We start from the raw sequence: 49,213 nt of genomic DNA, 5'->3' as shown, positions 1-49,213 counted from the left end.
AACAGCAGATGCAAAAACTCAAGGACATTGAGGCGCAGCTTCACGCCAGCCCAGATCAGCAAATCTCTCTTACCGATCCTGATGCACGCTCAATGGCCACGAGTGGCCGAGGTACTGGCACGGTTGGCTACAACGTACAAACAGCAGTCGATGACAAACACCATCTGATCATTGCTCATGAAGTCACTAATGTTGGTAATGACCGAACGCAGCTGAGCAATATGGCGAACCAGGCACGCGAAGAGATCGGTGCTGAGTCGCTGACAGTGGTCGCCGACCGAGGCTATTACAAAGGTCCGGAGATCCTTGCTTGCGAGCAGGCCGGGATCACCACTTTTGTCCCGAAGCCGCTGACATCAAGCAGCAAAGCGGAAGGCCGATTCGGCAAGCAGGATTTCATCTACATCGCTGCATCGGATGAATACCGATGCCCTGCGGATCAACTACTGACCCGCAGGCATTCTTCGGTGGAAGACGGCATGTTGCTGCACTCCTACTGGTTCTCTGGCTGCCAAAGTTGCTCCATGCAGAAGCAGTGTACGACGGGTAAGGAACGCCGGTTGAAGCGCTGGGAGCATGAAACGGTAGTCGAAGCCGTGCAGATCCGATTGGAGCATGATCCAGGAAAGATGAAAGTTCGCCGGCAAACGGTGGAGCATCCCTTCGGAACGCTTAAATACTGGATGGGAAGCACTCACTTCCTGACCAAAACTCTACCGAGGGTAAGCACCGAAATGAGCCTTCACGTGCTTGCTTACAATCTCAAACGAATGATGAGCATCTTCGGCATCGCTGGGCTGATTGAAGCGATCAGGACATGAGTCCAAGCGTTCTATGCGTACGTATACGGCTATCTGGGCCGCTGCCGCGGCCCGGATAGCACAGGTCGCGCCTGGTGCCCGACTGAGGTAGATCTGCACTTAGATCTGCTGAATTTACAGGGGGTCCCAGCTTCTTTCGCTACTCGACGTACTTACTGGCGTTTTCACACAGCCTGGACCCATTGCGGACGTTCACCGTGACATCGTCTGCGCCTATGAGATCGAGCGCCGCCCGCGCGGCGCATCGCGAGCTGTGCTCGCTCCTACGTCTATTTTGGGCCAATTATTCCTGTGAGGTTAGTGCGCGAAGGCTTTGGCGCATGACGCGATTGGCACAGGCGTCACTGGCCCGAAACAAACGTAGGAGCGAGCACAGCTCGCGATGCGCCGCGCGGGCGGCGCTCGATCTCATAGGCGCTGAAAAATTCACGGCGAACACATCCGAACACCGCGCTAACCCCAAGGTATGGATCGTCACCGAGCGTATTTCTTGGCACCGGCAACACAGATGACCGCACCCAGCGTGACCACGACCATCATCCCGCTGACGTCCTCATGCAGCAGCAGCGCTGCCAGTCCGAGCCCCATGAACGGCTGTAGCAGTTGCAGTTGGCCCACGGCCGCGATACCACCCTGGACCAGCCCTCGGTACCAGAACACGAATCCGATCAGCATGCTGAACAACGAAACGTAGCCGAAGCTGAACCACGCAGGGGCGCTGACCTCGGCGAAGGTATCAGGTGCGGGAAAATTAGCGACAGTCAGCAGCAGCATGAACGGCAACGCCACCAGCAATGCCCAGCTGATCACCTGCCAACCACCCAATGTCCGCGACAGACGCGCCCCTTCCGCATAACCCAGCCCACAGACAATCACCGCAGCCATCATCAACAGATCACCCACTGCCGACGCCTCGCCGCCATTGGCCAACGCATAGCCTACGACCAGCCCGGCACCTATCAGCGAGAACAACCAGAACAGCGGCCGAGGTCGCTCACCGCCGCGCAGAACGGCGAACCCTGCGGTACAGAGCGGCAGCAGCCCGACAAAAACGATGGAGTGGGCCGAGGTGACATGCTGCAGGGCCAGTGCTGTCAGCAGCGGGAAACCGATGACCACCCCAAGCGCTGTTATCGCCAACGACGACAGGTCACCACGTTCAGGTCGGGGCTGGCGCAGCACCAGCAGAAAAAGCGCACCCAACAGGGCGGCAATCGTTGCCCTGGCACAGGTCAGGAACGTCGGTTCGAAGGCCGCCACGGCCACACGGGTTGCCGGTAGCGAGCCGGCAAAAATGGCGACGCCGATGAAGCCGTTGATCCACCCGCTTGTTGATCTTTCCATCGCTGAGTCCTCGATAAGCAAGACCTCAGTACACCACTGACAGGTTCACCGAGGCCACGTACAATCCAATACAGTTGAGCCGAACTGTTATGCCTATCAATCCAGTACAGTCGAGAGTGCGATGAAACGGAGCGGAACGCGAATTCGAACGGTCATGGGCGAAATCCAGTCCAGGATAGCCTCTCGAACCTACGCACCCGGTGCGAGAATTCCCTCCGTTCGGGCAATGGCCCGGACCATGCAAGTGTCGGTGTCGACCGTTATCGAGGCCTATGAACGGTTGATGGCAGAGGGAGTGCTCAGCTCTCGGCCGGGCTCCGGCTTCTACGTGGCGGGCCCCGTGGCGCCGCTGGCACTCACCGAACTCGGCCCGCGGCTCGATCGTGCCGTCGACCCGCTGTGGATCTCGCGCCAGTCGCTTGAGAGCGCCAGCGATGGATTGAAGCCAGGGTGCGGCTGGCTACCCCCGTCCTGGCTGTACGAGGCGGGCATGCGTAAAGCGCTGCGGGTCGCGGCCCGTGGCGACACAGTGCAGCTGGCTGAATATGCTTCACCGCTTGGACACCCGCCACTCAGGCAGTTCTTGTCGCGAAGGCTGGCAGGCATAGGGATCGAAGCGCCGCTGGAACATATCCTGCTCACCGATTCCGGCACCCACGCCATCGATCTGATTTTCCGTTTTCTGCTGGAGCCGGGAGACACGGTCCTGGTCGACGACCCTTGCTACTTCAACTTCCACGCCCTACTCAAAGCCCACAGGGTGAACGTCGTGGGCGTTCCCTACACGAGGACCGGCCCAGACATCGATGCGTTCGGCACGGCCCTGCTCAAGCACGCGCCGCGGTTGTACATAACCAATTCCGGTATCCACAACCCGACCGGGGCCAGCCTATCCCCAGTCACCGCCCACAGGCTGCTGAAGCTGGCGGACAGCTCTGACCTGGTGATCGTAGAGGACGACATCTTCGGCGATTTCGAGAATACGCCCGCGCCACGCCTGTCCGCCTTCGATGGCCTTTCCCGCGTCATCCAGATCGGCAGTTTTTCCAAGACCATCTCCGCATCGATTCGATGCGGCTACATCGCCGCTCGCGGTGAATGGATCGAGAGCCTGGTCGATCTCAAGATTGCGACCACCTTCGGCGCTGGGCGCCTGGCCGCGAACATCATCCATCACGCCATTACCGACAGCGGATACCGAAAACACATGGAAAGTGTGCGTCTTCGCTTGGCCGAGGAAATGGACAGCACGGTCGCCAGGCTGCAGGCCATCGGTATCAAGCCCTGGATGATTCCCCAGGCAGGCATGTACCTCTGGTGCCAGCTCCCGCAAGGGAAGGATGCAGCAACGCTGGCCAGGGCTTGTTTGAATGAAGGTGTCGTGCTGGCGCCCGGCAATGCGTTCAGCCAGTCCCTGACGGCGGGAGATTTCCTGCGCTTCAATGTTGCGCAATCGGGGGATGCGAAGATTTATGACGTGCTGGAGCGGGCGCTGGGTCGTTAGCTGCGTACAGCCAGACCGGGACGTTGTAATGGGCGGATGTGTTCGCCGTGAAATTTTCAGCGCCTACGAGATCGAGCGCCGCCCGCGCGGCGCATCGCGAGCTTTGCTCGCTCCTACGCCTATTTCGGGCCAATTATTCCTGAAAGGTTAGTCCGCGAAGATTTTGGCGCATGACGCGATGTTGCGTCGTACCCACAAGACGGTCGTGCGCGATTGGCACAAGCCCCCAGGCCTACCTCTGCCATCGGCTTGGCTGAGGCTCAAGGGGAAAATCACGCCGCCCAGGTTTCATGCAGGTGTTGCCACAGCACGTGACCACGCTGGAGGCTGAACAGCGCGGTCGAGATCCGTGTCTTGGCATCCTGGCCGGGCAGCCGATGTGTCTCCCGGTAGCGGATCACTGCCCCCTCCGGCCACTGTGCCAGGGTTTCCAGTTCGGTGAGTTCGATGGTCAGCCCTGGCTGGCCGCCGGCACGCGTTGCGAACAGGGTTGCCACATCCTGCAGGCCAACCTGCAAACCTGTAGGCGTGACCATGGTGAAGTCTGCTGTGAAGCGCTCGATCATCGCCCCAACCTGGCCCTCGCCTCTGGCGAACAGCGCCTCGATCAGTAGGTGCAGGTCGATGACTTCTTGAAAGTAAGGATTCATGGCATTCCATTCCTGGGTAGAGCGCCGATTATGACCCAGAACACGCCGATTGCTTGCTGTTGATCCGCACTGCCAAGTTTGTTGGTGGTGTCAGAGATTGAGTCCGTAAGATTCAGCGCCTATGCAATCGAGCGCCGCCCGCGCGGCGCTCGATTTCACAGGCGCTGAAAATATCAAGGCGAACGCCAGGGCTGATTACCGAATCAGCGGCACGCCACTAAGCGCCTGCAGCTCGTCGAAGTCGATATCGGCGCAGATCTCCACCACTTTCAGGCCGTCGGAGGTGACTTCCAGCACGGCCAGGTCGGTGTAGATACGGCTGACGCAGCCGATGCCCGTCAGCGGGTAGGTGCACGCCGGCACCAGCTTGCTTTCGCCGGACTTGGTCAGGTGGTCCATCATCACGAACACCTGGCGGGCGCCGGTGGCCAGGTCCATCGCGCCGCCCACGGCGGGGATCGAACCTTCGGCGCCGGTGTGCCAGTTGGCCAGGTCGCCCTTGACAGATACCTGGAAGGCGCCGAGCACGGCGATGTCCAGGTGGCCGCCGCGCATCATCGAGAACGAGTCGGCGTGGTGGAAGAACGCGCCGCCGGTGAGCAGGGTCACGTGTTGCTTGCCGGCGTTGATCAGGTCATCGTCTTCCTCGCCGGGCGCGGGGCTTGGGCCCATGCCCAGCAGGCCGTTCTCGCTGTGCAGGAACACTTCCTTGTCGCCCAGGTAGTTGGCCACCAGGGTTGGAGCGCCAATGCCCAGGTTGACGTAGGCGCCTTCCTGGATGTCTGCGGCCACGCGCTGGGCCATCTCGGTGCGGGAGAGCTTTTTGGTGATGGTCATGGCAGGCCTCAGACAGCGTTGGCGATCGAAGAAGCGGCGGTGCCGGGAACGGCGACCACGCGCTGGACGAAGATACCCGGGGTGATAATGTGCTCCGGGTCCAGCTCGCCGAGTTCGACGATCTGGTCGACCTGGGCGATGGCGGTCTTGGCGGCCATGGCCATGATCGGGCCGAAGTTGCGCGCGGCCTTGCGGTAGATCAGGTTGCCCCAACGGTCACCCTTGTACGCCTTGATCAGCGCGAAGTCCGCGTGCAGCGGCATTTCCAGCACGTACATGCGGCCGTCGATCTCGCGGGTTTCCTTGCCTTCGGCCAGCAGGGTGCCGTAGCCGGTCGGCGAGAAGAATGCACCGATGCCTGAGCCTGCCGCGCGGATGCGCTCGGCCAGGTTGCCTTGTGGCACCACTTCCAGCTCGATCTTGCCGGCGCGGTACAGTTCGTCGAAGACGTAGGAGTCGGACTGGCGCGGGAAGGAGCAGACCACCTTGCGCACGCTGCCCGCCTTGAGCAGGGCAGCCAGGCCGATTTCGCCGTTGCCGGCGTTGTTGCTGATGATGGTCAGGTCGCGGGCACCGGTGGCGATCAGGGCATCGATAAGCTCGGACGGCATGCCAGCCGTGCCGAAGCCACCGACCATGATGGTCGAACCATCGGTGATGCCTTCCACCGCGCTGGCGATGGACTCGAACGTTTTATTGATCAAAGCGAGCTCCTGGTTCTTCCTGGAGTATGGATTGCCGGGCTGGCTACCGCCGCGTGAAGCCACGGTGAATCAGCGCTTGGCGTTGTTTGCTGTTGTGGGCTATAGCGTGCCGCAAGACTGGGCAACAGTAGAGGGGGTTTGGTGGAATTTGTGCGATTATCGAACTGTTGTGCGATGTGCGGGCAGGGTGGCTACGCTTGCCTGATACGCGAACACCGGCGCTTGACCTACACCACAACCCTGGGTTGCCGATCAAGCGCCCATCTCCCGGCCAGCGCCGCCCCGGTAGGAGCGAGCGCAGCTCGCGATGGGGCGCGCAGCGGCCCCAGGGTTTCAGCCTCGCGGCTCATAGTGCTGGGGCTGCTTTGCAGCCCATCGCGAGCTGCGCTCGCTCCTACAAAAAATAGGCGGTAAATCAGATGGTTAGGATTTTCGCCGGGCTACGCCACCTCAGCCACCCGCCCCCCAGCTTCCCCGATCAATATATCCTCGAAGAACGCCCCCACCGGCTCGCTGGGGTGGCACAGCTGGATCTCCAGCACCCACACCATCTCGCTCGGCACAATGTCCAGCTCGGCCAGTTTCTCCTGCCCATACAAGGCATGGGGAAAGTCGGCGATGCGATGCCCCGCCAGGTTGCGCTCCAGGCACCAGCCCCTGGCCTGGGCGCTGCGCGCTGCCGCATCATACAACGCCCGGCCGCTGAGCCCTCGGCCCCAGGCCTGGCGGGTTTCGTCGAAGACTTCGTGCAGGGCCTTGACGCATGCCTGGTGCAGGGCGTGCTCGCCAAACACGAAGGTGTCGCCGTAGTCGCCTTCATAACCATCCCACACCGGGCCGATATCGACCACCACGATGTCGGCAGGGCGCAACACCCGCCCAGGGTCGATGCCCTCCCGGGGCGTGCGCACGGTGTCGTCGCCAAAGCGAATGTAGGTGGGGTGCCAGGTGTGCGACGCGCCCATCCCCTGCAAAGTGCGCGCGGCCATCTCCAGCGCCTGGGCGGTGGTCATGCCTACTTGCAACTGGCTGGCGATGGCCGCGACAGCGCGCATGGAGTGCTCGCGCGCCGCGAGCATGCCGTCCAGCGAATAGCGTGGGCCGACCTTTTCCAGGGTCGGGTGGCGCGCTACGGTGGGTGGAACCTGAGCTTGCTGCGCGCCACTGGCCACGAAGGCCTCGGCGACGAAACGGTGCGGCGCCACCCCGGCCGCCAGGCAGGCTTCGCGGGCCTGGGCGACCATTGCCGGGTTGCCGCAGGCATACACCTGGGTGTCGCTCCAGCTGTGCGGTTGGGCCAGAGCCACGTGTTGCACCCGGCCCGCTACCACCGGGTGCCACTGGAACTGCGCATGGGCGCGGCAGGCCTGGTCGAGAAAGGCTCGGTCATAGAAGTCAGCAGGCGATGAACCGCCCCAGTACAACACGGTTTGGCTTCCCCGGGCCAACGCCGTGAGCAGCAAGGGCTTGATGCCGGCATAGCCGGTACCCGTGGCGAACAGCACCAGCGGCCGGCGCCCATCGTGCTGCCAGGTGCAGGCGCCCACAGGGCCTTCGAGCTGCAGCCGGTCGCCCGGTGTGAGTGCCGGCAGCAGGTGCTCGGTGAACAGGCCGCCGCGGACCTTGCGAATATGGAACACCAGCTGCCCTTGGTCTTGGGCGGGCAGGTTGGCCACCGAGAAACAGCGGCTGTCGCCATTGGCCAGGCGAAACCGCAGGTACTGGCCTGGGCGTACGTCCAGCGCCTGCTCAGGCAGCAGCACCAGCTCAACGATATCGTCAGTCAGCGGGCGCTGGCCCAGCACCCGCGCCTGGGCCGCAAGGGCCGGGGTGTCGAGGGACCAGCCGGGAATTTCCAGGCACAGGTCGCTGCAGGCGTGGCTCTGGCACAACAGCAGCTCATCGTCGGCCAAGGGGTAGGAGGGCAGGGCGGCGCCTTCGCTGCGCAGGGTGTCCCGATACTGGCCCGACACAAGCTTGACCTTGCACGACCCGCAGGCACCGCGGCGGCAGGAGAACGGCACGGGCAGGCCACTGGCAAGCATGCCGTCGAGCAGCAGCTCACTGCCGGTTTCGAAGCGCTGGCCCGAAGGCGACAAGGTGATGACATGACGGCGTGGCATAGGGCACCTCCTGGCGAATGGAGGTTTCATTGTTGCTATAGTGCTGGACCCATAGAACCTCCAGTTCTGGTTAATTGACATGGTCCAGATGCGCAAATGGCAACCGCTGCTCAAGCTCGACCGCGCCGGGCAGCGGCCGTCCTACCGGCAAATCGCCGAAGGCTTGGTGGCGGCCATTGCCGACGGCCGATTGCGCCCGGGTGAGCTGCTGCCCGGCAGCCGCGAAATGGCGCAGTTGCTGAAGGTCAATCGCAAGACGGTCATCCTTGCCTATGAGGAGGCCGCCACCAAGGGCTGGCTACACAGCGAGCAACGCCGTGGCACCTTCGTCAGCCAGCACCTGGCGCCTGCCGCCTCGCCCACGCCAGCGGCTGGGCCGCCCTTCGCCCTGGCGCTGCACGAGGCGCTCGCTACGCCCTATTTCGCCCACGGCGAGCAGGTGACGGCCCATTGCGACCGGCCAGGCGCGCTGTTCTTCGACAATGGCACCAGTGACCACCGGTTGCTGCCGCAGGCCGTGCTGCACCGCTACTACCGCAAGGCGCTGCGCAGCAGCTTCGCCAGCAATACCGTGCGCCATGGCAGTGAAAGCAGCAGCCGCTACCTGCGTGGCGCCCTGGCCGACATGTTGCGCCACCAGCGCGGCATGAACATCGGTGCCGAACATATCTGCCTGACCCAAGGCGTGCAGATGTCCCTCTACCTGGTGGCCAGAGCCGTGCTCAAGCCAGGGGACACGGTGCTGATCGAGCGCCTGAGCTACCCGCCAGCGTGGGAAATTTTCCGCCAGCTGGGTGCCCGGCTGGTGACCGTGGACCTGGACGAGGAGGGGTGCCGGGTCGACCAGGTGGATGCGTTGTGCCGGTTGCACAACGTGCGGGCGATGTACATCACCCCTCACCATCAATTTCCCACCACGGTCAGCCTGCACGCCGGGCGCCGGCAGCAGTTGCTGGAGCTGGCGCGGCAACACGCCTTCTGCGTGATCGAGGAAGACTACGACCATGAATTCCATTATGCCGGGCAGCCTTATCCGCCGCTGGCCAGCGACCGCCGCCAGCGCCATGTGATTTACGTCGGCTCGTTGTCCAAGGCACTGGGCAGTACCTTTCGCTGCAGCTACATCGTGGCGCCACCGCAGGTGGTCGAGGTGCTGGAGCGCCAGGCAGCAGTGATGCTGGGGCAGGGCGATGCGGTGATGCAACGGATGCTGGCGGACCTGATCATCGATGGCGAGCTGAGCAAGCACCTGCGCCGGGTGTGCGCTGAGTACCGCAGGCGCTGGGAAACCTTGGCCGGTTGCCTGCGCGCGGCCTTCGGTGAGCGCATTGTGCTGCGCGAGCCAGAAGGCGGGCAGGCGCTGTGGGTCAGGTTCGATGACACCATCGACGTCGATCAGTTGGTTGCCCATGCGCTGCAGCTGAACCTGGTGGTGCGCAGTGGCCGGCAGTTTTCGCCCCTTGGTGAGAGGGAGAATGCCTTGCGCCTGGGGTTTGCTTCGCTTAGCGCTGAGGAGATTGTTCAGGCGACCGAGCGGCTGGGGCGGGCTTGGGGGAGGATGAAGGGGGATGATTGAGTTTTTTTTGGGGGGGCACCGCTTGTGCGGTGCATCGCGAGCTGCGCTCGCTCCTACGGGGGCGAGGGGGCGGGAGATGAGGAGACATAAAACTGTCATGGGGCATCGCTAGCCTGCGCCGAAACAAATTGTCACATCCAGCGGAGCAGGCGATGCACGACGCACCCGATCAGGACACCCAGCAGGACATTGACGAGCAACCCCTTGGCCCCTCGCGGCGTGGCTTTCTCGGCGGCCTGGCACTGCTGGGTGCGGGTGCCGGCTTGGCCGCTTGCGGCCGGGCGGAAAGCTCGCCAGGCGAGGCGGCCCGCCCGCAGCCAACTGGCGCGGCGCTGGACCGGGCGCTGCGTGACAAGGTCAAGACCGTGGTGGTGATCTACGCCGAAAACCGCAGTTTCAACAACCTGTTCGCAGACTTCCCCGGTGTGCAAAGCCCGCTGGCGCAACTGGGCAAGGATGCCTATGCCCAGCGCGACCGTGATGGCACCCTGTTCGACACCCTGCCGCCGACCTTCGGCGGCACCTTGCAGGTAGGCCCGCAGACCGTCGATGGCATCACTTACGAAAAGGACATCGACTACCAGGGCGCATTGCCCAATGCACCCTTCGCCCTCAAGGGCCCGAAGGGTGAGGACCTACCCCTGGGCCTGGTAACCCGCGACCTCTGGCACGTGTTCTACCAGAACCAGCTACAGATCAATGGCGGCAAGAATGACGGCTTCGCTGCCTGGTCCGACGCCGGTGCGTTGACCATGGGTTACTACCCACAGACGCGCTACAACTTGCGCCTGTGGGACTTGGCCCGGCAGTTCGTGCTGTGCGACAACTTCTTCCAGGCCGCCTTCGGTGGCTCGTTCCTCAACCACCAGTTCCTGGTGGCCGGGCGCGCGCCGTTCTACCCGGATGCTGCCAACTCCCCGGCGCGCAGCCAGATCGCCCAGTTGCAGAGCGACGACCCGTTGGACATTCGCCTCAAGCCCCTGGCCGGCTCGCCCAACAAGGCCCATGACGGCCCACCGCAGTTCGGCCCCAGCGCCATCACCCCCGACGGCCATGCGGTCAATACCCTGGCGCCGCCGTACTGGCCGACCTGGCTGCGCGACCCCGAGCGCCCGGACTATTCCAAGCCCGACCTGCCCAACGTGCTGGTGCCGCAAACCCACGAACACATCGGCGACAAGCTGAACAAGCGCAAGGTCGACTGGGCCTGGTACGCCGGCGGCTGGCAGGCCACGCTGGATGCGTTCAAGGACTCGGGTGGCATCCCCAAGATCCCCAACTTCCAGTACCACCACCAGCCGTTCAACTACTTCCAGCAGCTTGGCCCGGAGCACCCCGAGGAGCGCAGCAAACGCCTGCGCGATGGTGGGCTTGGCGAAGACCCGTCGACCAACCGTTTCCTCGCCGATGCTGCCGCCGGCCGCTTGCCAGCGGTGACGTTCTACAAGCCCCAGGGCAACCTCAACCTGCATGCCGGCTACGCCGATGTGGCCTCGGGCGACCGACACATCGAGCGCATCGTCAAAACCCTGATGGAAAGCCCGCAGTGGCCGAACATGGTGGTGGTGATCACCGTGGACGAGAACGGTGGCTGGTGGGACCACGTGGCGCCGCCCAAGGGCGACCGCTTCGGCCCGGGGTCGCGCATTCCGGCGCTGGTGGTTTCGCCGTTCGCCCGCAAGGGCACGGTCGACCACACGGTCTATGACACCACCTCGATCCTGCGCCTGATCACCCGCGTGTTCGACCTTGAACAACTCGAAGGCCTGGCCGCTCGCGACCAGGCGATGGCCGGGCGCGGCCAGGCGTTGCTGGGCGACCTGACGCCAGCGCTGGACTTGAGCTAGCAACGCCACCGGATCACCTGCAAGCCCCGAGGTGAAAGGCACGGGCTTGCAGGTTTTCAGGTGCCGAGCATTGCATTGCCGGGCAGGGCACATTAGCATCACGGCTTCAGGAGATGGCATTCCTCCTTGAACCGCCCTAGCGCTGATGATGCCTACGCACACCCTGTGACAGGGCGCGTAGGCCATGCCTGCCGTTTACCCACAGGGCTCCCGATTCCTTGTGGAGTGTCCCGATGTACCTTTCTCTTCTTTCTGTAATCGTTGGCGGCAGTACCGGTTGTGTATTGCGCTGGTGGTTTGGCCTGCGCTTCAACGCGCTGTTCCCAGGCATGCCCCTGGGCACGTTGCTGGTCAATTTGATTGGCGGCTTCGTCATTGGCGGGGCGATGGCGTATTTCCTGCGCTGGCCCAACCTCGACCCGGCCTGGCGACTGCTGATTACCACCGGTTTCTGCGGCGGCCTGACCACCTTCTCGACATTCTCCGCCGAAGTGCTGTCGATGCTCATGCACGGGCGTTACGGCTGGGCCGCGGCCACGGTGTCGGCGCATGTGGTGGGGTCGCTGCTGATGACCTTTGCCGGTTTTGCCCTGGTGCGCTGGCTGGGCTGAGGCGTCACGCGGCTGTCATGTGCCCATGCTAGGGTGCCGGTCCCCCTTCGTGGCACAAGGTGTGCGATACGGTGACCCCCGGTACGACCCGCAAGCAGTTCATGCTCCGCTCCAGCAACATGCGTAGCGACGAGTTCGCCGCACTGTTCACCCAGCTGTATGGCAACCTCTATGCCGACATGCCGCCGCTGGGCGAGGGCATCGCCATTGGCGGTGTGTACGGGCGCTTCGACGGCATGAGCGTGCGGCGCATGCACTACCAGGGCGATTTTCGCATCGTGCTGCCCGCGCCACAGGATGAGATCACCTTCGTGCTGCCCACCGCCGGCACGATCATCTTCGAGCACCGCGGCGAATCGATTGGCGGGGCCCAGGTGGGGCTGGCGGTCGACAAACTCGACATCCGTTCGGTGCGCATGGCCGAGAACCACGCCCAGTGTGGCATGTCGATTCGCCGTGGGCTGTTTGCCGAGCGGTTGTCGGTGCTGCTGGGGCGGCCGCTGACGGCCGCGATTCGCTTTGCCCCGGTGGTGGACTTGAACCAGGCGGCTTTCCAGGGCATTCGCGCCTTGCTCGAACTGGCCACCGGCACTGAATTCGACCAACTGCTGGGCAGCGGCCTGCTGATGCCCACGAGGCTGCGCGAGATGCTGATCGATGCCTTGCTGGAAACCTGGCCGCACAACTACAGCGAGGCCTTGCGCCGCCCGGCCCCGACGATTGCCCCGCGGCATGTGAAGCTGGCGATGGCCTACCTGCAGGAGCACCCGGCGCGGTTGGTGAGTGGTAGCGAGTTGGCGGGCTTGGCCAATGTCAGCTTGCGGGCGTTGCAAGATGGCTTTCGGCGTTTTGCCGGAACGTCGATTGTCGGGTATCAGCGCCAGGTGCGCCTGGAGCAGGCGCGCCAGGTGCTGGAGCGCGGGGAGGGCGGTTCGGTGGCCGAGGTGGCCTTGCAGCATGGTTTCAGCAATGCCGGGCGCTTCAGCCAGTATTTCCAGCAGGCGTTTGGGGTGAGCCCGGCGTTGGTTCGGCGGCGGTAGGAGGAGGCCCCGGTAGGAGCGAGCGCAGCTCGCGATGGGCCGCAAAGCGGCCCCGCCCGCACTCAGAAGGCGTAACTGGCCTTGAGGCTGCCACTGACCCCATGGCTGTCGCCACCGCCCATGGCCGCGACCTCGGCGCCCACGCTCAGCGCTCCCAGGTTGGCCATCAGGTTCACGCCACCGGTGAACTGGTCGCGGTTGTCGAAGGCCGCTCGCTGCTCCACGTCCAGCCCCAGCAGATGGCCTTGGCTGTCGACCTGATGGTCGCCCAGGGCATGCTCGTAACCCACCTCGGCCCCTGGCACCAGCTGCCAGCTGCCCAGGGCGATCGGTGCGAGCGAGGCCTTGAGGTTGGCCACTGCGGCGCGCCGGGTCTGTTTCAGGTCGTCTACCTGCAACGCCAGCTCGCTGCCTTTCTCGGTGAAACCGTTCAGGTCTACGCGGCTGACCCGCAGGCCAAGGCTTGGCTCCAGGACCATGCCGCCGGTGGGCAGGCGGTAACCCAACGCCAGGCTGGCGCCGGCCAGGGTGCCGTGGCTGTCGCCCTTGGTGGTGCCCAGGCCGCCGCCCAGTTCACGCTTGCTGGAGTAGTCGAGCCAGCCGGCGTTGGCCTGGGCATCGATGAACAGGCCATGCTCCAGGCTACCCGGGGCAAAGCGTGCGCCCAGGCTGAGGAAGGTCAGGTCGGTGTCCGCCTCGCCGCCGGCACTGCCGACATTGCCGTTGCTGTAGCCAAACCCGGCACGGGCGCTTAGCTGCTCGGAGAAGCGCTGGGTCAGGCCGATCATCAGCCCCTGGCTGTGTTCGTTGCTGCTGGCCGCATGGGCCGAGCCGTCGGTGCCCAGGTAGCCGGCCAGGGCGGTGCTCCACAGGCGCGACTGGCCGACCTTGAGGTCGACGCCGTCGGCGTACGGCGCCGCCGCGCGGTCGATCATCGCGCCCTGGCGCAGCAGGTAGCTGGCGGCATCGGCATGCAGCTGGCCGCCCACGGTCGACTCCACGCCGCCGAGTGTGCCGGCGTCGATGGCCGACTGCAGGTAGTAGTTGTAGGCGCTGTAGGTGCCCGACAGCGGGCTTTCCTGCAGCTGGCGCAGCAACTGCGCGCCAGCGGCGGCGTTGCCCAGCAGGCCGGCTTCGCCTGGCAGGCTGGCGTAGCTGACCATCTTGCCGCGCAGCACGTAGAGGGTTTCCTGCGACAGGCCCAGGCCTTGCTTGAGGTAGTTGTCCATGCTGCCGTATTCGGCGGTTACCTCGTCCAGGCCGGCTTGCAGGTAGCTGGCTTCCACGCCCAGCAACGGCGCGTAGATTTGCGCCATGCTCGCGGGCATCGCCGCTAGGGTGGCGGCGACGCGGGCGGCGGTGTAGTCGTTGGTGGCCAGGTAGTTGCTCATGATCGTCGCCTGGTCGACCCCGGCGATGCTCAGCAACACGGCAGCGGTCCAGCCGGTACGGTCCTTGCCGGCGGTGCAATGGAACAGCGCGGCGCCATCGGCGCTGGCCAGTTCATTGAACAGCACGGCGAACTGCCCGCGCATGCCGGCGTCGCTGACGAAGGCGCGGTTGGTTTCTTCCATCATCGCCCGGGCTTGGGCCGCGCTGGTGAAGCTGAGGTTGGTGATATTCGAGCCCGAGGTGGTGCTGCCAATGATGTCGATATTGGTGTAGCTGGCACCGGCCGGCAGGGTGTCGGGGGTTGCGGCAATCTCGCTGGCGGTGCGCAGGTCGAACACGTCGCTGATGCCAAGGCCATTGAGGATGGCCAGGTCGGCGGCGGTCGGGGTCAGGGCGTTGGCACGGTAGAACACCCCAGCCCTCATGGTGCCGTCATGGCTGGTGGTATAGGCAGTGGTGGTGCCGGCGATGTCGCGGAAGTTGTCCATGCCAGCCAGGCGCGGGGTGTCGAGCGCGTCGGCGGCGTGAGCGGTGGAGATGGCCAGGGTCAGCAGGGACAGGGAACAGAACAGACGTTGCAGCACGGAAAGAGCCTCGTTGGGATGCGTTAGGCTGGCTACTGTCCGTGGGCAACATGAAACTGAATGTTACAAAACCAAGCGTCGCTGGAAAGGCTGCGGGATCTGTCCGAGGATTGCGCGTTTTGTCTGTGCGGGCCCATTGCTGGGGTGGGACATGACCGTTTCGAAGCTGAAACTGACACCGGTTTCAAGCAGGCGTTGGCGAATCATGTCCGACAGTACGGAGGCAAAGTAGGAGTTGATCTCGACCTGCCGATAATCCACCTTGAAACCTTGCAGCCCAAGCTTCGCCGCCTGGTCGGTCAAGTGCCGCTCGCGGATCAGGTAATGGTCGAGGTGAAATGACACCAACTCAGCCAGAGAAACCATGAGGCCAAACGGAGCCAGGTCGATGAACCCCGTGTTCCTGGCTTCCCGCTCCAGTTCATCGGCATTGACGAAAATGCGAGTCAGGGGTGCAGGCAACTGGGCATTGATCGTGCTCTTGCCGGAGCCATTGGGGCCGGCAAACACCCGAAGCCTCGGCGCCTTCACGCTGTAGGAGTCTCGCTGACCTTCCTCACGCTGATTGTTTCGCCAACTTTGACTTTCCGCCGGGGTTTTGCCTTGGCGACGATGGTTTTGGCACCGTCTGCGGACACGCGAACGAGATTGCCATCCTCAGTGCGCAGCACACCGCGCGGGCTTGCCTGCAAAGCGCGCAGGTGGGCGGAATGCGTGGCTTCGCTGGCCAGCGCTGGAATCGATGCTTCCAGGGCGTCCAGTTCGCGCTCGCTGACAGGTTTGGCTTTGACGGCCATGGGCAGATACCTCCAGACAACCTGAAACAGATTGTATGCATGGGAGGCATCATAGCGTTGGCAGGGCAAAAAGGCATCAGTGGAGGGCATGGTGGCAGTCCTGGAGTGAGGTCGTTCCGGAGTCTGGCACAAAGCGAACTGCATGTTTTCGCTGCCTTTTGTAGTCCAATTCTTTTTCGTTGCCCATGCCCTGCCAGACAACCTGCTGACCAACAGGGCGCCGTGCTCAATCCCAGCTTGGTGCCAGGCCGTCCGGGCTGACTTCGCGGCCGTTGCGTTCGAGCGTGGCGATGCGTGCCATGTCGTCGGCATCCAGGCGCAGGCTCTGGGCGAGCAGGTTGCTGGCCAGGTTCTCCTGCTTGGTCGAGGAGGGGATCACCGCATAGCCCAGTTGCAGGGCCCAGGCCAGTGCCACCTGGGCGACGGTGGCCTTGTGCTTGGCGGCGATCTGCGCCAGCAGCGGGTCGTTGAGCACCTTGCCGTAGGCCAGGGTCATGTACGAGGTGACGGTGATGCCTTGTGCTTCAAGGAACGCTGCAAGCTTGGCGTTCTGCAGGTAGGGGCTGAGTTCGACTTGGTTGGTGGCGATCTCGCCCTGGCCGACCACGGCGATGGCCTGGCGAGTCAGTTCGATGTTGAAGTTGGACACGCCGATCTGGCGGGTCAGGCCCAGGCGCTTGGCGTCGGCCAGGGCCTGCATGTATTCGGCCAGTTCCACGCCGTTACCGGGGGCCGGCCAGTGGATCAGCAACAGGTCGACATGGTCGGTGCGCAGCTTGTTCAGGCTCTCGCGCAGGCTGGGCACCAGCTTGTCGGCGGCATAGTTGTCGACCCAGATCTTGGTGGTGATGAACAGCTCGCTGCGCGGCACGCCACTTTCGGCGATGGCCTGGCCGACTTCGGCCTCGTTCTTGTAGATCTGCGCGGTGTCGATGGCCCGGTAGCCCAGTGCCAGGGCGGCCTTGACCGAGTCGATGACGGTTTGCCCGGTGAGGCGGAAGGTGCCGAGGCCGAAGGATGGAATGTTCATGGGGCGTGCTCCTGAGGGTGAATGACAAGCCAGGCTCGTTCGAACTGATATCGAGTGGCGATCAGTGTGCAGGGTTCAGGGCAGGTGATTAAGGGCTGGTGAGTCGAAGCACCTTTGCGCCGCACTCACGAATTGAGCGGCAGAGGAAAACCTCCCGTGTTGCCGACCAGGCGGCACCACGGGAAGGGGCGATCACTCGCGGATCTGCGCTGGGTCGGCCTGTAGCAGCCAGAGCGGCTGCAGGGCTTGCAGCTGCTGCTCCAGGCCGGAGGCGATGCCCATGCGCCGAGCCTGGCGGTCTTGGCCGATGAGGTCTTCGAGCATGTCGAGCAGGTTACGTGACTGCTCCGCGTCAGACGTGGTGGTGACATCCGACAGCAGTTCGGCTTCCTGGTAAGTACGCACGCGCTCCTGCTTGCTGGCTTGTTGAGTGGCAGTGGCTTCGACCAAGCGGTTGTTGGCAAATGCCAGGCGGGTGCTGCTGCTGGCCTGGTCATCCACCTCATGGTAGCGGTAGTTTTGCGACTTGCTGTCGAGGCTGAGCACCAGGTCTGTCAGCGGGTTGAGCCCTTTATGCCAGGCGGCCTTGAGCGTCGCTTGTTGATCCTGTTGCACCGTGAGGTTGCTGGTCCCGCCCTTGAGGCTGGTCGACTGCGAGACGCTGTAGTCGAAGTGATCCACTTCCTCCCGGTGCATTGGGTTGATCTGCTGTTCGGTCTGGTTGAGCGATGCATCGAAGTCCGCCAGGCCGCTCAGTAGCAGGCGGCTCATCCGGTTCGAGGGCAGGTCATGACGGGCTGACTGCGTGCCGGTGTCATCCACGCTATTGAGCTGACGGAAGGCATCCTTGAACAAGCCCATCATTTTTTCGTCGCCATTGCCACGTTTCTGCGCCGCATCGAACTGCTCCAGGTAGTTGGCCACGGCGGCCTGGCGTTGCGACTGGCTGCCCAGGAGTGCTCCGCCTTGGGTGTCGAAATGCATCTTGACCTCGCCTGACGGGCTCTTGAGCGACAGGCTGCGGGTCTGGTCATCGATGTTCAGGGCGAAGGTCTGCAGGCTACCGCTGGCAGTGTGAATGCTGGCATCGAGCTTCATGCCGGTGAACAAGGACGGGTCGAGCTTGACCAGGTTGCCCAGCTGCAGGGTTGGCGGTTCTGCGGTCAGGCCATCGACGGCGGACTGGAAGCTGTCCGCCAGTGCGGCCAGGCTCTTCAGTTCGTCGGCGCTCAAGCTGCCTCCTTGTACGTCGGCGTCCACGGCCAGGCCGTTGTCGCTGCTGTACAGGCCCAGGGATACCGTGGCGCCGGATGCACTGGTGAGGGTGAACGTCACGCTGTCGCTCGCATACTGGCGCAGCCTGGCTTGCTGCAGGCCCAGCAGTGCAGGCTCGCCCGTGGTGCCCAGGGCGATGGCTAGCCCGGATTGCGAGATGCGCTGGCCGCCATTGGTAGACAGTTGCTCCAGCAAGGCGGCACCCAGGCCCTGAAAGCGCGAGGCTGCGGAGCTGGATTGCACGGCACTGAGCATGCGCATGCTCAGCTTGTCGATGCCATCCTGCTCCCAGATATACCGTACCTGGCCGTCCCCCAGGGTGCCATTGCGGTTGTAGGTGTCCGGTGCGGGGCTGCGGTTGGCCTGGCTCAGGTCAACATTCGTGTTGCTGGTAGGCGTTGCGGCGACGGGTTCGGCGTTGCGGATGGACACGCCCGCGGTGGCGGGTTGCGTCAGCATTTGTGGCAGATTAACGGAGATCGGGTTCATATCGCTCCCTGCGATTTCTGGAACGTTCGTCCGGTTATCGGCAGGTGAAGCTAAAGCCTTAGCATTTGTGCGGAAAATGAAACAGCCCGCGATTGGGCGGGCTGTCAGGCACTGCGGGTGACGACGATCAGCGGCGGCGGAACAGCGGCAGCGGCTCGTCGGTGGCGCCTTGGTAGGTCACCGAGAAGTCCTTCAGGCTTTGCAGCGCGTCTTCCGGGTCCTTGTCGGCACGGATGGCGAATGCATCGAAGCCGCAACGGGCCATGAAGAACAGCTGGTCGCGCAGTACGTCGCCAATGGCGCGCAGCTCGCCCTTGAAGCCGTAGCGGTCACGCAGCAGGCGCGCATTGGAGTAGTTGCGCCCGTCGGTGAAGGCCGGGAAGTTCAGGGCGATGACCTGGAAGTGCTGCACGTCTTCGCCGATTTCTTCCGCTTCTTCGTCGCTGTCCAGCCACACGCCCAGGCCGCCATCGCGGGCCTTGAGCACGTGGGCATGGTCGCGCCACATCTGCAGCGGGACGATGTAGTCGTCGCAGTTGCTCAGCTCGTCGAACGAGAAGTCCTTGGGCAGCAGGTGCCAGGTTTCGTCGACGATCTGGTTGTTCTTAATGATTCGCTGCATAGACGCGTTCCTTGAAGGGGTCGATGCCGATACGCTGGTAGGTGTCGATGAAACGCTCTTCCTCGGTACGTTGTTCGACGTACACGGCGATCAGCTTTTCGATCACATCGGCCATGGCGTCCTGGGCGAACGATGGGCCGAGGATTTTGCCCAGGCTTGCGTCGCGCGCGGCGTTGCCGCCCAGTGACACCTGGTAGAACTCCTCGCCCTTCTTGTCCACGCCGAGGATGCCGATGTGGCCGACGTGGTGGTGGCCGCAGGCGTTCATGCAGCCGGAGATGTTCAGGTCGATTTCGCCGATGTCGAACAGGTAGTCCAGGTCGTCGAAACGGCGCTGGATGGATTCGGCGATCGGGATCGACTTGGCGTTGGCCAGGGAGCAGTAGTCACCGCCCGGGCAGCAGATGATGTCGGTCAACAGGCCGATGTTCGGCGTGGCGAAGCCGCCCTCGCGCAGTTCCATCCACAGCGCGTGCAACTGGCGCTGCTCGACGTCGGCAAGAATGATGTTCTGCTCGTGGGAGGTGCGCAGGAAGCCGAAGCTGTAGCGCTCGGCGAGGTCCGCCACGGCGTCCAGCTGCTTGTCGGTCAGGTCGCCCGGGGCAACGCCGGTGGGTTTGAGCGACAGGGTGACGGCGACGTAGCCAGGGCGCTTGTGGGCGCGGGTGTTGCGCGAACGCCAGCGGGCGAAGCCTGGGAATTCGGCGTCTTCGGCGCTGTAGTCGAGGTTGTCCAGGGCCAGGTAGGCCGGGTCGACGAAGTGGCGCGAAACGCGCTGCACTTCATCTTCGGTCAGGGTGGTGCTGCCGCCACGCAGGTGAGCCATTTCGGCCTCGACCTTCTCGGCGAACACTTCCGGGGTCAGGGCCTTGACCAGGATCTTGATCCGCGCCTTGTACTTGTTGTCACGGCGACCGTAACGGTTGTACACGCGCAGGATGGCGTCCAGGTAGCTGATCAGGTCCTGCCACGGCAGGAACTCGTTGATGAACGAGCCCACCACCGGGGTACGGCCCAGGCCACCACCGACCAGCACGCGGAAGCCCAGCTCACCGGCAGCGTTGCGCACCGGCTCCAGGCCGATGTCGTGCACTTCGATGGCGGCGCGGTCTTCCTTCGAGCCGTTGACGGCAATTTTGAACTTGCGCGGCAGGTAGGCGAATTCCGGGTGGAAGGTGGTCCACTGGCGGACGATTTCGCACCATGGGCGCGGGTCGATGACTTCGTCTGCGGCCACACCGGCGAACTGGTCGGTGGTGGTGTTGCGCAGGCAGTTGCCGCTGGTCTGGATCGCGTGCATCTGCACGGTGGCCAGCTCGGCAAGGATGTCCGGGATGTCTTCCAGCGCCGGCCAGTTGTACTGCACGTTCTGGCGGGTGGAGATGTGGGCATAGCCTTTGTCGTAGTCGCGAGCGATCTTCGCCAGGGTGCGAACCTGGGTGGCGTTCAGCTGGCCATACGGCACGGCGACGCGCAGCATCGGGGCGAAACGTTGGATGTAGAGGCCGTTCTGCAGGCGCAGAGGGCGGAATTCTTCTTCGCTCAGCTCACCGGCCAGGTAGCGGCGGGTCTGATCACGGAACTGCTTGACGCGGTCCTCGATGATCCGCTGATCGTACTCGTCGTATACGTACATAAAAGTCCTGTCTCAGGCTGCATGCAGCTATTCGCGCGCACGGCCGCGCACTCCGGTTCGGAGCCGGGGAACGATAGCAGGTTGGGTTTATGCGCTAAAGTGATGTTTTTGCATATGAAAAGAACCAAACGAACTAAGTGAGACTGACTGGCATTTGTTACCCCCTTGGCGCGCGGGGTTTATACTGGCGAGTCTGTTTGAAAAGGTATTTTCCATGCTCAAGGCGCTGTGCCAAAGCGTGTGCCTGAGCCTGCCGCTGGCAACGTGCGCTCAGGCCGCTTCGGTGGTGTTCCTCAATCCCGGCCAGCCCAGCGAGACGTTCTGGGCCAGCTATTCGCGCTTCATGCAGGCCGCTGCCGACGAGCTGGGCATGACCCTGCGGGTGGAATACAGCGAGCGTGACGCCGCGCGGGCAATGAGCCAGGCGCGCTCGGCCCTGGAGGGCCCGCGGCGGCCCGACTACCTGGTGCTGGTCAACGAGCAGTACGTGGCGCCGGAAATCATCCGCCTGGCCCAGGGCTCGGGGGTCAAGCTGTTTCTGGTCAACAACGGGCTCACCAGCAGCCAGGCCCGAAGCATCCAGGCCCAGCCGGACAAATACGCGCCGGTGCTGGGTACGCTCACCGCCAACGACGAGCAGGCCGGGTACAAGATGCTGCATGCCATGGTCGCCCTGTTGCCGCGCAGCGAAAACGGGCCGTTCGACCTGGTGGCGTTCGCCGGGGTCAAGACCACGCCGGCCTCGCAGCTGCGCGAGGCCGGCATGCGCCGGGCCTTGGCCGACTTTCCCCAGGTGCGCCTGCGCCAGGTGGTGTACGGCGGCTGGAACCGCGAGCGCGCCTACCAGCAGGCGCAGCAGCTGCTGCAACGCTACCCGGCCACCCGGTTGGTGTGGTCGGCCAACGACCAGATGGCCCTGGGCGCCATGCAGGCGTTCGAGGAGGCCGGGCGCAAGCCTGGGCGCGATGTGGTGTTCAGTGCCATCAACAGCTCGCCCGAGGCACTGCGCGCACGCATCGACGGGCGCCTTGACGTGCTGATGGGCGGGCACACCACCCTTGGCGGTTGGGCCATGGTGATGCTGCATGACGACGCCCTGGGCCTGGATATCAACCGCGATGGCCGGCGCGAGCATGTGCTGCCGGCGTTGCAACCTGTTGACCAGGCCAAGGCCAGGCGCTGGCTGAAGTTGTTGGAACGGGACGACTACGGTGTCGATTTCCAGCATTACAGTGCAAAAGGGCGGCCACGGGGCTATCAGTACCCGTTTCTCACGTCACCGGTCGAATATTGAAAGACCCTGCTTGAGCAAAGGGCATTGCTCGTCTTAACTGCTGGTTGTGAAGTGCATTCCCATAACCACTACAAGAGGCAATGCAATGGGAAACTCTACCAAAGTCCGCAAAGCTGACAGCAGTGTCGATGCCTGGGCGATCCTCTGCCTGATTGCCCTGGTGGTGATCACTGCCGTGTACTGGGTCAGCCATCAGTAGACTTCTTGTAAAGACCGTGATGCAGCGCAGAGCGCCTGTGGGAGGGATCCTGCAGGCGTTTTGTTTTTTCAGGGCGTCAATGGGCGGTGAGGTGCAGGGCCAGTTGCACCAGGCCGATCAGCACGGCGATGAATACCAGGGTGAACAGCGTTCCCATGACGATGAAATGGCTGGCCTTGCCGTGGGTGAAGTCGCGTGCGCGGTTCTTGCCGCTTTGCACGCCGAAGGCGGCAGCAAGGATGCTGTGCAGCATCTGCCAGAAGGTTGGGGGCTTGCCCTGGGTGGGGTCGTCCATGGTGGCTCCTGAAGCATCAGAGGCAATCAGGGACAGTGTAGGCAATGGGTGGGATGTTGCCTGGGCGGGCCCTTTCGCGGGGCAAGCCCGCTCCTACACATTCACCTGTAGGAGCGGGCTTGCCCCGCGAAGAGGCCGACGCGCTGTTAGTTGTCGTACCCCAGGTTAGGCGCCAACCAGCGCTCGCTCACGCTGATGTCCTGGCCTTTGCGTGCGCTGTACTGCTCGATCTGGTCCTTGTCGACCTTGCCCACGGCAAAGTACTGCGCCTGCGGGTGGGCAAAATACCAGCCGCTAACCGCCGCCGCCGGGAACATCGCGAAGTGCTCGGTCAGGAACACGCCGCTTGGCCCGGTTTCGCCGATGGCGCTGCCATCGAGCAGGCGGAACAGGGTGGCCTTCTCGGTGTGGTCCGGGCACGCCGGGTAGCCCGGGGCAGGGCGGATGCCGCTGTACTGCTCCTTGATCAGCGCCTCGTTGTCCAGGTGCTCGTCACGGGCATAACCCCAGTGCTCTTTACGCACCTGTTCGTGCAGCCACTCGGCACAGGCTTCGGCCAGGCGGTCGGCCAGGGCCTTGACCATGATCGAGCTGTAGTCGTCGCCCTTGTCCTGGTAGGCCTTGGCCACTTCCTCGGCGCCAATGCCTGCGGTGGTGATGAAGCCGCCCACGTAGTCGGTTACACCGCTGGCCTTGGGCGCGACGAAGTCGGCCAGGGACAGGTTCGGCTTGCCGTCGGGCTTGATCGTCTGCTGGCGCAGGTGGTGCAGGGTAGCCAAGGCCTGGCCGTCGGCGCCATACACTTCGATGTCGTCGTCGGCCACCTGGTTGGCAGGCCAGAAGCCGAATACCGCACGGGCGCTGATCAGCTTCTCCTCGATCAGCTTGTCGAGCATTTCGCGGGCATCCTGGTACAGCGCGGTGGCGGCTTCGCCGACCACTTCGTCGGTGAGGATGCGCGGGAACTTGCCGGCCAGGTCCCAGGAGATGAAGAACGGCGTCCAGTCGATGTACTCGGCCAGGGTGCGCAGGTCGATGTTTTCCAGCACCTTGACGCCGGTGAAGGAGGGCACCGCCGGCTGGTAGCCAGCCCAGTCGTACTTGGGCTTGGCCGCCACCGCCTGGGCATAGCTCAGGCGCTCGGTGCGGGCGCTGCGGTTGGCGGTGCGCTCGCGCACGTCCACGTATTCGGCGCGGGTTTTATCGACGAAGCCTGGTTTCAGTTCCCGGGACAGCAGCTGGGTGGCCACACCCACGGCGCGCGAGGCGTCGGTGACGTACACCACGGCATCGTTGCTGTACTTGGGTTCGATCTTCACCGCGGTGTGCGCCTTGGAGGTGGTGGCGCCACCGATCATCAGCGGCAGGTGGAAGTCCTGGCGCTGCATTTCACGGGCGACATGCACCATTTCGTCCAGCGATGGGGTAATCAGGCCCGACAGGCCGATGATGTCGCATTTCTCGTCACGGGCGGTTTGCAGGATTTTCTCGGCCGGCACCATCACACCGAGGTCGACGATGTCGTAGCCGTTGCAGCCGAGCACCACACCGACGATGTTCTTGCCGATGTCGTGCACGTCGCCCTTGACCGTGGCCATGAGGATCTTGCCCTTGGCTTCGGGCTTGTCGCCTTTCTCGGCCTCGATGAACGGAATCAGGTGGGCCACGGCCTGCTTCATCACGCGGGCCGACTTCACCACCTGCGGCAGGAACATCTTGCCGGCGCCGAACAGGTCGCCGACCACGTTCATGCCGTTCATCAGCGGGCCTTCGATGACTTCGATCGGGCGTGCGCACTGCTGGCGGCAGGCCTCGGTGTCCTCGACGATGAAGGCGGTGATGCCCTTGACCAGGGCATGCTCCAGGCGCTTTTCAACGGGCAGCGAGCGCCACTCTTCGTTTTCCACCTCTTTGGTTGCGCCGCCGCCCTTGTAGTCGTCGGCAATCGCCAGCAGGGCATCGGTGCCGTGCGGGGTGCGGTTGAGCACCACGTCCTCGACCTTCTCGCGCAGCACGGCCGGGATCTCGTCGTAGATCTCCAGCTGGCCGGCGTTGACGATACCCATGGTCAAGCCGTTCTGGATCGCGTGGTAGAGGAATACCGAGTGGATCGCTTCGCGCACCGGGTTGTTGCCACGGAACGAGAACGACACGTTGGACACCCCGCCCGAGCTCAGCGCGTGGGGCAGGTGGTCACGGATGTAGGCACAGGCCTCGATGAAATCGACAGCGTAGTTGTTGTGCTCCTCGATGCCAGTGGCGACGGCGAAGATGTTCGGGTCGAAGATGATGTCTTCCGGCGGGAAGCCCACTTCGTTGACCAGGATATCGTAGCTGCGCTGGCAGATTTCCTTCTTGCGCGCGGCGGTGTCGGCCTGGCCGACCTCGTCGAAGGCCATCACCACCACGGCTGCGCCGTAGCGCTTGCACAGGCGGGCATGGTGCTTGAACTGCTCGACGCCTTCCTTCATGGAAATGGAGTTGACGATGCCCTTGCCCTGGATGCACTTGAGGCCGGCCTCGATCACTTCCCACTTGGAGGAGTCGATCATGATCGGCACGCGGGAGATGTCCGGCTCGCCGGCGATCAGGTTGAGGAAGCGGACCATGGCGGCCTGGGAGTCGAGCATCCCTTCGTCCATGTTGATGTCGATTACCTGGGCACCGGCCTCGACCTGCTGCAGGGCCACTTCCAGGGCTTCGGTGTAGTTTTCCTCGCGGATCAGCCGGGCGAACTTGGCAGAACCGGTGATGTTGGTGCGCTCGCCGACGTTGACGAACAACGACTGGCGGTCGATGGTGAACGGCTCCAGGCCCGACAGGCGGCAAGCCTTGGGGATTTCCGGGATGTCCCGCGGCTTGTACTTGGCCACGGCCTCGGCGATGGCCTGGATATGGCCCGGGGTAGTGCCGCAGCAACCGCCGATGATATTGAGGAAACCACTGGCGGCGAATTCCTCGACCACGGCGGCCATCTCGGCCGGGGTTTCGTCGTATTCACCGAAGGCGTTCGGCAGGCCGGCGTTGGGGTGGGCAGACACATGGGTGTCGGCCTTGGTCGCCAGCTCTTCCAGGTACGGGCGCAGGTCCTTGGCGCCGAGGGCGCAGTTCAGGCCCACGGAAATCGGCTTGGCGTGGCGCACCGAGTTCCAGAAGGCTTCGGTGGTCTGGCCCGACAGGGTACGGCCGGAGGCGTCGGTGATGGTGCCGGAAATCATGATCGGCAGTTCGATGCCGTCGTCCTCGAACACCTGCTGCACGGCGAAGATCGCTGCCTTGGCGTTGAGGGTGTCGAAGATGGTTTCGATCAGCAGCAGGTCGGCGCCGCCTTCGATCAGGCCGCGGGTGGCCTCGACGTAGTTTTCCACCAGCTCGTCGAAGGTGACGTTGCGGTAGCCGGGGTCGTTGACGTCGGGGGAGATCGAGCAGGTGCGGCTGGTAGGGCCGAGCACGCCGGCCACGAAACGCGGCCTGTCGGGCGTTTCCAGGGTCTTGGCGTCGGCCACCTGGCGGGCGATGCGCGCGCCTTCCACGTTCAGTTCGTACACCAGCGATTCCATGCCATAGTCGGCCTGGGAAATCTGCGTGGCGTTGAAGGTGTTGGTTTCGAGGATATCGGCGCCGGCGTCGAGGTAGGCTTTCTCGATGGCGGCGATCACGTCCGGGCGGCTGAGCAGCAGCAGGTCGTTGTTGCCTTTTACGTCGCTTGGCCAATCGGCGAAGCGCGTGCCACGATAGTCGTGTTCCTCGAGGCGATAGCTTTGGATCATAGTACCCATGCCGCCGTCGAGGATCAGGATGCGCTCTTTGAGTGCGTGCTGGAGTGCTTGGAGACGAGCGCTGCGGTCGGACATAGGAACTACCTGGTCGGGCAAATATCAGAAGGTGCCGAATCATAACAAAGCTGCGCGGATTTTAGGCGCACTGGCCATTTGCATGAAAACTGCTCATGTTGGATGCAGATGCTAAAAAGCCAAGAGCACCCAAGGACGACCAGATAATCGTGATGGCTTTCAGAACCCAGGACTTTCCGCACATGGTGCATCGTTTACTTGTCAGCGTTTTCGCCCTGTTCCTCAGTGGCGTGGCGTTCGGTCAAGCCCCCCAGTCGAGCCCGGCGATATCCTACACCCGGGATATCCAGCCGATCTTCACCGAGAAATGCGTGGCCTGCCACGCCTGCAATGACGCCGCCTGCCAGCTCAAGCTGGAAAGCCCCGAGGGCGCGGTGCGCGGTGCCACCAAGGTGCCGGTGTACCAGGGTGAGCGCAGCCAGGCGGTGCCGCCCACGCGGTTGTTCTACGACGCCCACGATGAAGGCGCCTGGCGCCGCAAGGGCTTCTATTCGGTGCTCGACAACCAGGGCAGCCAGGCCGCGCTGATGGCGCGCATGCTGGAGCTGGGCCACAAAACCCCGCTCACGCCCAACGCCAAGCTGCCCGACGAGATCGTTCTGGGGCTCAACCGCAACAACATGTGCCCGCTGCCCCATGAGTTCGACGCCTACGCCGGCGCACACCCCAAGGAGGGCATGCCGCTGGCGGTCACCGGGCTGACCGACAAGGAATATGACACCATGCGCCGCTGGCTGGCCGCCGGCGCGCCGGTCGAGTACCAGCCGATCAAGCCCAGCGCGGCCGAGGCCAGGCAAATCGCCCAATGGGAGGAACTGCTCAACCGCCCGGGCTCCACCGAGGCGCTGGTCGGCCGCTGGCTGTACGAGCATTTGTTCCTGGCGCACATCTATTTCGTTGGCGGCGAGCAGGGCCACTTCTTCCAGTGGGTGCGCTCGCGCACGCCCAGTGGCCAACCGGCCGATATCATCGCCACCCGCCGCCCGAACGACCCACCCGGCACCGAGTTCTATTACCGGTTGATTCCGGTGCAGGGCGTGATCGTGCACAAAACCCACATCACCTACCCGATGGGCCCGCAGAAGCTCAAGCGGGTAAAGCAGCTGTTCTATGCCGGCGACTGGCACGCCACCTCGCTGCCGGGCTATGGCCCTCGGCACCGGGCCAACCCGTTCGAAACCTTCGAGGCGATCCCGGCGGTGGCGCGCTACCAGTTCATGCTGGATAACGCCGAATACTTCGTGCGCACCTTCATCCGTGGCCCGGTGTGCCGTGGCCAGATTGCCACCGACGTGATTCGCGACAACTTCTGGGCACTGTTCCAGGAACCGGCCCATGACCGCTACATCACCGACGCCAAGTACCGCGGCGAAGCCACGCCGCTGCTGGCCATGCCGGGGCAGATCGACGACGTGGGCAGCGTGCTCAACCTGTGGCACGCCTACCGCGACAAGCGCAACGAATACGAGAAGCTGCGCCGCGAAGCTTATGCCGACATGCCCGCACCGGGCTGGGCGACCCTGTGGGCCGGCAATGACAACGCGCTGTTGAGCATTTTCCGCCACTTCGACAGCGCCTCGGTCAGCAAGGGCCTGATCGGTGACGTGCCGCTGACCACCTGGCTGTTCGACTACCCGCTGCTGGAGCGCACCTACTACCAGCTGGCGGTCAACTTCGACGTATTCGGCAATGTGTCGCACCAGCTGCAGACGCGCCTGTACTTCGACCTGATCCGCAACGGCGCCGAGGTCAACTTCCTGCGCCTGATGCCGGCCGACCAGCGTGCCAAGATACTGGGCAGCTGGTACCAGAACAGCGGCAAGGTGAAGATGTGGCTGGACTATGAAGACATCGACACCGACACCCCCAGCGGTATCAAGCTCGACCCGCGCGACCCCATCCGCGACTTTGGCCTGAAGCTGCTGCAGCGCACCACCAGCCTGAATGCCGCGCCCGACCCGATCAACCGCTGCACGGGGGCCTATTGCTCACGGCCGCAGATGAGCGAGGAGTTCCGCAACGTCGAGCAGTCGCTCAGCCGCCTGGTTTCGCGCCCGGCCGCAGGCCTCAAGGTGATTGGCCAATTGCCCGAGGCGACCATGCTGCGCATCGAGGGCGAGGGCGGCCAGCGCCAGGTCTACAGCCTGTTGCGCAACCGTGCCCACAGCAACGTGGCGTTTCTGCTGGGTGAGGCCTACCGCTACCAGCCGGGGCTGGACACCCTGACCCTGTACCCGGGCGTGCTCAGCAGCTACCCGAACTTCATCTTCAACATTCCGGCCAAGGATGTACCGGAGTTCGTCGAGGACATGGAGTACGCCAAGGACGATACGGCCAAGTTCGAGCGCATCGTCATGCGCTGGGGCGTGCGCCGCAGCCACCCGCAGTTCTGGCGCTATTTCCATGACCTCAATACCTATATCAAGGAAACCGAGCCGGTGGAGGCCGGGGTGCTGGACATGAACCGCTATGAGAACCTCTGATCGGGTCGGCTGACCTTTCCGGGTACGCTGCGGTCGGAAGGGATGGGTGGTTCGGGGGCTGCTGTGCAGCCCAATTCGCGGGGCAAGCCCGCTCCTACAATGTAGGGGCGGGCTTGCCCCGCGAACGAGCGCGGTGCGCTCGCCGGGCCTCAATGCACCGGCAATCGCAGGGTATTCCATGCTGTATTCGCTTCAGGCACTGCGGGCGTTCGCCGCCTGGGTGGTGGTCTGCCATCACTTCATGCAAATCTTCTTCGACTTCCACGCCACCGGCCCCATCGGCCAACTGCTAACCGACCGCGGCGCCGTTGGCGTCGATATCTTCTTCGTGATCAGCGGGCTGGTCATCTACCTTTCCACCTGTGACAAAACCATCGAGCCACGCCAGTTCATGCTCAACCGGGCCCTGCGCATCATCCCGGCCTACTGGTTCTACACCGCGCTGATGGCCGCCTTACTGCTGGCCTTCAGCCAATGGATGCCGCACCAGGTGTTCACCTGGCACCACCTGCTGCTGTCGATGTTCTTCGTCCCCGCGGAAAACCCCGGCGGCTATGGCCTGTACCCGACCCTGAACGTGGGCTGGACGCTGAACTTCGAGATGTTCTTCTACCTGCTGTTCGGCCTGGCCTTCCTGGTGCGCCAGCGCCATCACCTGCTGCTGGTGACTGCCGCGCTGCTGTTGGTGGGCGAGGTACTGGGGCGCGTGGGTGTGCTCAGCCGCTTCTACAACAACGGCATCATCTACGAGTTCCTGCTGGGTATCGCCCTGGGCGTGGCCTACCGCCGTGGCCTGGTGCGTGAAGGCCTGTGGCTGCCGCTGGCGCTGCTGGGCGTGGCCGGCTACGCCCTGTATCACCTGGACGCCTCCCAACGCCTGCTGCATTGGGGCGTGCCCAGTGCAATGATCGTGCTGGCGTTCATCGCCCTGGAGCCGTACTTCCAGGGCAACCGCCTGCTCAAGGCGCTGGGCGACTGCTCCTACTCGGTGTACCTGATTCACGTGCTGGTGCTGTACGCCGGCTGGTTCGCCAGCCAGCGCCTGCACCTGAACCCATACCTGGTGTTCGCCCTGTGCGTGCCGTCCATTGGACTAATGTCGTGGTTCAGCTACCGCTGGCTGGAACGTGGCCTGTACCGGCGGATGCAGGCCTGGCTGGCGGCGCGAGCGGAGCAAACCCCGGCATTTGCGCTATCCCGAGTTAAATACTAGGACTTTGTACAAAGGCCAGGTTGGCGTACACTTGGCCGCAAGTCTGTGAGGAACTTCCATGAGCGCTATAACCATTACTGACGCCGCCCATGACTACCTGGCCGATCTGCTTTCCAAGCAGAACACGCCTGGCATTGGCATTCGCATATTCATCACCCAGCCGGGCACCCAGTACGCCGAGACGTGCATCGCCTACTGCAAGCCGGGCGAAGAAAAGCCCGACGACGAACCGGTCGGCCTGAAAAGCTTCACCGCCTACCTGGACGCGGTCAGCGTGCCGTTCCTGGAAGACGCGCTGGTCGACTACGCCACCGACCGCATGGGTGGCCAGCTGACCATCAAGGCGCCGAACGCCAAGGTGCCGATGGTCAACGAAGACAGCCCGCTCAACGAGCGCATCAACTACTACCTGCAAACCGAGATCAACCCAGGGCTGGCCAGCCACGGCGGCCAGGTAAGCCTGGTGGACGTGGTCGACGATGGCATTGCCGTGCTGCAGTTCGGCGGTGGTTGCCAGGGCTGCGGCCAGGCTGACGTAACCCTCAAGGAAGGCATCGAGCGCACCCTGCTTGAGCGCGTTCCGGAGCTCAAGGGCGTGCGTGACGTGACTGACCACAGTCAGAAAGAGAACGCCTACTACTGACCTTTTCAGGTCAAGCCTTAGCAACAAAGTGTTACGGTTTCAACCCCTGCGACAACAGGCCGCAGCCCGTATTCAAAGGGCTGCGGGCCATCACCGCCTTGGTCGGGTAGAAGCCCACCGGGTGTCATGCCAGAATGCCCCGGTTTTTCGCCGGCCCGTCCCGAGGGCCGGCACCTTCCCTGTAAAGGATGGTTTCATGAATGATCGACTGACCCGGCGCGCGGTTGTCGCCGGCATGGGCGTTCTAGGGCTCGGCCTGCTGGCAGGCTGCAACCCGGCCCGGGGGCTTGAGTTCAAGTACGGCAAGAACATGAGCAACGAAATTCTCGGGCGCAAGTTCAGCCTCAAGGACACCCAGGGCAACGTGCGCACCCTGTCGAGCTTCTATGGCTCGATGCCGATGGTCTTCTTCGGTTTCACCCAGTGCCCGGCGGTGTGCCCGACCACCCTGGCGCGGGCGGCGCAAATCCGCAAATTGCTGCGTGGCCGCGACCGCGACCTGTTCCAGGTGGTGTTCATCACCCTGGACCCGGAGCGCGACAGCCCCGAGGTGCTCGACGCCTACGTCAAGGCCTTCGACCCGTCGTTCATCGCCCTGACCGGCACCCCCGAGGAAATCGCCGCGGTGGCCAAGGAGTTCAAGGTGTTCTACGAGAAGGTTCCGGCCGGGGATACCTACACCATCTCCCACTCGTCCACCAGCTACGTCTACGATACCCGTGGCACTTTGCGCCTGAGCCTGGGCCATTCCCTGAATGCCAAGGAATGCGCCGAGGACCTGGTCACTTTGATGGAGATCTGCTGAATGTCGATGCAACCGATCAAGCGCGGCCTGGCCGCCCTGGCGCTGCTGGGCCTGGCCCTGCCGGCACTGGCCCAAACCACCGTGAGCGACGCCTGGGTGCGCGCCAGCGTGCCGCACCAGCCGTCCACCGGCGCGTTCATGACCCTGACCGCCAGCAGCGACAGCCAGCTGGTGGGCGTTGCTTCGCCGGCGGCCAAGACCGTGCAGGTGCATGAAATGACCATGAACGGCGACGTGATGGGCATGAAGCAGGTGCAGGCCGTGGCGCTTCCGGCCGGCAAGCCGGTCAGCCTGGACCCTAACGGCTACCACGTGATGCTGATGGGCCTGACCCAGCAGGTGAAGGAAGGGGACAAGGTGCCGCTGACCCTGACCATCGAAGATGCCAAGGGCGCGAAGGAAACCGTGCAGGTGCAGGCAGAGGTTCGCCCGCTCAACGCCGAGGCCGGCGGCGGGCATGACCACATGCACATGGATCACTGAATGACGAAAGGGCCGCAATAGCGGCCCTTTTTCATACCTGCATAACGCACGCGCCGCAGTCCACCCCCCCGTAGGAGCGAGCAAAGCTCGCGAAGGGCCAACCCTGCAACGCCCGATCTCCCAGGCGCCACATCAACCCTCAACTACGAAAACGCGGCAGCGGCCGGTCGAGGGTCAGCGAGGTCAGGGTCTTGCGAACCTGCGCCTCATCGGCCTCCAGCGCCTTCAGGCTCGCACGGATCTTGCCAGCAGCGGGCACATCGCCCTGCCGGTCGATCCAGTCGGCAATCTCCTTGCAGGCACTGCTCAAGCAGGCCTGGCGCTGGTTCATCAGCGAAATCAGGGTGGTGAGCTCTTTTTCGGACATGGCAGGATCCTCCGATCAGCACAATCAGTGTAGCAGTGGCTGGCGAGCTCGTTAGCCCTGCAAACAGGCGCTGCGATACACCCCCGGCGTCACCCCGTAAGCCTGCTTGAACTGTCGGCTCAAATGGCTCTGGTCGGCAAACCCCAGGGTAAATGCCGCCTCGGAAGCGGCTACCCCGGCTTTGAGGAGTTCCCGCGCACGGGCCAGGCGGCGTTGTTTGAGCCAGGCATGGGGTGGCAGGCCGGTGGCTTGGCGGAACACCCGGGCGAAGTGAAACGGAGACAGGTTGACCGCAGCGGCCAGGGCTTCCAGCGAAGGTGGGTCTGCCAGCTGGCTCTCCAGCAGCTCGCGGGCCCGTGCCACGGCCAGTGGCTCGTTGCCGGGGGCGGTGGGTTCGGGGCAATGGCCGTGGCGCTGGACCAGCGCCAGCACCGCCTGGCGCCAGGCGGTTTGCTGCTCCAGGGCGCTGGCGCCGGCTTCCGAGCGTTGGTGCAATTGGCTGAAGGCCAGTGCCAGGGCAGGGTCCTGGATTACGCTGGCGGTGAAGCGGGGCATGCCGTGGCGGCCCAGTTCCAGCTCATCCAGCACCCCGGTCACCCGTTCGTGCTCAGGATAGAAACCACGGTAGCGCCAGCCGGCCTCGTGGGCCGTGGCGCCGGTGTGCAGTTCGTCCGGGTTGATCAACACCATGCTGCCCACCGGCGCCAGGTGCTCGCTGCCGCGGTGCCAGAAGCGCTGTGCGCCCGACTCGATCACGGTGAACACATAGCCTTCATGCACATGGGGCGCGAAGCGCTGCTGGAAATAGCGCGCGTGCAGCATCTCGACGTCGCCCAGGGCCGGCGCCTGCCAGAGGTGGGTTTGTTCGCGCAGGGGCGTGCTCATGTCAGCCAGCTGCGCAGCAGGAAGAAGATCACCATGCTCACCAGCATGCTCAGCAACACGCTGCGGGTCAACAGCACCAGTACCACGGCCACCACTGCGCCGAGCAGGTAGGGGTTGAGCGGGCTGAGGTCGAGCTGGTGGCCGGGCAGGAAGATGATCGGCCCGCAGATGGCGGTGAGCATGCCGGGCACCGCGAAGCCGAGGAACTGCCGGGCGTTGGAACTCAGGCGCAGGGGCAGGCGCGGTTCGAGGAAGGCGTAGCGGTTGAGGAACACCACGGCGCCCATGGCGAAAATCAGCAACCAGGTCATGGGCGGCCTCCGGAAAATTTCTGGCAGAGAAAACCCGCCGCCATGCCCAGCAGGCCGGCAGCGACCAGGGCCGTCTCCCAATGCCAATAGCTGAACAGTACCGAGCAGAACAGCGACACGGCCACGCACACCACCGTGGCGAGGTTGCGCACCAGCGGTGCGATCAGCGCGACGAAGGTGGCGACGATGGAGAAGTCCAGGCCCAGCTGGTCGAGGTGGGGGATGTTCTGGCCCAGCACGATGCCGGCCAGGGTGAACAGGTTCCACGCGACGTAGAAGGTCAGGCCCACGCCCAGCGCGTACCAGCGGTTGAACTGCTGTTGGTCGTAGTGGCTGGTAAGGGCGAAGAATTCGTCGGTGAGCAGAAAGCCCAGGCCCAGCCGCCAGCGCAGCGGCTGGTTCGACAGCACCGGGCGCATGGTCAGGCCGTAGAGCAGGTGCTGGGAGGTCAGCAGCAGGGTGGTCAGCAGGATCGACAGCAGGCTGGCGCCACCCTTGAGCATGCCAATGGCCACCAATTGCGCGGCACCGGCGAAGACGATGGCCGACAGGCCCTGGCCTTCCCAGGCGCTGAGGTTGGCTTCGATGGCCATGGAACCGGCAAGCAGGCCCCAGGGGGCCACGGCCAGGGACAACGGCAGGATGGCGATGGCGCCGTGGACAAAGGCCTGGCGGGCGAGGGGGGGACTGCTGGGCATGATGGCGGAGACACACGTTTGCTTGGCAGGGCAGCATGCCAGAGGGGTGGGGCAGATGGCTTGAACGATCTTGCTGGTTTGTCGCCCAGCAGGCTGGGAACATTGCCAGCAGGCGCGCCGCAATCCTTTGTAGGAGCGGGCTTGCCCCGCGAACACCGGCTTAGCCGGTGCCATGCACCACGGTGCCTGCTTCGCGGGTCAAGCCCGCTCCTACAGGGTTCTCCGTTAAGTCAGGTAGTTGCGATTTGCGGGCCATCAGCGCTGGCTGGTCAAGCGCTGCTGCGCGGACTCGCAGCCATTGATGTCGACAGCCTTCTGCAGCAATGACTGGCGGTGCTGTGGGTCGAGATCGCCCAGCAGCCGGTACACTTCGGCCTGGTAATCGCGCTGACGGCCCCATTGCATCTCCAGGCCCTGTGGCTGGCTGCGGTTGCAGGACAAGCGGGCAGCGGGTTGCGGGTAATACGCGGCATACAGCGTGGCCATGCTCGGGATCGCCTCCAGGGCCTGCCGGTAGGCCGGGCTGGCATTGTAGGGCTTACACCAGGTGGCGATTGCCGTGGCGGGCGGGGCAAAGCCCTGCTTCAGGCTTGCCTCCAGCAACGGGCAGGCGGCATCGGCAATCTGTGCCACTGGCAAGTAGGTGGTGTAGTACAGCGCCAGGCGATACTGGGCGACCGGGTGGCCGAGTTCCACCGACTTCTTCAGCAAGGCCACCGCGCTTGGCAGGGTGCGGGCCATGGCCTGGCCCTGGCGGTTGAGTTCCGGGTCGTTGCCCAAGGAGGTGCGCAGCACATTGCTGTCGTCCTGGTTGTCGGCCTGTTCCAGCAGCGGCAGGGCCTGGCGGTAGAGCAAGTCGGCATGTGGGTCGATGCGCACTTCCAGTGCCTGGGCGGCAATTGGCGCTAGCCAGATGAACAGCGCGGGCAACAGTGCGGCGCGGCTCACGGCTGGGCCTCGCACAATGAGCCGCATTGGCAGGCAGTCAAGCTCGGGGGGACGGCTGGGTTATTCATCACAACTGCACGTACGCCTCAGGCGAATCGGAAAGACGGTCTATTCTAGCGAAGGGCAATGGCTTGCCGATACCCCAGGGAAGAACTGTCAGACGAGCTTGATCGGGGTGACCCGGCGCTGGCCGTATTTGTCCTGGGCCAGGCCCAGCTTGGCCGTGATGACCTTGGCCAGGGCATTGTTGCCCAGGTCGTTGAGGTGCAAGCGGTCGATGAACAGGTCGCTGGCAAAAACCGGCGAACTGCTCAGCATGCTGTTCATGTCGTAGCAGGGCACCGGGTCGGCCTGGTGCTTGATGCGGCGAAAGAAGGCCATGTGCAGTTGGCTGTCGAATGCGCCTTCGAGGAGGCGGTCGAAGTTGCTGGGTTGTTGCTCAAGGGCGGCGAGCATCGCCTGTTCCCCGGCCGGCAGGGTTTCACGACACCAGGGCAGCAGCGGTTGCAGGATGAACGTCAGGGTGGCATGGCTGTCGGCCAGCAGCCGCTCCCATTGCCGCAAGGTTCGGCCAATGTTGTCTGCTGCGCGGACCAGGCGCTTTTCCGGGGCCGACAGTTGCCAGGCCGGGGCCGGTTGCGGCCGGCGCGGGGCCAAGGCCTGGCCTAGGCGCTGCCAGAGCGATGGCCGTGGCGCCGGCCCGAGTGCCGGCATGCCTTCGTTGAAACTATTGAGATAGGCCTGATAGGCCCTGGCCTGCTGCAGATCAGGCGGGCCAGCCAGCACTTCGCCCAAGGCTTCGTGGGCCAGGGTGTTCAGGCCGCTGAGCAGCACCACGTGGCCAACCTCGCCCAAACGGTGCTGGTGGGTGAGAAACAGCAACAGTTCCTGGCTGGCATTGAGCCCACAGCCCGCCAGGCTCAACCACACTTCCCCGGTCAGCGCCGACAGGTGCGAGGCCACGCTGTGCTCATCGCAACTGGCGCCGATGCCCAGCGCGGTCGAGCCGCCGACCAGCAGGTTGACCCGCGCGGCGCCACCGCGCTCGCTGGCCGAAAAGCGCTTGCCGGCGCAATGGCTGTAACGCAGGCCAAGGGCGTCGGTATTGATGGTGCCGGAGCGATAGCCACTTTCATGCACATGCAGGGTATGCGGGGCGCGGCGCTGGCCCAGTTGCAGGAAGCGCTGGTAATCGGCCTGCAGCGGCAACGGGCGGCCCGGAACCTGCGGGGCTGTGGCAGACGGTGTCATCGGCGCTCCTGATCTGGCAAGGGGCAGTCAGCCCGCCAGTTCCTTGAGGTTGTAGGCCAGGCCGCCGGCGGCGATCAGCAGCAGGGCTACACCCGAAGCCAGGGAGATCAGGCGGTTGCTGCGCGCCGAAGTGATCTTGCCGATGGCGAAGATGTACAGGCTGAGCACGGCAAAATCGATCAGCACCCACAGCAGCGACAACACCACCATGCTTTTGCCGAACGATTCGGTCACCTGGATGAACTGCGGGAAGAAGGCAATGAAGAAGATGATGTCCTTGGGGTTGGAGATGCCCACCATGAAGCCTTGCCACAGGCCCCCGCGGCCAGCCTTGGGCGCTTGCGCCAAGTCCTCGGCAGGCGGCGCCTGCAGGTTTTCGCGCAGGGTGCCGACGGCGATGTAGCCGATGAACAGGCAGCCCAGCAGGCTCATGCCGCTGAGCCAGGCCTTGTCGATGGCAGCGCTGGTCAGGATGACCCAGGCAGCGGCGCCGATCAGCACCAGCGATGCCCAGTTGGTGCCGACGGCCGTGAACATGGCCTTGCGTGAGCCAGAGGCGGCAGCGGTGTTGACGATCAGTGCCACTACTGGGCCTGGAGTGGCGATCAGCAGCAGGACGGTGAGGGCGTAGGTCAGTGTCAGTGCGGTATTCACGGTCAGTTCTCGATCAGTGTGTCAGGTGTTGCATGGGCATGCGCATGAAAGGGGCAGCGCGATGGATTGAGCGAACCTGCTTCCTGCAGTTGGTATTGCTTCCATTCGAAGTTGTCGTCCTGGCCAAAGAAGCCCAGGGTGTCGGGCATGACCCCGTCGTTGTAATGGCGCACGCGCTCGCGAATACGGGCGCGAATGCGCTGCCCGCTTTCGGTGGCGGCGTTGGCCACTTCGTCGAAGTTTTCCCGCGGGTTGATGACGAAGGTGATGTGTGGCCCAAGGTTGCGGCTTTTCATCCGTTCGTGGCCGGGGAAGTTCATGTTGATGAACAGCGGCATGCCGGCATAGCAGAACGACCAGCCGTTGTCGTGCGGGTCGGTCGGAATGGCCTGCGGCCAGGGTTGCGGGTCGCGCGCGTGCACGCCGCGCAGCACCTTCCAGGCCAGTGCCTGCTGCTCGGCCAGGGTGCAATCGGCGGCCGTTTCCAGAAACACCACCAACGGGCTGGCGATGCGTTGCTTGGCAGGAATGGGGGTGATGATGCCGATGTAGTCGGCCAGGCCCCGGGCGATGTCATCGGCCAGTTGTTCGGCGCGGGCGAAGAGGATGTGGCAGGTTTGCCCGGCGACCGCCTTGCGCCCGAACAGGCACGGGAAGTCCGGGTTGGCGAGCGTTTGGCGAAAATGCTGTATGGTTTTGTGCGTCCAATGTTGCGTGTTGCGCACATGTTCGGCGGCGAGCTCTAGCGCATCCAGGCGATAGCAGTTTCCATAACCCGTAAACATGATTTCCCCAGGCAGTAAATTGAAAGTAGTTTCCAGGCATATGCAGGCAGGTTTTCAGTTATCTTTATTGTTTTGCAGCATTTTCTGAAACGTACTTCGCGTTGTAAAACGTGTGGAACTATGACCTACTATTAGTCTCACTCATGCTTCGAGGGCATCATGTCGGAACGGATTCAGGCGCTGCACGCACTGCGTGCCTTCGAGGTGGCCTCGCGCTACGGGTCGTTCACCCGCGCGGCCGAAGAGCTGGCCTTGACCCAGGGTGCGGTCAGCCACCACATCAAGACGTTGGAATCGATGTTTGGCTGCGACCTGTTCGAGCGTCGCGGCCCGAAGTTGAGCCTCACCGAGCACGGCCGCCTGCTGGCCCAGGAACTAAAGGTCGGCTTCAAGATCATCGAGAACGCCTGCGCGCTGTTGCGCCAGGACCGCTATGGCCTGCGCCTGAAAGCCCCGTCGACGCTCACCGTGCGTTGGCTGCTGCGGGCACTGGATGGTTTCAAGAAGGTCGATGACAACTGCAGCGTGCAGCTGTCGAGCGTGTGGATGGACATCGACACGGTGGACTTCTATTCCGAGCCTTACGACTGCGCCATCCTGCTGGCCAACGGCCGTTTCCCGGCCGATGTCGAAAGCGTCAAGCTGTTCGATGAATGGCTGATCCCGGTGTGCCACCCGGACTACATGGCCCCGCAACCGCAACTGGCCGACCTGCGCCAGTGCGAATTCCTGCATCCCTCACCGGACCGGCGCGACTGGCGGCGCTGGCTGGCCCGCATGGACGCGCTGGACATCAGCATCGACCAGGGCCAGGTGTTCGACACCCTCGACCAGGGCATCTCGGCGGCCCAGCAGGGCTTGGGTATCTCGGTGGTCGACCTGGTGCTGGCCAGCACCGACCTGGGGGCCGGGCGCCTGGTGCTGCCGTTCAAGCATGCGGTGTCGACCGGCGACGGCTACTACATGACCTGGCTCAAGAGCAGCCCCAAGGCGCGGCAGATGCACAAGCTGCGCGAGTTCCTGCTCAGCCAGGTGCCGCCGCTGGCCTACAAGGACATCAACTACCTGTACGGCTGAACACCCGTTCCAGCATGAAGTCGATGAACACCCGTAGCTTGGGCGGCATATGGCGCCCCGACGGCCACAGCAGGTAGAAGCTGCCGCGCCGTTCGATGAAGCTGTCGAGCACGCTGACCAGGGTGCCGGCGGCCAGTTCGCGGCGCACGCTGAAATCCGGCAGGCAGGTGATGCCGCGATGGTTCAGGGCAAAGCAGATGCGCGTCTCGACGTGGTTGCACACCATCGAGATAGGAATGTCGTAGCCCTGTTCCGGGTGCTCCTGGCGCAGCGGCCAGATTTCCAGCTTGCCGTTGCTGGGAAAGCGGTAGTGCAGGCAGCTGTGCGCGCCAAGCTCGCGCGGGTGCTGCGGGGTGCCGCGCGTGCGCAGGTACTCCGGCGAGGCCACCAGGCAATGCTGGAAATGCCCGAGGAACTTGGCGTTGAGGCGTGAGTCCAGCGGTTGCCCGCCACGCATCACCACATCGAAACCTTCACCGACGATATCGACCACGCGGTCGGTGAACTCCAGGTCCAGTTCCACTTCCGGGTAGCGTTCCATGAACTCGGCCAAGGCCGGCATCACCAGCCCCGTCACCTGGGGCAGGCTGACGCGCAGGCGGCCGCGGGGCGTTTCGCTGGCCTGGGACAGGGCCTGTTCGGTGGCCTCGATCTCGGCCAGGATGCGCCGGCTGCGTTCGAGAAACAGCGTGCCCTCGGCGGTGAGGGTGATGCTGCGGGTGCTGCGATGGAACAGGCGCACGCCCAGGCGGCTTTCCAGGCGGGCCACGCGCTTGCCCACCGCCGAAGCGCTGATGCCCAGCGACTGGCCGGCGGCGACGAAGCTGCGGGTTTCGGCAACCCGGTTGAAAACCACGAAGCCGCTGAGGCTGTCCATGACGTGCTCCTGATTGCGGACATCGGTGTCCGAGGTGAGCGGCATTGTAACCGCCTTTTTCCGCAATACCGCCAACTTGCAGACTGTCGGCCTCGATCATCAGCACAAGGCAACCCGCCATGTCACACACCTCAACCGCTTCTGTGAGCCGCACCGAGCGCCTGCCCCTGAGCGGGCTATTGGCGCTGGCGATGACCGGCTTCATCGCCATTCTCAGCGAAACCCTGCCGGCTGGCCTGCTCGACCAGATCGCAGGCGGCATGCAGATCAGCCAGGCCATGGCCGGGCAGTGGGTCACGGCCTATGCCTTGGGCTCGCTGCTCACCGCTATCCCGCTGGTAACCCTGACCCAAAGCTGGAACCGGCGCCGGGCGCTGTTGCTGGCGATCATCGGCTTTGTGCTGTTCAACGGCCTGACCGCCGTGTCGCCCTCCAACGGCCTGACCCTGGTGCTGCGCTTTTTCACCGGCGCCGCCGCCGGGCTTACCTGGGGCCTGATCGCCGGGCACGCCCGGCGCATGGTGCCGGCGGCGCTGCAAGGGCGGGCGATGGCCGTGGCCATGCTCGGCCAGCCCATCGCGCTGTCGCTGGGCCTGCCGATCGCCACCTGGCTGGGCGCCGGGCTCGGGTGGCGGGCCACCTTTGCCGTGGTCACCCTGGTGGCGGTGCTGCTGGTGGCCTGGGTATTGCGCGCGGTGCCGGATTACCCCGGCCAGGCAAGCGGCAATCGCCCGGCCGCCTGGCAGGTGCTGCGCACGCCCGGGGTGGCGCTGGTGCTGCTGGTGATACTGGCCTGGGTGCTGGCGCACAACGTGCTCTACACCTACATCGTGCCGCTGCTGGCGGGGGCGGGCATGGCTGCTGAAATCGGCCAGGTGCTGATGCTGTTCGGCCTTGCGGCGCTGGCCGGCATCGCCTTGGTGGGGCTGCTGGTCGACCGTTACCTGCGCCTGCTGGTGCTGCTGAGCCTGGCAGGGTTTGCCCTGGCCACTTGGCTGTTGGGGCAGGCCTCGCCGTGGGCGATGTACCTGAGCGTGATGCTGTGGGGGCTGACCTATGGTGGCGCACCGACCTTGCTGCAAACCGCTTGCGCCGATGCGGCGGGTGAGGGCGGCGATGTGGCGCAGTCGATGCTGGTGACGGTGTGGAACAGCGCCATTGCCCTGGGTGGCATTGTGGGCGGGTTGCTGTTGGCTGGCGTGGGGGTTGGAGCGTTTGGGGCGGTGGTGCTGGGGTTGATTGTGGTGGCCTGGGGTGTGGCTTGGGCGGCGCGTAGCAGCGGGTTTGTGGTGGGGGCGCGGTAGGGTTCGGCGTGCGGTTTTTTTCGCCAGTGAGATCGCGCGCCGCCCGCGCGGCGCATCGCGAGCTGCGCTCGCTCCTACGTTTGTTTCCGGCCAATAACGCCTGTGGCAGACCCGCGCGACCGCCTCGCCATGCACCAAAGCGTTCGCGCGCAAATCCCCCATGACTCACTGGCCCGAAACAAACGTAGGAGCGAGCGCAGCTCGCGATGCGCCGCGCGGGCGGCGCTCGATCTCACAGGCAACCCACCCCCATCGGCGGACCCCTTGACCCACATCACGCCCCCCTCAACCCCCCACCTAGCGTAGAATCCCCTTTTTCAGCAGAGGTGAACGCGGTGGAGTTGCAGCAGGGCTTCGTCCTGACCCGGCATTGGCACGACACGGCCGAAGGCACCTGCGTGGAATTCTGGCTGGCCACCGACGCAGGGCCACGCTTGTTGCGCCTGGCGCCGCAGGAATCGGTGGCCTTCATTCCCCTGGCCCAGGCCGAGCATGCCCGGGTGCTGCTGGCCAAGGAGCAGGGCGCGCAGCTCAAGCCTCTGCAACTGAAGGACTTCGACCAGCGCCCGATGATCGGGCTGTACACCCGCCAGCACCGCCAGTTGATGCAGCTGGAGCAGCGCCTGCGCAGTGCCGGCATCGACGTCTTCGAGGCCGATATCCGCCCCCCCGAGCGCTACCTGATGGAGCGCTTCATCACCGCACCCGTGCAGTTCACCGGCCGCCTGGATGCCCAGGGCGTATACTGCGATGCGCAGCTCAAGCCGCTGCCGGATTACCGCCCGGCCCTGCGCCTGGTGTCGCTCGACATCGAAACCAGCGAACGCGGCGAGCTGTACAGCATCGCCCTGGAAGGCTGCGGCCAGCGCCAGGTGTACATGCTTGGGCCGGCCAATGGCGAGGCCAGTGGCGTGGACTTCGACCTGCAATACTGCGCCGACCGTGGCGAGCTATTGGCGTGCCTGAACCAGTGGATGGCCGAGCACGATCCGGATGCAATCATCGGCTGGAACCTGATCCAGTTCGACCTGCGCCTGCTGCACGAACACGCCAAGGCGCTGCAGGTGCCGCTGGCCTTGGGGCGCAACGCCGCGCCCATGACCCTGCGCAGCCATGCCGGGGGCGGCCATGTGTTCGCCGATGCCCCGGGGCGGTTGTTGATCGATGGCATCGAGGCGTTGCGTTCGGCCACCTGGAGCTTCCCCTCGTTCAGCCTGGAGAACGTCGCCCAAACCCTGCTCGGCGAAGGCAAGGCCATCGATACCCCGTACCAGCGCATGGACGAGATCAACCGCCGCTTCGCCGAGGACAAACCGGCGCTTGCACGCTACAACCTCAAGGACTGCGAGCTGGTCACGCGCATTTTTGCCCACACCCGCCTGCTCGACTTCCTGCTGGAGCGGTCGTCGGTCACCGGCCTTGCCGTGGACCGCAGTGGCGGTTCGGTCGCCGCGTTCTGCCACCTGTACATACCGCACATGCACCGCCTGGGCTTTGTCGCACCTACCCTCGGCAGCCGCCCGGAGGAGGCCAGCCCCGGAGGCTTCGTCATGGATTCGCGCCCAGGCCTGTACGACTCGGTGCTGGTGCTCGACTACAAAAGCCTGTACCCCTCGATCATCCGCACCTTCCTGATCGACCCGGTCGGCCTGGTCGAAGGCCTGCGCCTGGCCGATGACGAGCACTCGGTGGAGGGTTTTCGTGGCGGACGCTTCTCGCGTACCCAGCATTGCCTGCCGGCCATCGTCGAGCGCGTGTGGCAAGGCCGCGAGGCAGCCAAGCGCGCAGGTAACGCGGCCTTGTCGCAAGCGCTGAAGATCATCATGAACGCCTTCTACGGCGTGCTCGGCTCCAGTGGCTGCCGCTTCTTCGACCCACGGCTGGCCTCGTCGATCACCATGCGCGGCCACCAGATCATGCGCCAGACCCGCGCGCTGATCGAGGCCCAGGGGTACCAGGTGATCTACGGCGACACCGACTCCACCTTCGTCTGGCTCAAGGGCCGTCATGAAGAGGACGCGGCGGCGCGTATCGGCCGTGACCTGGTGGCGCAGGTCAACCAGTGGTGGCGCGAGCACTTGCGCACCACCCTGGGCCTGGACAGTGCCCTGGAGTTGCAGTTCGAGGTGCACTACCGGCGCTTCCTGATGCCGACCATCCGCGGTACCGACGAGGGCAGCAAAAAGCGCTACGCCGGCCTGGTGCAGCGTGCCGATGGCAGCGAAGACATGGTGTACAAGGGCCTGGAATCGGTGCGCACCGACTGGTCGCCGCTGGCCCGGCGGTTCCAGCAGGAGCTGTACGGGCGGATTTTCCGTGGCCAGCCGTACCGTGACCAGCTGTGCGAATACGTGCGCCAGACCCTGGCCGGTGAGCTGGACGAGTTGCTGGTGTACCGCAAGCGCCTGCGCCGGCCACTGGCCGACTACCAGCGCAACGTGCCACCCCATGTGCGCGCCGCCCGGCTGGCTGACGAGCACAACGACCTGCTTGGCCGCCCGCGCCAGTACCAGCGCGGTGGCTGGATCAGCTACCTGATGACCACGGCAGGCCCCGAGCCGCTGGAGCACCACCCTTCGCCGGTAGACTATGAGCACTACCTGGAGCGCCAGCTCAAACCCATTGCCGATGCGATTCTGCCCTTTGTCGGCGACGACTTCAGCGCCCTGGTCGACCGCCAACTGCTGTTGTTCTGACCCAGGTGTTAACCGGTTACCTGCCAGTGCCCCCGCCAGCCGCCTAGCTTCGCGCTTTTGGCTGAGCCGAGGCAGTAACCATGCAAGCGCAACCCGATTCACCGATCAGCAACGCGGGCAGCCGCGCCCTGGAACAAGCTTACCAGGACCACCTGCTGGCCCAGCGCCTGCCACCCTGGGTCCATGCCTGGCGCCCGGCGCGCATTGATGTGCTCAATGCTGCCTTGCAGCAGAGCATCGATGCCCGGCAACGCCTGCAAGCCGAACTGGCAGGTATTGAACCGCTCGAACGCTTTGTCGAGCAAAGGCTGCAACCAGTGCTGGCCGAGCGTTTCAAGGTCAGGCAACCGCTCACGCAATTGTGGTTTCGTGACGCTTACCAAAAACCGTTGGCCACCTACGCGCCGATCCGCGTGCCGTTGACCGAGGACGTCTACTACCAGGTGCCGCTGCTGGAAGCCACGCTGCGCAATTTCACCCGTGCCCAGGCCGAAGTGGGTGGCCTGCCGGTGCATGCCGGCTTGCGCGACGCACAGGGTGCCAAGGTGCCGGGCATCGAGGCCAGGGCGTTCGCCGGATTGTGCCGCGAACTGGACCTGGGCCAGCGCTACCAGCAGCACCTGGCCCAGGTGCTGCAGCCGGCTGCGGCGCCAGGCAGGGTCAAGGCGTTGCTGGGTAACCTTGCACGCAGCAGCATGCTGGTGGATGCGTTCAAGGCGCGGCATGAGCAGGTGCTGAGCGAGGCGGAGCTGCAAGTGGTGATCGACCTGTGCCACGATGGCCGGCCAGGGCACCTTGAAGGGGACCGCGTGGTGCCCCGGCAGTTGCACCTGTTGGGGTGCGAGCTGCAGCAAATCGTGGTGCTGGACGTTCGCGACGAGGCCTTTGCCCCGGTGTATACCTCATCCCGGCGCGTGCTGGTGTACATCCCGGGCGACCCGCTGGGGCCCTGGCATGCGTTCGACAATGTGCTGCGCTTTGTGCGCAGCATCCTTGGCCAGCGCCTGCGAGAGCCCGCCTACCAGCGCTTTTTCAGCCGCTTCGTGCGCAGGCGTGACAGCCAGGCCTTCTTCTCCCAGGTGATCGCCGGTTATCACGACCTGCCCATCTGGGCCAACATCGACCTGGGCGAAACCCTGCGTGACTACCCTGAACCCTTGTTCGAGCACCTGGCGGCGGCGCGCATTGCGCAGATAAAAGACGACGGCGCGACCCTCATCATGCCCGTGGCCAGCCTCGACCGTGCCGTGCAGGCCCTGCATGAGCAGCGCCTGGAAGCCGAGGGCTGGGCGTTGCTGGGCATGGCCAGCCTGTTCGTGCCGGCGCTGGGCACCCTTTTGCTGGCGGTGACGGCATGGCAGTTGCTCAAGGAGACCTTCCGCGCACTGGACGCCTGGCATGAGGGCGCCAGCCGAGAGGCGCTGGCGCATCTGGGCAATGTCGCCAAGGACACCGCGATCATTGCCGCCACCGCCACAGGCCTGGTGGTCGCGCAACGTGCCTGGGCCCGCGCATGGGCAGTGGACAGCCTGGTGCCGGCGCGCCTGGAGCAGGGCGGTGAGCAGCTGTGGGATGGTGACATCACACCCTTTCGCGTGCCCCAGCCACCCCAGGAAGCCCGCCGCGATGCGCTGGGTGTTCACCGCCTGGGCGAGCAGGCCTGGGTCGAGATGGACGGGCATTACTACCCCGTCAGGCAACGCAGTGACCGGCAATGGCAACTGAACCCGCTGGCCGGCCACGGGCCGTTGCTGCGCCACAATGGGGCTGGAGCCTGGCGGGTATGGAGCGAGCAGCCGGCCGAGTGGGACGACCCCCGGCGCATGTTCCGCCGGCTGGGTGGGCAGTTTGCCGAGCTGGACGACGGGCGCATCGACCAGCTGATGCAGGCTCACGACCTGGCAGCCGACCAACTGCGGGCCTTGCACGTGTATGGCCGGGCGCCTGATGCCGGCCTGCTCGACAGCCTGCTGCGGGTGCGCCTGATGAGCCGTATCGAACAGCTGGCCGGCCGGCTGAGGCGGGGCGAGGCGGGTAATGACCCCACGGTATTGGCCTATGCCCGGCGTTTGCCGGGGGCATCGACGCTAGCAGGTGAGCAGATGGCCGAGCAGGTACTGCTGCAACGGCGGCTATTGTTCCAACGTCTTTACGAGATAGTTCAGGACACTGATACACCGGGCACCGCGGCCTTGCGCCGGGTGTTCCCCGGCCTGCACCGGTTGGGGGCCCAGGCCGTGCTGGAGGCTGCCAGTGCAACCGACCGGCAACGGCTGGTGGACGATGGCCGGGTGTCGCTGCGCCTGTCCGAGGCTGCCAGGGCCAGTGTGCAGCGTACCCGCATTGTGCGTGCCCGTGAGGCCTTCTACCTTGACGTTCCGCAAAACGCCGACCACGCGCGCCTGGTGCTAGGCATGCTTGAGCACCTGAGTGAGCCTGCCGGGGCGCCCGCCTTGCGTGTATTTGATGGCAGCCTGCATGGGCCGCTGTTGGCCTCGACGACGGGCGATGGCGTTCCATTCGACCTGGTGCACGTGCAGTACGCCTACCAGCTGATGGACGCGCACGGCCAGGCCGTTGGCGCACCGGGTGAACTGTTCGACGTTTTGAGTCAGGCTTATGACGCCCAGCAGCGCGCGGCCATGAACCTGGGCACGCCGTTCGCCGCCAGCCTGCGGGCAGCCATTGCCCGTGAGGTGCAGGCGCGCCCCGCCGAAGTGGAGCAACTGCTGCACCCCGCCGTGAGCAGCGGCCTGCTGCGCCCACCGCTGCGCCTGGCCGATGGCCGGCTGGGCTATCCGCTCAGCGGCAGGGGCCCAGGCCGCGCCTGGGGCAGGCTGCTGCCACGCTCGGCATTGGCGCGGCTGCGCGACCTGTACCCGAGCTTCACCGATGATCAGATGCTGACGTGGCTGGAGCACACCAGTGGCTCGGGGCAGAGCGTCGCCCAGGAACTGGCACGCCTGGAGCGCCAGTTCCAGGCGTTGAACGACCGGCTCAACGATTGGGTGCGCCGTGCCAGTGACGACGCCGAACGCGAGAGCCGGCGCTTTTTCCGCGAGGCCATGCGCAGCTGCTGGCAGCGCCGTACCGATGGCACTACCCATGCCTCGGTGTTCAATGCCGATTACCGCTGGAGCCTCTACGGGGCCCGCCCAGGTGCGCTGCCGGAGTTGCCAACCAACGTGAATTTCGACCATGTGTTCGTGATGTCACTGCGCAGTACCGGCATCGATACCATTCCCGACAGCTTCCTGCGTGCGTTTTCCAATGTGCGGATTCTGGAAATGCCGGACAATCGACTGACGCGCATCCCTCAGCCGCTGATGCAGATGCAGCACCTGGAGTGCCTGGACCTGGCCAACAACCTGATCAACCTGGACGCCAGCCAATCGACCATACTCGCCAGCTGTGAAAACCTCACCTACTTGAACCTGGCGTTCAACCCGCTGGGCCGGGGTTTTTCCGTCAGCGCGCTGCCGCGCCTGCAGGACCTGCACCTGGCCAACTGCGAGCTCGACGGGTTTCCCCACGGGGTGACGGAACATACCGCGTTGCGCAGGCTGGATGTGCGCAACAACCTGATCACCGCAGTGCCGGCTGATTTTTACGCATCGCGTCTGTGGGTCGAGGGGCATGTGCAACTGCGCGGCAACCCCCTGACCCCGGAAGAGGCCCAGCTGTTGCGAACGGCGCTACTGGTCTACCATCCCGAGGCTGGCAGCAGCGCGGCTGGCGTGCCCGAACGGTTGCGCTGGATGGACATGATCGGCCTGCACGGGCGCGTCGAGCTTGGCGCCTATTGGGATGAACTGGAGGGTGAACCCGGCTCCGAGGCCTTCTTCGACCTCATCGGCGGGCTGCGCAATACGGCGGAGTTTCGCCAGCCGCGGGGGGCCATGGCGCTGGCCAGGCGAGTGTTCGACATGCTCCAGGCCATGCATGAAGACACCGCGCTGCGCCGCTCGCTGTTCGACAGCGCCCATCAGCTGACCTGCCAGGACAGCGTGGCGCTGCGCTTCGGCGACCTGGAGCTGCAGGTGCGGGTGTGGCGCGCCGAGCAGGGGGCTACCCCCGGCCGCCGCGAGCAGGCCTTGCTACGCCTGGGGCGCCAGTTGTGGCGGCTGGATGAGGTCGACCGTATTGCCCTGCAGGACATCCAGAGGCGTACAGAGGCCGGTGGCGACCCGGACCAGATCGAAGTGATGCTGGCCTACCGGGTTGCCCTGCGCACCGACCTCGACCTGCCGCTGCACACCCAGGCGATGCTGTATCGCGGCGTTTCCGGGGTGACCGCTTCCCGTGCGGCCCAGGCGCGGGCGCAGGTGCTCGACGCTGAAACGGATGAACGCTTGGCCCAGGCATTGGTGCAGCGTGACTTCTGGCGAAACTACCTGAGCCACACCCAGCCGGGGCGCTTCGAGGCGCTGAACGGGCCGTTCCATGAGCGCCTGGAAGCGCTGCAGGAAGATCAGCAATTGCCCGAGGACGAGCGGCTGGCGCAGATCAACCGGGTCGCGGGTGAGCGCCAGTTGGCCGAGCATGCATTGATGGTGCAGATGACCCTCGATGCGCTGTCGATCAACGCCGAGCAAACCCAGGTGATGGTGCGCTGAGGCTTGCCCCCTGGGTGGGTGTTAGCTATCTAGCCTCCACCCGCCCAGGGCTGTTTCTAAGCTGGCGGCTTCCCTTACTCAGTGGAGACGCCGCATGCGCACCTTCCTCCCCGTAGCACTGCAACCCACCGACCTACCCACCCTTGAACAAGCCTTTCAGGACCAACTAATCGAAAACCGCCTGCCCGCCTGGTTGCGCGCGGCCAACCCTGGGCAGCTCTCAGCCTTGGTCGATGCGCTGAAGCTGAGCCAGTATTTTCGCGAAAGGGTCAACGCGCAACTGGCAGGCATTCAGGGGCTCGACCGGTTTTCAAGGGCCAGGCTGGACCAGGCCCTGACCGAGCAACAAGGTGAGCCGTTCGACAGCCAGCACTGGGCGTTGCTGGCCGGGCAGCGCCAGCCGCTGATCAACAGCCAGCCGGTGGGGGCACACCTGACGGAAGTGGTCTACCGGCAAGTCCCGCTGCTGGAAGCGGCACTGCGCAATTTCACCGAAGCTGAAACCCTGGATGGCGGCCAACCCAAGGGCAACCGCCTGATGAACGCGCGGGTGCCACTGGCCAAACCGCTGACGGCCGCGCATTTCGCTACCC

The 49,213-nt window shown here is 64.4% G+C and carries 40 protein-coding genes and 1 riboswitch (1 of these 41 only partly in view); of the genes, 17 read left to right on the top strand and 23 right to left on the bottom strand.

Annotated elements, in window-relative coordinates; genetic code table 11:
* A partial coding sequence (locus F3J44_RS19200) for a transposase (protein ID WP_167275081.1) occupies window positions 1-821 on the top strand: 821 nt, incomplete at its 5' end.
* Between the two features lie 474 nt (window positions 822-1,295).
* Here the strand turns inward: F3J44_RS19200 and F3J44_RS19195 are convergent.
* The gene (locus tag F3J44_RS19195; RefSeq protein ID WP_167275078.1) at window positions 1,296-2,165 is read right to left on the bottom strand and encodes a DMT family transporter; all 870 of its coding nucleotides are present in this window, start codon (window positions 2,163-2,165) and stop codon (window positions 1,296-1,298) included.
* A gap of 121 nt (window positions 2,166-2,286) precedes the next feature.
* Here F3J44_RS19195 and F3J44_RS19190 point away from each other — a divergent pair, with 121 nt between their 5' ends.
* Window positions 2,287-3,669 (top strand): PLP-dependent aminotransferase family protein, encoded by a 1,383-nt coding sequence (locus F3J44_RS19190; RefSeq protein ID WP_167056285.1) that lies wholly within the window; start codon window positions 2,287-2,289, stop codon window positions 3,667-3,669.
* A 272-nt stretch (window positions 3,670-3,941) separates the two neighbouring features.
* Here the strand turns inward: F3J44_RS19190 and F3J44_RS19185 are convergent, their stop codons facing one another.
* From F3J44_RS19185 to F3J44_RS19170, 4 genes are all read right to left on the bottom strand, one after another.
* On the bottom strand, window positions 3,942-4,319 hold the full coding sequence (locus F3J44_RS19185; RefSeq protein WP_167275075.1) for a hypothetical protein: 378 nt from the start codon (window positions 4,317-4,319) through the stop codon (window positions 3,942-3,944).
* Window positions 4,320-4,514: 195 nt separating this feature from the next.
* Complete coding sequence (locus F3J44_RS19180; RefSeq protein ID WP_167056279.1) at window positions 4,515-5,156, bottom strand: 3-oxoacid CoA-transferase subunit B; 642 nt, start codon at window positions 5,154-5,156, stop codon at window positions 4,515-4,517.
* Window positions 5,157-5,164: 8 nt separating this feature from the next.
* The gene (locus tag F3J44_RS19175) at window positions 5,165-5,860 is read right to left on the bottom strand and encodes a 3-oxoacid CoA-transferase subunit A (protein ID WP_167056275.1); all 696 of its coding nucleotides are present in this window, start codon (window positions 5,858-5,860) and stop codon (window positions 5,165-5,167) included.
* 440 nt (window positions 5,861-6,300) lie between these two features.
* Window positions 6,301-7,983 carry an NAD(P)H dependent flavin oxidoreductase family protein gene (locus F3J44_RS19170; protein WP_167275073.1) on the bottom strand — a complete coding sequence of 561 codons (1,683 nt, stop codon included), beginning with the start codon at window positions 7,981-7,983 and terminating at the stop codon, window positions 6,301-6,303.
* Window positions 7,984-8,062: 79 nt separating this feature from the next.
* Here F3J44_RS19170 and F3J44_RS19165 point away from each other — a divergent pair, with 79 nt between their 5' ends.
* The 4 genes from F3J44_RS19165 (at window position 8,063) to F3J44_RS19150 (ending at window position 13,057) form a co-directional block, all read left to right on the top strand.
* Complete coding sequence (locus F3J44_RS19165) at window positions 8,063-9,559, top strand: PLP-dependent aminotransferase family protein (RefSeq protein ID WP_167275070.1); 1,497 nt, start codon at window positions 8,063-8,065, stop codon at window positions 9,557-9,559.
* Window positions 9,560-9,711: 152 nt separating this feature from the next.
* Window positions 9,712-11,406: an acid phosphatase gene (gene acpA, locus F3J44_RS19160; protein ID WP_167275067.1), complete on the top strand. Its 1,695-nt coding sequence runs from the start codon at window positions 9,712-9,714 to the stop codon at window positions 11,404-11,406.
* 100 nt (window positions 11,407-11,506) lie between these two features.
* Window positions 11,507-11,568, top strand: a riboswitch (Fluoride riboswitch).
* 71 nt (window positions 11,569-11,639) lie between these two features.
* Window positions 11,640-12,017 (top strand): fluoride efflux transporter CrcB, encoded by a 378-nt coding sequence (gene crcB, locus F3J44_RS19155; protein ID WP_167275065.1) that lies wholly within the window; start codon window positions 11,640-11,642, stop codon window positions 12,015-12,017.
* 71 nt (window positions 12,018-12,088) lie between these two features.
* Window positions 12,089-13,057 (top strand): AraC family transcriptional regulator, encoded by a 969-nt coding sequence (locus tag F3J44_RS19150; protein ID WP_205299989.1) that lies wholly within the window; start codon window positions 12,089-12,091, stop codon window positions 13,055-13,057.
* 62 nt (window positions 13,058-13,119) lie between these two features.
* On the opposite strand, the gene F3J44_RS19145 is transcribed toward F3J44_RS19150, so the two are convergent.
* From F3J44_RS19145 to F3J44_RS19115, 7 genes are all read right to left on the bottom strand, one after another.
* Window positions 13,120-15,033, bottom strand: a complete 1,914-nt coding sequence (locus F3J44_RS19145) for a tyrosine-protein phosphatase (protein ID WP_167275062.1) — start codon at window positions 15,031-15,033, stop codon at window positions 13,120-13,122.
* A 63-nt stretch (window positions 15,034-15,096) separates the two neighbouring features.
* Window positions 15,097-15,543: a hypothetical protein gene (locus tag F3J44_RS19140; RefSeq protein ID WP_167275059.1), complete on the bottom strand. Its 447-nt coding sequence runs from the start codon at window positions 15,541-15,543 to the stop codon at window positions 15,097-15,099.
* Window positions 15,544-15,560: 17 nt separating this feature from the next.
* On the bottom strand, window positions 15,561-15,920 hold the full coding sequence (locus tag F3J44_RS19135; protein WP_205299988.1) for a hypothetical protein: 360 nt from the start codon (window positions 15,918-15,920) through the stop codon (window positions 15,561-15,563).
* 136 nt (window positions 15,921-16,056) lie between these two features.
* Entirely contained in the window at window positions 16,057-16,860 is an 804-nt protein-coding gene (gene dkgB / locus F3J44_RS19130) for a 2,5-didehydrogluconate reductase DkgB (RefSeq protein ID WP_167275057.1), read from the bottom strand.
* Between the two features lie 192 nt (window positions 16,861-17,052).
* Window positions 17,053-18,624, bottom strand: coding sequence for a hypothetical protein (locus F3J44_RS19125; protein ID WP_167275054.1), 1,572 nt, complete (start codon window positions 18,622-18,624; stop codon window positions 17,053-17,055).
* Between the two features lie 127 nt (window positions 18,625-18,751).
* Complete coding sequence (locus F3J44_RS19120) at window positions 18,752-19,246, bottom strand: DUF934 domain-containing protein (protein ID WP_167056246.1); 495 nt, start codon at window positions 19,244-19,246, stop codon at window positions 18,752-18,754.
* Window positions 19,230-20,882: a nitrite/sulfite reductase gene (locus F3J44_RS19115; protein ID WP_167056243.1), complete on the bottom strand. Its 1,653-nt coding sequence runs from the start codon at window positions 20,880-20,882 to the stop codon at window positions 19,230-19,232. The genes F3J44_RS19120 and F3J44_RS19115 overlap by 17 nt, the downstream gene beginning before the upstream one ends.
* A 214-nt stretch (window positions 20,883-21,096) precedes the next feature.
* Here F3J44_RS19115 and F3J44_RS19110 point away from each other — a divergent pair, with 214 nt between their 5' ends.
* Complete coding sequence (locus F3J44_RS19110; protein WP_167056240.1) at window positions 21,097-22,176, top strand: ABC transporter substrate-binding protein; 1,080 nt, start codon at window positions 21,097-21,099, stop codon at window positions 22,174-22,176.
* A 275-nt stretch (window positions 22,177-22,451) separates the two neighbouring features.
* On the opposite strand, the gene F3J44_RS19105 is transcribed toward F3J44_RS19110, so the two are convergent.
* Both F3J44_RS19105 and metH read right to left on the bottom strand, forming a co-directional pair.
* Entirely contained in the window at window positions 22,452-22,670 is a 219-nt protein-coding gene (locus F3J44_RS19105) for a DUF2970 domain-containing protein (protein ID WP_167056237.1), read from the bottom strand.
* A 146-nt stretch (window positions 22,671-22,816) separates the two neighbouring features.
* The gene (metH, locus tag F3J44_RS19100; protein WP_167056234.1) at window positions 22,817-26,524 is read right to left on the bottom strand and encodes a methionine synthase; all 3,708 of its coding nucleotides are present in this window, start codon (window positions 26,522-26,524) and stop codon (window positions 22,817-22,819) included.
* Between the two features lie 182 nt (window positions 26,525-26,706).
* Between metH and F3J44_RS19095 the strand changes: the two genes are divergently transcribed.
* From F3J44_RS19095 to F3J44_RS19075, 5 genes are all read left to right on the top strand, one after another.
* Window positions 26,707-29,007 carry a fatty acid cis/trans isomerase gene (locus tag F3J44_RS19095; RefSeq protein ID WP_167275052.1) on the top strand — a complete coding sequence of 767 codons (2,301 nt, stop codon included), beginning with the start codon at window positions 26,707-26,709 and terminating at the stop codon, window positions 29,005-29,007.
* A 178-nt stretch (window positions 29,008-29,185) separates the two neighbouring features.
* A complete protein-coding gene (locus F3J44_RS19090; RefSeq protein ID WP_167275049.1) occupies window positions 29,186-30,220 on the top strand; it encodes an acyltransferase in 1,035 nt (344 codons plus the stop codon).
* Between the two features lie 58 nt (window positions 30,221-30,278).
* Window positions 30,279-30,863, top strand: coding sequence for a Fe-S biogenesis protein NfuA (nfuA, locus tag F3J44_RS19085; protein ID WP_167056225.1), 585 nt, complete (start codon window positions 30,279-30,281; stop codon window positions 30,861-30,863).
* Between the two features lie 196 nt (window positions 30,864-31,059).
* The gene (locus tag F3J44_RS19080) at window positions 31,060-31,668 is read left to right on the top strand and encodes an SCO family protein (protein WP_167056222.1); all 609 of its coding nucleotides are present in this window, start codon (window positions 31,060-31,062) and stop codon (window positions 31,666-31,668) included.
* On the top strand, window positions 31,669-32,151 hold the full coding sequence (locus F3J44_RS19075) for a copper chaperone PCu(A)C (RefSeq protein WP_167275046.1): 483 nt from the start codon (window positions 31,669-31,671) through the stop codon (window positions 32,149-32,151).
* Between the two features lie 139 nt (window positions 32,152-32,290).
* Here F3J44_RS19075 and F3J44_RS19070 read toward each other — a convergent pair whose 3' ends face one another.
* The 8 genes from F3J44_RS19070 to F3J44_RS19035 all read right to left on the bottom strand — a co-directional run bounded on the left by F3J44_RS19070 (window position 32,291) and on the right by F3J44_RS19035 (window position 38,050).
* Window positions 32,291-32,518, bottom strand: a complete 228-nt coding sequence (locus F3J44_RS19070; RefSeq protein ID WP_167056216.1) for a hypothetical protein — start codon at window positions 32,516-32,518, stop codon at window positions 32,291-32,293.
* Window positions 32,519-32,569: 51 nt separating this feature from the next.
* Window positions 32,570-33,403, bottom strand: a complete 834-nt coding sequence (locus F3J44_RS19065; RefSeq protein WP_167275043.1) for an AraC family transcriptional regulator — start codon at window positions 33,401-33,403, stop codon at window positions 32,570-32,572.
* Window positions 33,400-33,714, bottom strand: coding sequence for an AzlD domain-containing protein (locus F3J44_RS19060; RefSeq protein WP_167056209.1), 315 nt, complete (start codon window positions 33,712-33,714; stop codon window positions 33,400-33,402). The genes F3J44_RS19065 and F3J44_RS19060 overlap by 4 nt, the downstream gene beginning before the upstream one ends.
* Complete coding sequence (locus tag F3J44_RS19055; protein WP_167275040.1) at window positions 33,711-34,412, bottom strand: AzlC family ABC transporter permease; 702 nt, start codon at window positions 34,410-34,412, stop codon at window positions 33,711-33,713. The genes F3J44_RS19060 and F3J44_RS19055 overlap by 4 nt, the downstream gene beginning before the upstream one ends.
* A gap of 255 nt (window positions 34,413-34,667) precedes the next feature.
* Entirely contained in the window at window positions 34,668-35,360 is a 693-nt protein-coding gene (locus F3J44_RS19050; RefSeq protein ID WP_167056202.1) for a sel1 repeat family protein, read from the bottom strand.
* Between the two features lie 156 nt (window positions 35,361-35,516).
* Complete coding sequence (locus F3J44_RS19045) at window positions 35,517-36,611, bottom strand: hypothetical protein (RefSeq protein ID WP_167275038.1); 1,095 nt, start codon at window positions 36,609-36,611, stop codon at window positions 35,517-35,519.
* Window positions 36,612-36,638: 27 nt separating this feature from the next.
* Complete coding sequence (locus tag F3J44_RS19040) at window positions 36,639-37,265, bottom strand: LysE family translocator (RefSeq protein ID WP_167056197.1); 627 nt, start codon at window positions 37,263-37,265, stop codon at window positions 36,639-36,641.
* A 2-nt stretch (window positions 37,266-37,267) separates the two neighbouring features.
* Window positions 37,268-38,050 (bottom strand): YqcI/YcgG family protein, encoded by a 783-nt coding sequence (locus F3J44_RS19035; RefSeq protein ID WP_167275035.1) that lies wholly within the window; start codon window positions 38,048-38,050, stop codon window positions 37,268-37,270.
* 159 nt (window positions 38,051-38,209) lie between these two features.
* Here F3J44_RS19035 and F3J44_RS19030 point away from each other — a divergent pair, with 159 nt between their 5' ends.
* Window positions 38,210-39,127, top strand: coding sequence for a LysR substrate-binding domain-containing protein (locus F3J44_RS19030; protein WP_167056191.1), 918 nt, complete (start codon window positions 38,210-38,212; stop codon window positions 39,125-39,127).
* Here F3J44_RS19030 and F3J44_RS19025 read toward each other — a convergent pair.
* Window positions 39,108-40,004, bottom strand: coding sequence for a LysR family transcriptional regulator (locus F3J44_RS19025; protein WP_167056188.1), 897 nt, complete (start codon window positions 40,002-40,004; stop codon window positions 39,108-39,110). The genes F3J44_RS19030 and F3J44_RS19025 overlap by 20 nt on opposite strands.
* A 119-nt stretch (window positions 40,005-40,123) precedes the next feature.
* On the opposite strand from F3J44_RS19025, the gene F3J44_RS19020 reads away from it, so the two are divergent.
* From F3J44_RS19020 to F3J44_RS19005, 4 genes are all read left to right on the top strand, one after another.
* Window positions 40,124-41,308: an MFS transporter gene (locus tag F3J44_RS19020; RefSeq protein ID WP_167275032.1), complete on the top strand. Its 1,185-nt coding sequence runs from the start codon at window positions 40,124-40,126 to the stop codon at window positions 41,306-41,308.
* Window positions 41,309-41,643: 335 nt separating this feature from the next.
* Window positions 41,644-44,004, top strand: a complete 2,361-nt coding sequence (locus F3J44_RS19015; protein ID WP_167275030.1) for a DNA polymerase II — start codon at window positions 41,644-41,646, stop codon at window positions 44,002-44,004.
* Window positions 44,005-44,084: 80 nt separating this feature from the next.
* Window positions 44,085-48,620 carry an NEL-type E3 ubiquitin ligase domain-containing protein gene (locus tag F3J44_RS19010; RefSeq protein ID WP_167275027.1) on the top strand — a complete coding sequence of 1,512 codons (4,536 nt, stop codon included), beginning with the start codon at window positions 44,085-44,087 and terminating at the stop codon, window positions 48,618-48,620.
* Between the two features lie 94 nt (window positions 48,621-48,714).
* Window positions 48,715-49,213, top strand: the start of a protein-coding gene (locus tag F3J44_RS19005) for an NEL-type E3 ubiquitin ligase domain-containing protein (RefSeq protein ID WP_167275025.1). Its footprint extends 4,052 nt past the window's final position; the window shows 499 of its 4,551 coding nt (coding positions 1-499); the start codon lies at window positions 48,715-48,717; its stop codon lies off the right edge, out of view.

It is taken from the genome of Pantoea sp. Tr-811, assembly GCF_011752535.1.
Classification (GTDB): Bacteria; Pseudomonadota; Gammaproteobacteria; order Pseudomonadales; family Pseudomonadaceae; genus Aquipseudomonas.
Note: the sequence above shows the minus strand (reverse complement) of the source record. Positions and strands in the feature narration are given on the sequence as shown.

Excerpts from the sequence above, each read along its gene's own strand:
- F3J44_RS19195 (WP_167275078.1), bottom strand. The coding sequence starts at position 2,165 with ATGGAAAGATCAACAAGCGGGTGGATCAACGGCTTCATCGGCGTCGCC.
- F3J44_RS19190 (WP_167056285.1), top strand. The coding sequence starts at position 2,287 with ATGAAACGGAGCGGAACGCGAATTCGAACGGTCATGGGCGAAATCCAG.
- F3J44_RS19185 (WP_167275075.1), bottom strand. The coding sequence starts at position 4,319 with ATGAATCCTTACTTTCAAGAAGTCATCGACCTGCACCTACTGATCGAG.
- F3J44_RS19180 (WP_167056279.1), bottom strand. The coding sequence starts at position 5,156 with ATGACCATCACCAAAAAGCTCTCCCGCACCGAGATGGCCCAGCGCGTG.
- F3J44_RS19170 (WP_167275073.1), bottom strand. The coding sequence starts at position 7,983 with ATGCCACGCCGTCATGTCATCACCTTGTCGCCTTCGGGCCAGCGCTTC.
- F3J44_RS19165 (WP_167275070.1), top strand. The coding sequence starts at position 8,063 with ATGGTCCAGATGCGCAAATGGCAACCGCTGCTCAAGCTCGACCGCGCC.
- acpA (WP_167275067.1), top strand. The coding sequence starts at position 9,712 with ATGCACGACGCACCCGATCAGGACACCCAGCAGGACATTGACGAGCAA.
- crcB (WP_167275065.1), top strand. The coding sequence starts at position 11,640 with ATGTACCTTTCTCTTCTTTCTGTAATCGTTGGCGGCAGTACCGGTTGT.
- F3J44_RS19135 (WP_205299988.1), bottom strand. The coding sequence starts at position 15,920 with ATGCCCTCCACTGATGCCTTTTTGCCCTGCCAACGCTATGATGCCTCC.
- dkgB (WP_167275057.1), bottom strand. The coding sequence starts at position 16,860 with ATGAACATTCCATCCTTCGGCCTCGGCACCTTCCGCCTCACCGGGCAA.
- F3J44_RS19125 (WP_167275054.1), bottom strand. The coding sequence starts at position 18,624 with ATGAACCCGATCTCCGTTAATCTGCCACAAATGCTGACGCAACCCGCC.
- F3J44_RS19120 (WP_167056246.1), bottom strand. The coding sequence starts at position 19,246 with ATGCAGCGAATCATTAAGAACAACCAGATCGTCGACGAAACCTGGCAC.
- F3J44_RS19115 (WP_167056243.1), bottom strand. The coding sequence starts at position 20,882 with ATGTACGTATACGACGAGTACGATCAGCGGATCATCGAGGACCGCGTC.
- F3J44_RS19110 (WP_167056240.1), top strand. The coding sequence starts at position 21,097 with ATGCTCAAGGCGCTGTGCCAAAGCGTGTGCCTGAGCCTGCCGCTGGCA.
- F3J44_RS19105 (WP_167056237.1), bottom strand. The coding sequence starts at position 22,670 with ATGGACGACCCCACCCAGGGCAAGCCCCCAACCTTCTGGCAGATGCTG.
- metH (WP_167056234.1), bottom strand. The coding sequence starts at position 26,524 with ATGTCCGACCGCAGCGCTCGTCTCCAAGCACTCCAGCACGCACTCAAA.
- F3J44_RS19095 (WP_167275052.1), top strand. The coding sequence starts at position 26,707 with ATGGTGCATCGTTTACTTGTCAGCGTTTTCGCCCTGTTCCTCAGTGGC.
- F3J44_RS19090 (WP_167275049.1), top strand. The coding sequence starts at position 29,186 with ATGCTGTATTCGCTTCAGGCACTGCGGGCGTTCGCCGCCTGGGTGGTG.
- nfuA (WP_167056225.1), top strand. The coding sequence starts at position 30,279 with ATGAGCGCTATAACCATTACTGACGCCGCCCATGACTACCTGGCCGAT.
- F3J44_RS19080 (WP_167056222.1), top strand. The coding sequence starts at position 31,060 with ATGAATGATCGACTGACCCGGCGCGCGGTTGTCGCCGGCATGGGCGTT.
- F3J44_RS19075 (WP_167275046.1), top strand. The coding sequence starts at position 31,669 with ATGTCGATGCAACCGATCAAGCGCGGCCTGGCCGCCCTGGCGCTGCTG.
- F3J44_RS19070 (WP_167056216.1), bottom strand. The coding sequence starts at position 32,518 with ATGTCCGAAAAAGAGCTCACCACCCTGATTTCGCTGATGAACCAGCGC.
- F3J44_RS19065 (WP_167275043.1), bottom strand. The coding sequence starts at position 33,403 with ATGAGCACGCCCCTGCGCGAACAAACCCACCTCTGGCAGGCGCCGGCC.
- F3J44_RS19060 (WP_167056209.1), bottom strand. The coding sequence starts at position 33,714 with ATGACCTGGTTGCTGATTTTCGCCATGGGCGCCGTGGTGTTCCTCAAC.
- F3J44_RS19055 (WP_167275040.1), bottom strand. The coding sequence starts at position 34,412 with ATGCCCAGCAGTCCCCCCCTCGCCCGCCAGGCCTTTGTCCACGGCGCC.
- F3J44_RS19045 (WP_167275038.1), bottom strand. The coding sequence starts at position 36,611 with ATGACACCGTCTGCCACAGCCCCGCAGGTTCCGGGCCGCCCGTTGCCG.
- F3J44_RS19035 (WP_167275035.1), bottom strand. The coding sequence starts at position 38,050 with ATGTTTACGGGTTATGGAAACTGCTATCGCCTGGATGCGCTAGAGCTC.
- F3J44_RS19030 (WP_167056191.1), top strand. The coding sequence starts at position 38,210 with ATGTCGGAACGGATTCAGGCGCTGCACGCACTGCGTGCCTTCGAGGTG.
- F3J44_RS19025 (WP_167056188.1), bottom strand. The coding sequence starts at position 40,004 with ATGGACAGCCTCAGCGGCTTCGTGGTTTTCAACCGGGTTGCCGAAACC.
- F3J44_RS19020 (WP_167275032.1), top strand. The coding sequence starts at position 40,124 with ATGTCACACACCTCAACCGCTTCTGTGAGCCGCACCGAGCGCCTGCCC.
- F3J44_RS19010 (WP_167275027.1), top strand. The coding sequence starts at position 44,085 with ATGCAAGCGCAACCCGATTCACCGATCAGCAACGCGGGCAGCCGCGCC.